Raw genomic sequence first — 57,671 nt, forward strand, 5'->3', positions numbered from 1 at the left:
CTAAATTCTCTTATAAAACTAACCAACCAAAATACAAATTTAAATGATGAAAATTTACTAAAATACATCTACTCTCTAGGTTTTGCTTCAAGCGAGATAAAACGTGTATTTACAGACTTTAGCACTAAATTTACAAACTATCATGCGCTAAATTCTGACGGATCGCTAGATCTTATCAGCAATGACGTCACAAATGTATATAAAAAAGTTAGTGACTATAACTTTGAGATGCTTCAAAGCAGTGACGATAAGATCGTTTATGCGATAAATGGCATAAAAAATGAAAATGATCCATTTATCGTGCTAAATAATGACGCCAAAAAGCTTCCAGATGAGCTAAATGAGTACTATCAAAAGCTATCAAAGCTTGCTTGGAAACAGGTAGAAAACGGAGCTTCATCGCTTTTAGCAACGGCTTATAAAGATGATGTTCTTGATGACTTTGAAAGTCTTATAAAACCTTATTATCCATTTAATGAAAACTCAGCAAAAGCTGTTAGTATCGAAGAATTTAAGAGATTTTTTGGCAAAGACGGAACATGGAATAGCTTTTATGATAAATATCTAAAACAAATTTTAAGCAAAACTGGCAGTGGCTATAAAGTAAGACCAAAATATGCAAAAGAGCTAAGATTTAATAAAAGCTTCCTTGAAAATATCGCTTATATCGATAGAATTTCAAATTTGATGCTTGACTCAAATGATGAGCTAAAATTAAACTATAACTTAAAAGCGGTTGATCTATCGGCAAATTTCAGCCACATAAATATAGGCTACGGAAATAGCTCTTTGGCGTATGATCACACGATCCCATCAAATTTACTTGTCTCAAGTAAAAGCTTTGATATCTCAACGCAGTTTAAATTTAATGCTGTTTCAAATGCAGGTAGCGACAAAAAAGAGATCAGCTTTGATGGTGAGTGGGGCTGGTACAAGCTCTTAAAGGCTTCAAATTTCAGTAGCATTGGCGTTAGCACGCTTAACTTTGATGGTAAAAAAGAGTCATATTTTGGCTTTGAAGTTACTCCAAATGGCGGAGAGCTTTTAGAGCTTATGAATATCATACCAACGATTGATTTACCAAGAAAGATGCTTTATTAAGGAAAAAATATGCAAGAAATAGCAGCGGTTATACAAAATTTTGATAAAGCTTCGAGCTTTTTGGCGCAGTATGTCATTTTTGATGAAAACGGCGGAGACATAGGCTCGCTAGATACGGTTAAATTTCCATGCAGCGATACAAGTGGCTCTATAGCTTCAAAGCACGCTCATATAGGCTTTGAAGAGGGCGTTTTTACCATTTGTGGCTATGAAGGATGCGAGATATTTTATAGCGATTCTTATTCGAAGTTACCTGATGATTATGAAAGCGTGATAAATCTAGGAGATATTTTTAGGATAGGAGAGCTTAAATTTATATTTATAGATCCTTCTAGGATAGACGAATATGTCGGCAAAGCCCACAAGATCATAGAAAATACCAAAAATTTTGATGAGCTTGATAATAAAGAATTTGAGCCAGTTGGGAAAATATCAAATGTTGATTTTAAAGAAGAGCCAAAGATAAATTCTCTCATAGATGAAGAAAAAGATATCACTTTAAATGAGAATGTTAATGATGTGCCTTTAAATTTAAATGAGAGCGCTCAAAATTTCGATGAAGAAGATATAAATAGTCAAAGGATGCTAACAGCAAAGAGCATGGATGAACTTTTGATGAATTTGGTTGAGAGCATAAAAGTGCAGCCAAACATGAGCCCTATAAGCGAGCAGAGCAGGACGTTAAATACAAAAGATATGGAAACTATTATAAAAACGCTGCCTCTAAGTGACAACACGACGCTTGTGAATGCTGTTTTGCTTAAGCTTATTTGCAAAGAGCTATATAGTCAAATGTACGATATAGTCGAGAATAATTCGTTTTTCAAATATCTCTCTGGTGCTGTAACAAAAAGCACCAGAGAAGATAAAGAGGCGTTTAATTATTTATTACATAAAGCACTTGAAAGCTATATGTTAAAAAAGTAATGTTTTTAATAAAATAGAAAGTTAATAAAAGTTAAAATAACCAAATTTTTTAATAGGAGTAAATATGTCACAACCAGTGTATATTAAGGTGAAAGGTTCTACTCAAGGACTTATCTCAAGTGGTGCTTCAACAGAAGCTAGTATCGGTAATCGCTATCAGTCAGGTCACGAAGATGAGATCATGGCACAAGAGGTTTCTCACATCGTAACTGTTCCAGTAGATCCACAAAGTGGCCAACCATCAGGACAAAGAGTACATAAGCCATTTAGCTTTACAACATCTTTAAACAAAGCTGTTCCACTTCTTTACAACGCATTAACTCAAGGCGAGAGACTTCCAGAGGTTGAGATCCACTGGTATAGAACATCAACTAGCGGTGGCGCTGAGCACTTCTTTACTACAAAACTAGAAGATGCAACTATAACAGATATCACTCTAGTAAGCCCAAATGCTCAAGACAAGCTAAATAGCGACAAAACTGAGCTTTTCAAAGTTTCAATGAACTATAGAAAGATAGTTTGGGAGCACGTAGCTGCAGGTACAAGCGGAAGCGATGACTGGAGAGAAGCTACTAAAAAAGCTTAAAAAATAACCTAGGGATCCTCCCTAGGGATATCAATCTTCTCGTTGGAAGGACACAAATGAGCCCTTTTTATCATTATCTTTTAAAACACCATGATATGTGAAATGCGATATGAAACACTTAGCTATGATCATATTTCTCATAACATCTTTATATTCACACGAAGCAAATTGCACGGATATGTTTGGACTCATTTTCAATAAAAATTTAAGTGACGCTGAAACGGCTAAGTATATAAAATACTACATAGATGATCTTGGATGCGATGCTAATGCTAGTATAAATTTACCAAATTTAACGATGAAAGCTAGCTTATTAGAATTTGCTTATAGTGCAAATAAACCAAAAAGCATTGACAAACTTTTAGAAAAAGGCGCGGTACCTAATGCGTGGTTGGCTGGCTCAATAGGATTAGACTTTTTGCTTTTTTTTGAAGAAAATGGTGTTAAGTTAGAAGGACAGTCACCAAGCCCTGAGCTACTAGAATTTATAAAAACTCAAAAATATAAAGAATTTAAAGAAGAAAAATTTAAGCTAATCAAAAAACTCCTAGAACATGGACAAGATCCAAAAGGCTATATCCTTTTACATAAAGTATTAACGCTTGTAAATGATGAAGAAGATTTAGAGAATTTATTAAAAGATGGAGCTAAAAAGGAATTAGCACAATGAAGCAATTAGCAATAATCATATTTCTTATAACATCTTTATATTCACATGAAGCAAATTGTACGGATATGTTTGGGCTTATTTTTGATAAAAAAATAACTGATGAAAATACCGCTAAATACATAGAATATTATATAGACAAACTAGGTTGTGATGCTAATGCTAGCGTAAAATTAAATAATTTAATGGCTAGATCGAATTTATTAGAATTTGCTTACGATGCAAACAAGACTAGAACTATTGACATGCTTTTAGACAAGGGTGCTACTCCAAATGGCTGGCTATCTACGTCAATAGGGCTTGACTTTTCGTTTTTTTTTAATAGTAATGGAGTTCCAATAGAGAATAAAAGAGCCAGTAAAGAATTGCTTAAATTTATAAAAACACCAAAATATAAGGAATTTAAAGAAGAGAAATTTAAACTGATCAAAAAACTATTAGATCATGGGCAAGATCCAAAAGACTATGCTGTTTTAAAATCTATTTTAAAAATTATAAATGACGAAAAAGATTTAGAGAATTTATTAAAAGATGGAACTAAAAAGGAATTAGTACAATGAAGCAATTAGTAATAATCATATTTCTCATAACATCTTTATATTCACATGCAATAAATTGTGCTGATATGTTTAACATAGTAGCTGATAAAAATATAAGCGACAATGATACAAGAAAATATATTGAGAAATATATTAAAAAATATGGATGCACGACAGATATAGCTTTAAAAAATAAAAAGCTTTCTAATAGAACATATGATTTGCTCGAATTTGCACATGATTATAAAAAAAATGAGACTTTCGATCTGCTTTTAGATAATGGTGCTAAGCCAAATATGCAATTAGCTACATCTATAGGATTTGACTTTGCATTTTTCTTTAGAGAAAATGGTGTAGGTATAGACAACAAAAAAGCAAGCCCTGAGCTACTAGAATTTATAAAAACTCAAAAATATAAAGAATTTAAAGAAGAAAAGTTTAAATTAATCAAACAACTATTAGATCATGGGCAAGATCCAAAAGATTATGGCTTCTTAAAAAATATATTAATGCTCATAAATGATGAAAAAGATTTAGAGAATTTATTAAATAATGGGAATAAAAAGGAATTAGTACAATGAAGCAATTAGCTATAATCATATTTCTCATAACATCTTTATATTCGCATGAAGCAAATTGTTTAAATATGTTTGCTGTGGTATTTGACAAAAATACAACCGATGAAAATACTGCTAAATGTATAGAATATTACATAGATGAGCTTGGGTGTGATACTAATATAGTCCCAAGTTTCGCTAATGATGGCTTCAATTTACTAGATGCTGCTTATGAAAATAATAAGACTAAAACGTTTGACTTACTTTTGAATAAAGGTATTACGCCAGATAAATGGCTAACTGCAATTATAGCAACAGAATTCCTAGTCTTTTTTAGAGAAAATAGCGATGGCATAAAAGACAAAAAAGCAAGCCCTGAGCTACTAGAATTTATAAAAACTCAAAAATATAAAGAATTTAAAGAAGAAAAATTTAAATTAATCAAAAAGCTTTTAGAACATGGTCAAGATCCTTATCATTATGGCTATTTGAGGGTTATATTAAAGATAGTAGGTGATGAAAAAGATTTAGATAACCTATTAAATAATGGAACAAAAAAGGAATTAGCACAATGAGGCAATTAGCAATAATCATACTTCTCATAACATCTTTATATTCGCATGAAGTAAACTGCTTAAATATGTTTGCTGTGGTATTTGACAAAAATACAACCGATGAAAATACCGCTAAAGTCATAGAATATTACATAGATAAGATTGGTTGTGATGCTAACATGACTATTGAAATTCCAGACCTTTCAATAAGACCAAATTTATTAGAGTATGCTTATGATGCAAATAAAACAAAAACTTTTGATACTCTTTTGGAAAAAGGTACAGCGGCTAATGCTAGTTTAGCAACATCCATAGGTATGAGCTTTGCATTTTTCTTTAGAGAAAATGGTGTCGGCATAGACAATAAAAAGGCAAGCCCCGAGCTACTTGAATTTATAAAAACTCAAAAATATAAAGAATTTAAAGAAGAAAAGTTTAAATTAATCAAACAACTATTAGACCATGGGCAAGATCCAAAAGACTATAAAGTTTTAAAGATTATTCTGAAAATTATAAATGATGAAAAAGATTTAGAAAAATTATTGAATGGTGGAAATAAATAATGGATTTCTTTAATATTAATAAAAAAAAATTAGATACAGCAAACGATAATTTGGAAATAAAAAATTATGAAAAACAAGATACATTTACAAAATTTAACGAAGTAATTGACAATACTGGTAAGGTATTTGGCGCTTTGGGTTGCAAAACATGTGAGCTTTCTACTGAAGTAGCGAAAACTGGAATAGATGATCAAAAAGAAAAATTTTATAATGAATACAAAGAAGCAAAAAGAGGCGGAATAGAAGAAAGTGTAAAAACTATGCGTAACCTCACAGACGCTGATATTGAAATGTTTGAAAAAAGATTACAAGAAGAAGAAAACGAAAAAAGATTGAAAGAGCAACAAATGGACAAAAACATAACATCACCAACATCATCACTAACTAAGCCAGTCATGCTAGCATCTGGCAACTCAGTGGCAACAGACGGCTTTGTAGACTACGGCGTATCTAACGATGCCTTCTCTACTCTTCAGATAGCAAACGATAAATTTATAGTCACAAGAGCTGATATAAATGAGAGTTTAGAGGATATATTTAGCATAGAGTGCTTTGCCTATATAAATTTAGTCAAAAATCCGCTTTATGAAAATTTAGAGAGCATTTATAACGATAACGCTCAAACTGGCATATATAGATACCTTGATAAAGGCATGAAGCTAAGCATAAAAAGACCATCTTCTACAAACAAGAGTATCATCCCAGGCAATAATGGCAGCGACTATATCTACTTTAGTGGCATAGTAAGCGATGTCGAGTATCTAGGCGTTGATGATGACAGCAGCACAAATATAGACAAAAAATACTTCTTCAAATTTAAACTCACATCTTCGCTATATAGACTAAGTATAAATAGAGCAAATAGAATTTACACAGATCAAAGCGTGCTTGAAGTGGTAAAAGAAATTTTGTCTTTTAACAAGCAAAGGCTAACTAAAGAGCTAGACTTCTCAAACATCAAAAATAGCTACAATAAAAAAGAATTTATAGCGCAGTACAACGAAAGCGACCTAGCCTTTATAACAAGACTTTGCCATGATAGCGGTATATATTTTTATGAAGATAATGAGAAAATTTACTTTCACGATACCTTTATCCTAGCTTATAGCAACCAAGCTGAAGGCCTAGCACAAAGCGAACCGAGCAAAGGCAAAGAGGCTAGAAAAGTAAGCTTTAATGTAAATTTAAATAACAATCTTGCAAGCGAACACATAAATAAAATCACAAAGAGCGAAACTCTAAAAGCAAACAGCTTCACCCACTCATTTCAAAACACAGCCTATCCAAACGTGCTAGAGAGCAAAAATGAGAAGATATTTGACGAGCAGGTAAATATCTATGATAAGCATATAAATTTAGATGAGTATTCATTCAGTGATACGAGGTTGCTTGAGGTTAGCACCTATCTTAAAAAGCTAAGAAGCGATATGCTTTTGAAAGAATTTGTCGCTAGCTCAAACGTCTTTGCTCTAAATTTAAACGACAATATCTCAGTCGCCATAGATCAAAGTAGCGGCGAATATGAGTTTAAAATAATAGCTATAAAACACACTTATATAGACGAAAGCGTTTTAGAAAATACTCTAAATTTAGGTGATAACGTCCCTTTAAAAGATAAAAAATTTATAAGCTCATACACAAATGAACTAAGCATCATCCCAAGCAGCGTGAAATTTGTGCCAAGCTATAAACAAAAGCCAAAAGCACCAGACATCACTCTAGGCCTTGTCGTAGGACAAGATGGGCTAAATAGCCAAACAAACACCATCCATACGGATAGTTACGGCAGAGTAAAGGTAAGACTAAACGCCTTTAGCACACAAGAGCAGATAGATAAAGACGACATCATAAACGCAAGCTATCATAAAAGTGCCTATCTAAGAGTGATCACACCTATCGCAAGCAACAGTTCTGGCTTCTTTGCGATACCTAGGGTCGGCGATGAGGTGATCATCTCATTTTTGCAAAACGACATAGATAACCCAGTGGTAAGCGGTAGCCTCTATAATGCCTCAAATATGCCACTAGTAAATGTAGATAACAACTACCATCAAACATCGCTTAGCTCAAAAACGATCGGTGCAAACGAGACTGGCATAAACGAGATCACTTTGTCAAACTTAAAAAACAAAGAGCAAATTTATGTAAAAGCTGAGAAAGACTACGACGAGCTAGTAAATAACGACTTTTCTCAAACGATACTAAACGACAAAAGCTCTCAAGTGCATGGTAGCTACACTGAAAGGGTCAAAAAAGCACACATCCAAACGATAGATCTTGCTAAAAACGTAAATGTCGGCGGCGAATATCTAACGACGGTCGGACTTTCAAAAGATACGGTAGTAGGCGTCTCAAATACACTAAATGTAGCTGTTGATGATACAACTAGAGTTGGTCAAGATAGACATGAGTTTGTCGGCAATGACAAATTTGTCGAGATAAAATCAAACCTCAACACAACCATACACAACGATGAGACTAAAGAGATAAAAGGCACCAAAGAGCAAAACATAGACGGTAGCTACAAGCTAAATTCTCAAAAGGGCATAAATGAGTTTAGTAACGAGCACATAGTGCTTCAGGCAAACAACTACATCGACATAAATGCTAAGTCAAATTTCACAACAAAAACAGCCGCGCAGCACACCGAGATGGCAGACTCTAAGTATAGCGAGATCGAGACGACATACGAGGTCAATGCTAAAAATGAGATCATCCACCAAGTAGGCAGTACCAAAGTAACGATAGATGGCGCAAGTGTCGTGATAGAAGTTGGTGGCATAAAAGCGATATTTGACAGCATGGGACTAAGAGTCATCGGCGGAGATATCAAGGCGTTGTAAAAATAAATGGAGAATAATATGAAGAATGTCTTTTTTATACTATTTTTAATTGTAAATTTATACTCAGATAATGAAAATTTTGAGTCAAAAGAGTGGGTAGGAAATTATTCGTTTGAAGATCAGATTATGCTAGATAAAGAAAATTATCGTGGGCATATTCAGGATTTGAATATATCGATGTGTAAAAACAATATTTGCAATGTTAGGTTTGAAAGTTACCGTACATATGGCGTTAAAGGAGATGAAGATAGCGAAGGTGCAAATATTTGTCTGATAGAAGTTGAGGACAAAGCGATGAATTTGCAAATTCTTTCTTCTAAAGAAGCAGTTTTAAAATTAGCAACAAATGACAAAAGTAAAAAGTGCAGCGCAAATATCATAAAGACTGATAAAGGTTTTAAATTTACTAAGCCAGAAATAAATGCAAATGAGTGTGCAAATATACTTATAGATTATGGTTGTGGAGAAGGAACTGATCCGTATTGGGACGGAGAATTTATAAGGAAAGATAAATGATCTTTAAAGAGCTAAGTAAAGATGAATATGGCAAATTATTGGGCATATTCATGTGTAATACAGAAGTGGATCCAAACTCTGAATTAGTTAAGTCAGGACGCTTTCTCAAGCCTCACGCTGATAATTATAAAAATGTTAATCAAGGAAATATCGCTATTGGCTATGGATTTGATTTAAAAGTAAATGATATAGCTCAAATTACAAAAATGTATAGAGGTGTCTTTGGAGATGAATGGCAATTAACGCAAGAAGAGACTTTGGTTTTAAGAGACTATAAAAATGGAAAAATAACAACCTCGGCAGCATTAAGTAAATTTGGCTCTATTCAAAATTTAAGCTTAGATTTAAAAACAAGAGATAATGCATATAAACTGTACTCTTTAACTCTTAGTACTTATGAAAATAAAGTCAATAGTAACATTCCAAAATCCTACGAAAGGCTGGCATTAGTCTCAAGAGCATACAATCACTATGGCTCAGATCTTATGAAAGCTGTATCGCAAAGAGATAGATTTTTAATATGGTTTCATCTACGTTATACCATAAACACTCAAAGAGGCAAGGAGCTAAACGGCCTAACCAAAAGAAGGTTGTGGGAATCAGATATTTTTGACCTTAAATATAAAGACGATTTTGAAGCGATAATAAATATTTTTAGTCACATAAATATATCAAAACACAATGATCAAACAATAGCTAAATATATACGAGCATACGAAGGAAGAAATTTTACCGAAAAAAATATCACAGATTTTAAAGCGGATGCCGTAAGTAGGAAGCTTAATAACTACTTTTCATTTAAATATAATAAAATCAATGCTACTCTTGCTCCATTTGTGGATAAGCTCCACTCTCTTCTAAAAGAAGTTATCAATACTACATTTGATAATAAAAATATATATGTTGTATACTTAAAAAGTGATGGTACTAACAATATATCAGCTATAAATAAAGCACTGCAAGAACGCGAGAAAAACTCAGAATTTAAAGAAGGTAAAAAAGAAGAAATTTTACTAATATATCCTCATCAATCTGCTCAGCCAACAGCACCATATCAACCAAAAAATACAAGGCTAACTATTATTTTAGCAAGTGGAAACTATTTAGATTGTTCTAATCTCAACCCATCAGGCAATAGCAGCGAAAGTAGACTAATACTAACCAACTATAAATTTAACTCGTACAAAATAAATTACAACGCTAGTAATATAAAATTTATAAACCCTTTTACAAGTAAAGAAACTATACTTTACAAAGATGAAGTTGGAAATTTTATATCACAAGACAAAAAATATTCCTACAATAGCGCAAATAAAATAGTATTAAATTTCTTTGATAATCTAAATTTTAACCTACTAAATTTTGCCAAAGAAAATGGCTCTTTAAGAAGTGATAAGGCTTCGTCAATGTTTGATATAAAGCTTAAATTAGCAAGCAACAACAGCAGTGTCCCTACTACCAATAATGGAAATTTTAATCTAGTCATAACAAATTTAATAATCACTGATGAAAATCAAAATAGCACTGACATAAAAGAGATATATTTGCACAACGGAGAAGATAAGAGGGTATACAAATCATATTATCTTAAGAAAAATGAAACTACCAGCGATGATGAGTTAGAGAAAAACTCATATACGGCCAAATTTAATATCAATTTGATCTTAGATAAAAATCAAGGAGCATTTAAGAAGACTACAAAATTTATACTTGCCGCTCGTGATCTAAGCAAGGACTACTCTACTAGTGAAATCCACAGCATGAGCGATAACGGTGTCGTATCGCTTGAAGCCAATCAGAAACAAAGCGGACAAGCTACATACGAGCTAAAAACATCACTCATCGATATAGCAAATAATATATTCAATGTAACAGTAGATGTCCCAAACAAAAAAGATAGAACAACAATAACCACAAAAGATACAATAAACCTAAAGGCAAAATATAAGCCAAATAAGGGAGATGATAACTATAAAGAAATAAACTGGTCTTATAAGATAATCAAAAAAGATGAGTACAATGGTGAAGTAAGAGCAAATATAGTAACAAATGACATAAAACTAGAAGGCGAGAAATTTAAAGGCAAGGAGATAAACTTCACCCCGCAAACGGACATAAAAGATCAAGAGCTACTTGAAAAGCTAAAAGAAGATGATAGCACTATTGTGTTTTTTGCATGTTTGAAAGCTCCAAGATATACAACAAGATATGGAAAAGCACACGGAAAAATTAATTTTAAAGTGCCTATAAAGCTTAAATATGAAAACAGCAAGCTTTATATATATGAATTTGGTCATACCGATAAAAGTCTAGGCTTTGATGCAAGTTTATCAGATAAATTTAGTTGCGAGATCAATGAGGCAAAAAAATCAACTAACTCTGGTGGAAAATATTACGTAAGCTCAAGTATAAATAGTCAAAGTATAGGTATCTTCAAGGATCATAAGCTAAAAGAACCTGCTTATCAAGTAATAAGTAATAATGGTAAGTCTAGTAGAGTGCCATTTGAAATTTATGTAGCTGATGTTAAGACAAAAAATACGATATTGGGTAATAAAGGCGGAATAAATCTAATAAACAATGAAAATAAAAGTAAATTTATTTCTAAATTTAACGAAATAAAACAAAAAGTTAAACTAGAAAATGGAGAATCTATTGGTGTTGAAATAATTGAAGATGATGTATGTTTTTGTTTAAGCCAAGGCTTAGTCAAAAAGAGTTGTGGTGGAAATGGTTGTAATATAAACGATAATGACTATGCAACAACGGCCAAAGATCTTGGTGTAGAAAAAGAAGTATTAATGGCAATAGCAAGCCAAGAGTCTAAACATACTTCGTTTAAAGCAGTAAAACAAGCCACTATTTTATTTGAAAGACATAAGATGTATTGGCTTCTTATTAAAAAAGGTTATACTAAAGCTAGCGTAGATGCATTATCTAAAAAATATCCAAGTATCGTAAATAAAAGTGATGGTGGTTATAATGATATGACATCATACGAAAAACTTAAAATTGCGAAAAGTATAGATTATAGTTGTGCTGTACAGTCTTGTTCATGGGGGAAATTTCAAGTCATGGGATTTAACTATGCTAATTTATATTCGTCACCTATGGAGTTAGAAATAGCTATGAATATGTGTGAATTGCAGCAATTCAAGTATTTTGTTTCATATCTTAAAAATACGAGCGGTATGGTTGATGCATTGAAGAATAAGAACTGGGAAAGAATAGCAACACTATACAATGGTCCTAACTGGAAAGATAAAAATCCAGAATATGCAAATAACATTAAAAGATATTATAATCAGTTTAAGGCATCTAAATGAAAATATTTTATATAGTAGTTTTACTAAATACATTTTTATTTGCTTCTGAAATTTCAGAAGCTTTTGGGGATCTAGATGGTGATGGCGTGGATGAAAGGGCAGTAGTTTGGCAAGATAGTGACTTGCATAGAGTTTTGCAAATTTTCAAAAAAGATAGTGAAAACAAATGGAGTGAATGGCAAGAATTTAGTAATGTAATAATGAATTCTAATGACGGTGGTGCCATGGGAGATCCTTTTGAAGGTTTGGAGATAAAAAATAGAGTGATCACAATAAATCATAGTGGTGGCGGCGGTAGATTTGAGTGGGGATATACCCACAAATACAGACTTGACTTAAAAGATAAAATTTGGAAATTAATAGGCGTTACCGTAGATATGCTAGATAAAAATGTAAGAGATCAAAACTTGGACTATAACCTTCTAACAAAGAAAGCCATATACAAGGTAGAGTGCTTAACAAAAGAGGCAAACAAATGCAAAAATATAAAAAATTTTATGTTTGATGCAAAAAACAATAACCAAATAGATATGAATAAAATAAAACTTGGAGAAAACCAACTTATCGTGCCAAAATATAATGAGAAAATATATTATTGACGTAATAGGGTATTAAATTTTAATATAAGTTACTATGTAAAACACTCTAAATTTAATCCAAATCCACAAGTAAATTTATATAAAACTTTATCTTTATAATATTTTGTAATGTCACACATTTTTGCTAAACTCACCCCTTTTAATTTACCTAAAAGGGAGAAAATGAAGAGATATTTAGCCGAGTTTTTTGGCACATTTTGGTTAGTTTTTGGAGGTTGCGGTAGTGCGATATTTGCAGCAGCTTTTCCAGAGCTTGGTATTGGTTTTGTGGGTGTTGCGTTTGCTTTTGGTCTTACAGTTCTTACGATGGCTTACGCAGTTGGTCACATCAGTGGCGGTCACTTCAACCCAGCTGTCTCAGTTGGTCTATTGGTCGGCGGAAGATTTGACAAAAAAGACTTCGTGCCTTACGTCATCGCACAGGTTATCGGAGCGATCGCAGCTGCTGGCGTGCTATATCTTATCGCTTCAGGCAAGGCTGGATTTGACGCTACTGCAAGCGGTTTTGCTAGCAACGGATACGGCGAGCACTCACCAAATGGCTACAATCTAGTCTCAGCGCTAGTTGCAGAGATAGTTCTAACTGCGTTTTTCCTTATCATTATCCTAGGTGCGACTGATGAGCGTGCTCCAAAGGGCTTTGCACCGATCGCTATTGGCCTTGGCTTGACACTGATACACCTTATCTCGATACCTATCACAAACACATCGGTTAATCCAGCTCGCTCAACTGGTGTCGCGATATTTCAAGGCACTTGGGCACTAGAGCAGCTTTGGCTTTTCTGGGTTGCACCTATCGTTGGAGCGATCATTGGAGCTATCATTTATAGGATTTTAGGCTGCACATGCGGCTGCAAAAGCGCAAAATAATCAAATTTTATACTTCAAAGGGCGATCTTCGCCCTTTCTACTCTTTCAAATTTAAATAAGTAAAAAGAAATTTATAAGATATTTTTGAGGGGTCATCTAAGAAATTTAATTCTTAGATGAATAGAGGTTTTAGGCCTTTTTTGTCATCGCCCTAATAGGTATAACAAATATCGCTGCGATAAGGTAAAAAACGATACCAAAGACAGCTGCCATCATAAATATCTCGCCGATATCATAAAAGCTTGACTCAAGCCTAATAGTATCCACGTAATTTATCGCAAACCATAATGCTACGCCAAGAGCGATAGCAAAAACAAAAAATCCCCAAGAAAATAAGAAATTTAAAATCTTAGTCATCAACTTTTCTCCTTTTTGAGTTTATTTATCTACCTTAAATCCGCCGCCAAGTGCCCTATAAACTTCGACCGCGCTATCTACCTCATCAAGCTTTGCAGAGACATCTTGAAGCTTTGCTTGAAGCAAATTTCTCTCCGCATCGAGAAGCTCTAAGTGGCCGATATAGCCAGCATTATACTGATCTTTAGCAAGCGAATAAATCTTTTGCTGCGATTGTAGCAAATTTTTTACCTGATCCAAAGAGAGCTTTGCGTTTTGCCTTGATATAAGGGCATCTCTAACCTCGCCAAGGGCCGATCTAACAGTCGCTTCGTAAGTGATAGCTGCGATTTGCTCGTTTGTCTCAGCAACGCGGACGTTGTTTTTTATCCTGCCGTAGTCAAATATTTTTTGCGCTAAAGAGCCACCTATATTCCAAGTATTGGCATTTCCTACAAATATATTTTCAAAATCAATACTTGTAAAGCCCAAAAGTCCAGTAAGTGAGATTGTAGGAAAATAATCAGCCTTTGCTACGCCAACAAGAGCATTTGTAGCTTTTAGATCTGCTAGAGCTTTTGCCACGTCGCTTCTTCTAAGCAAAACATCTGAGCTGATGCCAGCGTTTATCTCAGGTGAGCTTGGTAAATTTTGCGCACTAGCAACAGCTCCTTTTAAAATTTCATCATTACTCTTGCCAGTTAAGATGGCTAGCGAAGTAAGCGCTTGCGACTTTGAGTTTAGCACTGAAGTTAGGCTAGTTTTTGCCCTTTCAACCTCAGCCTTGCTTTGCAGGTAGGTCATCTCATTTATGCCACCAAGATCAAGCTGCGTCTTGCGAAGTGCTAACGTATCTTCGTAGGTCTTTAGCGTCTCTTGAAGTACAGCCTCTTGCATATTTAGTGAAACTAGCGCAAAGTAGCTTTTTGCTACACTTGAGCTAAGGCTTAGTCTAGCGCTATCGTAGTCAAATTTGCTCGCATTTAAATTTTCATTAGCTGCAAGCACGCTATTTCGCACTCTACCCCAAAGATCTATCTCGTAGTTTAGCCCTAAATTTATGCTCGAGCTCCTATAACGTGTTTGAGGCTGCCCAGTGTAAGTTTCACCGCTGGTCTTTGCCTTGGTATAACTTACATTTAAATTTACCCCCGGTAGCAAGTCAGCCTCAGCAACGCCAAGGCTTGCCTTTGCTTTTTGTAAATTTAAATATGCAATGCGTAAATTTGTATTTTTCTCAAGCGCGCTTTCGACTAGAGAATTTAAATTTTCATCGTGAAATTCTTTCCACCAAAGATCTCTTATATCGCTTGTCTCGAAAGTGTATGTTGAGGTGAAATTTGTATCCACATTTGGCATATCTGGGCGAAACGAGCAACCAGCCAAAAACGCCGCTGTTATAAGTATAAACGCCTTATTTCTCATCTTTTTTTGCTCCCTTTTTCCAGTATTTTTCATTTAAATTTTCAAGCAAATAGTAAAACATAGGCACGAAAAATATCGCTATCGTAGTAGAAGCGATCATGCCGCCAACCACGCCAGTTCCAAGTGAGTGACGAGATGCAGCGCCAGCGCCTGTGCTTATAACCATTGGGAAAACACCTAGTGTAAATGCGATAGATGTCATTACGATAGGTCTAAAGCGAAGTTTTGCTGCATTTACAGCTGATTCAAATATGCTCTTTCCGCTCTCGCGCTCTTGCATAGCAAATTCTACGATCAAGATGGCGTTTTTGGCCGCCAGACCGATGAGTAGTAAGAGCCCTATCTCAAAGTAGATGTCGTTTGTTAGCCCTCTTATCCAAACAGCTAGCAACGAGCCAAATACCGCAAATGGCACAGCTGTGATGACTGCTAGTGGGATGAGCCATCTTTCGTACTGAGCAGCAAGGATCAAAAAGACAAAGACCATACCAAAGATAAAGGCAACCGTGCCTGTTCCTTGAGAATTTACCTCTTGATACGCAGTTCCTGCCCAGCTTATAGCGTACTCATCGCTACTTAGCGTGTCATTTACGACCTCTTGGATCGCCCTTATCGCATCACCTGATGTGTAGCCAGGTTTTGGATCGCCCATGATCTTAGCCGCTGGAAAGAGGTTAAATCTATCAACGATATCAGGTCCGATCGATCTTGTAAGCGTTGCTACTGAATTTAGTGGCACCATGCCGCCATCTTTTGAGCGGACGAAAATTTTTCTTAGATCCTCGGGGTTGTTTCTAAAGTTATCGCTTGCCCTTGCATATACGCGGTATGATTTACCCGCAAGGTTGAAGTCGTTTATGTAGTAAGAGCCAAAGCTAGCTGCTATCGTGCTAAAAATTTCGCTCTCGCTTACGCCAAATAGCCTTGCCTTTTCTTTATCAACCGTTATCTTAAACTGGCGATAGTTTGTCTCAAGCGTCGTTCTTACGCCAGTTAGCTCAGGTCTTGCGTTTGCAGCTGCAGTTACCTTTCTAGCATCCGCTTCTATCTCGTTGTAGCTCTTGCCGCTCTTATTTTGTAGATACATCTCAAAGCCGCCAGTCATTGATAGACCCATGATAGGTGGCACATTTACGACAAAAGTCATTGAGTTTTTTGAACCCCAAAGCATGCCGTTAAACTGACCTACTAAGGCATCTGCATCGTCCGTTGCACCCTTTCTTTCGTTCCAGTCTTTTAGCTTGACAAAGCTGATGGCTGAGTTTTCTCTAAGCGAGCTAGCTAGCATATCATAGCCTGCAAATCCCATGGTAAATTCGACATTTGGGTTGCTCAAAATGGCGTTACTAATAGATTTTACCTCTTCTTTGGTCTTTAGCATATTTGTTGAAGGTGGAAGCGAGGTGATAACCATCAAAGCGCCCTTATCTTCTGAAGGCACAAGCCCTTTTGGCACTTTTTGAAAAAGGCCATACGTCGCAAATCCCATTATGCCAATGACTATAAAGCTAATGATGACGTGTTTTAAAATTTTTGCCACGCCTGCTGTAAAGAGCCTAGTGCTAAAGTCAAAAAAGTCGTTAAATTTCTGAACTATCCAAAATGGCTTGTTCTCTTGTTTTTTAAGCATAACCGCACAAAGTGCTGGCGTAAGAGTAAGAGCGACAAAGCCTGAGATACAAACAGCAACAACAAGCGTTAATGCAAACTGCTTTTGTATAACGCCAACAAAGCCCTCCATAAATGAAACTGGCACGAAAACCGCGCAAAGCACGAGCACGATAGAGATGACTGGGGTTTGTACCTCCTCCATCGCCTTAAACGTGGCGTCTTTTACGCTTATTTCTTTATCTTCATGCAAAATTCTTTCAACATTTTCTATAACGATGATCGCGTCATCCACGACGATACCGATGGCTAGGATCAGGGCAAAAAGTGTGATCAAATTTATACTAAAGCCCATAACATAAAGACCGCCAAATGTGCCTATGATAGAGACTGGAACAGCAAGCATTGGTATGATGGTAGCTCTAAAGCTCTTTAAGAAGAAGTACATTACGATAAGAACTAGCACCATCGCTTCTATGAAAGTTTTTATAACTTCGTCTATTGAGACGGTGATAAATTCAGTTGGGTTGTAGGCTATGGTGTGCTCTAGGCCAACTGGATAGGTTTTCTTTAGCTCTTCAAGCTTTGCTTTGACCGCTTCAGCAGTTGCAAGTGCGTTTGCATCGTTTTGTAAAAATAGTAAAAGCGGCACTGCTGGCTTGCCATTTAGCATAGCTTCAGATGCGTAACTAGCAGCTCCAAGCTCGACTGTGGCGACCTCTTTTAGCTTGACGACTGTGCCATCTTCACTTTTTATCAAAATTTCGCCAAACTGCTTTGGATCTTTAAAACGTCCTTCAGAAACTACTGAATAAACATAAGGATTTTCACCCTTTGATGGCTGCTCGCCGATCTTGCCAGCGGCGTATTGTGAGTTTTGAATTCTTACTTGTGAGATGACGTCGCTTGGAGTTAGTTTAAACTGAGCAAGTCTGTCTGGCTTTAGCCAAATTCTCATCGAGTATTCTTTGTTGCCAATTAGAACTGTATCGCCGATACCATTTACCCTTTTGATCGCGTCAGCAATGTTTAAATTTACATAGTTGTATAACTCAACTTGGTTCATATTTGGATTTGTAAAGCCAACTACTTGAAGGATCGAACCGCTTCTTTCACGCACCGTTACACCCATATTTTGCACCTCTTGAGGCAATCTTGAAAGGGCAGCTTGCACGCGGTTATTTACATCTATCGTAGCTTGTTTTGATGATGAGCCGATCTTAAAATATACACTTATATTCATAGTGCCTGCAGAGCTTGATGTGCTTTGCATATAGAGCATATTTTCAACACCATTTATCTGATCTTCAATGGCGCTTGCGACTGAGTCAGCGATAGTCTGCGCGTCAGCACCGCTATATGTCGCAGTTACAGAGACAGTAGGCGGTGTAAGACTTGGATACTCCTCTATAGGAAGCCCCTTGATACCCATAAAACCTGCTATAACTATGATGATAGATATAACAGTTGCAAAAATCGGGCGGTTTATGAAAAATCTTGAAAACATCTATCTGCCTTTACTTGCTACTTGTAGCGTTTGCATCTTTGTTTAAGAAATTTGCGCTTAAGTCTTTGTCAGTTTCAACTGGTGCGCCAACTCCGATTTTAAGGAAGTTATTAACTATTATCTTATCGCCCTCTTCAAGGCCCTCAGTCACTACGACCATATCTTTTGTTTGGTAGCTAGTTTTTACATTTTTTTGTCCTACTTTGCCATCTTTTACGACCAAAACATAAGTGTTTGTAGCGCTTTGTTGAAGGGCAACTTGCGGGATGTTAAAGGCATTTTTTTGAACAAATCCGCTCATCTTTATATGACCAAACGCACCTGGCAAAATTTTACCTTCACTGTTATCAAAGCTAGCCTTTGCCAAAACGCTGCCAGTCGCGGTATTTACGACGTTATCTATAAATGTCACTTTGCCGGTGAAATTTTCATTGTTTAAATTTAAGACAGCCTCGCTATTTAGTTGCTGCCAAGCGCCGTTATCTAAATTTGCTTTTCTACTTAGATTATCCACGTCTGCGATGTAAAAGTCAGCCTCGATCGGATTTATCTTTGTTAGTCTTACAAGCTGGGTTTGGCTTGCTGTTACAAGTGAGCCAACATCTACTTTATTATCGCCAACAACGCCGTCAAATGGAGCCGTGATAGTTGTATAGCCAAGATCGATCTTGGCATTTTTTAAAGTTGCTTTTGCGCTTACTAAAGTTGCATTTGCGATGTCATAAGCTGCAACGGCTGCGTCGTAGTCTTTTTGAGAGACTGCGTTTTTCTTATAAAGGGCAGAAATTCTTTTAAACTCAGTCTGCGCATTTTTTAAATTTGCATTTGCCACGCCAACAGCTGCGTCAAGCGAGTCATAGCTAGCCTCGTATTTTTCTGGATCTATCAAAAATAGCTTATCTCCAGCCTTTATCTTGTCGCCTGGCTTAAAAAACTGCTTTATGATCGTGCCACTAACTTTTGGATAGATGATGACATCTTGGTTGCTAGTAACTGTGGCCGTGTAGTCAAAGCTAATAGGCACATCTGCTTTTTGTGCAACGAAAATATCAACGTGAGATGGTGGCATTTGACGGCCTGTAGCAGCCTTTTTGTCGCTACTTTCAAAGCAGCCAGAAAATAAAAAAACGGCAGCCGAAAGCACAAGAAAACTTTTAAATTTCAACATAAAAACCTCTCTTAATTTTAAAATTTAATCCCAAATTTAGTTTTGTAATAATCATTACAAAATTTTAAAAGTCCCTGACTATAACCAAAAATAAATTAAAAGTCAATTTTGCTTTTTAATGATGCCATTTAAAAATAGCTCAACACACAAGGCAACGTGCTCTTCACGCTCCTTTTTGCTTAGTTTTGGCTCCTCATCTAATATGAGGGCGTTGTAGTAATGTGACCCCTTTACATTTTCTATAAAACATTTTGCAGCAAATTTGGCTGGAAATTTTGGATTAAGCTGGGCTTTTATCTCATCTCTTTCAAAGAAATTTATAAGCACAAGGTCGATCTTATTTAAAATTTGATCTAAAAATATCCTGCCAAGCTTGCCACCATTTTTAGAGCTCTCGCTTATCATAGTTCTGCTAAGCAAGACGCTTTTTTTGGTGCAGACGATGGAGAAGATAATGGTTGCAAATTTGGTTAAAAACTCCTCTAAACTATGAGAAATTTTAAGATCTATCTTCTCATCGATCTCTTTTATAAAGTCATCTATCTCTTGCTCGATGATCGCCTTAAAAAGCCCCTCTTTGTTCTCGAAAAATGTGTAAATGCTAGCAAGCGAGCCGCCACTTATCGCCACGATATCGCTAAGGCTTGTCTTTTCGTAGCCATTTTTTAAAAATAGATCAAGCGCTGTTTTTACGATGAGTTCGTATCGTTTTTTGCCTTTTTCTGAGATCGCCATTTTACTTCCCGCTAAATTTTTGCCATTTTATCATCTTTTAGGATAGATAAAGGTGCTGGCTCTTTGCACGCTGATAGTTGGCTCGTCAGTGGCGTAAGCTTTTATATTTATATGTTTTAAAAGATCTTTTTCGCTCGTGTTTTCATTTTTTGATTTTAGTGTTACGATGACCTTTTGTTTTGCACCAGCTTTTAGCGTAAAAGGCCTATTTGGACGCGAAATTTCTATACTTTTATCATCTATCTCAAAGAAAAATGTATGCTCTTTATTTTGGGTGTTTTGCACCAAAAAGACGTAAGAATTTTCAACTTCACCTTGATCTAAAACCTTGTAAAGTTCGCTAGTTCTATTTATATTTAAAAGCATGCTCTCTTTTTTACCACTCATCAGCACAGCAGCTACTAAGACAACGCATAAAATGACAAGATAAGCAACCGTTCTAAATCTAAAAATTTTCACTTTTTTATTTTCATTTTGAGAATTTATACTTCTCCACTCTATAAGTGAGCTCTCGTTAAAGTGCCCCATCACTTTAGCGCACGCGTCGCTACATTCAAGGCAGTTTATGCACTCAAGCTGCATGCCCTTTCTTATATCTATATGCGTTGGGCATATCCTCACGCAGGCCTCGCACCCAGTGCAAAGTGCGCCATCTTCTTTTGGCTTTTTAAATTTCTCCCGGCCCTCATATATGGTGCCGCCTCTATTTTGGTTGTAGATAACTTGTATCGTGTCGCTATCAAACATAACTGACTGCACCCTCGCATACGGGCAGACATAGACGCAGAAATTCTCTTTTAAAATGACCACGTCATAGACTAGCCAAGCGGCTATGCCAAGCCAAAATGCAAGTAAAATTTTATGTTCGCTTGGATCACTTATATAGGCTAAAAACTCAAATGGCGGCACAAAAAACCACATGAAATTTGCAGCTATGATAAGAGCCAAAACAGACCAAATTCCAACAGCTAAAGCACGTTTTAAAATTTGACCTTGTGGCTCATTTTGTTTGTTTTGGATATTTTTTCTGATTTTTAAAATTTTAGTCTGCAAAAGGTCACGAAAGAGCGTTCTAAAAATGGTCTGCGGACAGCTCCAACCGCACCAGACACGCCCCGCAAGCGTCGTTAGGAAAAATATAGTCAAAAACAAAGTGATAAACAAAAACGGCATCAAATATAGCTCTTGCATATCAAATTTTGTAAAAAATAGATCAACCCTGCTCTTATCAAAGCTCAGCAAAAATAGCTGCGCGTCATTTATCCTGATAAATGGCAAAATAAATACAAATAACGTGATACAGGCAAAAAAAATGTAACGCCTCTTGACGTAGTTAAAGCGAATGTCCTTTGACATGGTGAGCCTTTTTTGAAATTTTAAGATTATAAATTTTAGGTTATTAAAAAAGTATTAAATATTTTAAATTTACCTAAAAGCTTAAATTTATGAAAGTTAAACTATACTCACGGCTTATTTTAATCTGAAAGGTGGTGAGGACGTTGCCTGGTATTAAGGTACATCCTAACGAGTCATTTGACGAGGGTTACAGAAAGTTTAAAAAACAAACTGACCGTAACTTAGTCGTTACTGAAGCGAGAGCTAGACGCTTCTTTGAGCCTAAAACTGAGATCCGCAAGAAACAAAAAATTGCAGCTCGCAAGAAAATGCTTAAACGTCTTTATATGCTTAGACGCTACGAGTCAAGACTCTAAAACCAATACAAAGGGAGCTTTGCTCTCTTTGTTTAACTCTTCTTTTAGCCTTATTTTTTTATAATCAAAGCAATTTTTTTATTTTATTTTAAACGGAAATCCGATGCAAAAGCTAGCTGTAAATGAAGCTGCAGAAATTTTAGGCATAACAAAAGAAGCAGTCTATAATAGAATCCGCCGAGGCTCGTTGAAAACAGTCATTGAAAATGGCACTAAATTTGTCATCCTTGACGAGGAGCCAAGTAGCGAAAAACCCGCAAAAACCGCTTCAAAAAGCACAAAAACTAAATCCCAAAACGACGAGTTTGTAAGCTATTTGCTAAATGAGCTAAATGAGCTTAAGAGTTTAAATTTAAACTTGCAAGCCGACAAAGATAGGCTTTTTAAAGAAAAAGAGCAGATGCTCATCGAGCGCAAAAATGAAATTTTGCAAATTTACAAGGATAGAGACGAGAAGCTCATGCAGTTTCTAAACGCCATGCAAAGGCCACTTTTAGCACCTAAAAATGAAAGTGCCACAAGCGAAGTGGCGATAGATGCGCAGATAGAGGATGAGTCAAAATGGATAAATTTAAGCGAATATCTAAAGGAGTTAAATTTAAAACCAAAGGCAACGAAAAAAATCAGTGAAAAGATAATAAAAGCGATACATCACTCCAAATTTATCAAATTTAAACACGGCGTGATACTTGTTAGAAGACATAAAAATTTAAAAGAGTTGATAGGAGAGATATGAAACACATCAAAAAAATAGCAACTTATGCTGCGGTTGGGGGATTTGGTGCCATTATCATGGCTGGACTTGCAGGTTGTGGGAGCGACGATGGCGGCAATGAAAACGCACTAAACGAAGTTGCACAAAAAAACGGTGCCTTTGTCATCATCGAAGAGAGCGCACCTGGCGTTTATAAAATTTTAGAAGAGTATCCAAGCACTGAAACTAGGGTCGTGCTAAAAGATATAAACGGCACTGAGCGCGTGCTAAGCAAAGATGAGATCGATAAACTTCTAGCTCAAGCAAACGCAAAGATCGACAATAACACTTCAAATTTGACAAAAACGAGCGACGCACAGCTAAGTAGCGGCGGGCTAAGCCTTGGCGAGACGATCCTTGCCTCAGCAGCTGGCGCGATACTTGGTAGCTGGATAGGCAGTAAGCTTTTTGGCAACCAAAATTTCCAAGCAAATCGCCAAAGCACATATAAAAATCCAAGTGCCTACACAAGAAGCGTCGATAGCTTTAACAAGCAAAAAGCGGCAAATTCTGCTGCAAGAAGCAGTGGCGGTAAGAGTGGATTTTTTGGTGGTGGCTCAAAGTCAAGCTCTAGCTCATCAAGCTTTGGAGGCTGAAAATGGTAAATTTAAGAAAAATCACCCCATTAAATAACGAATTTATGGAGAAAATCGGCTTTGCATGGCATACAGATAACGATAACAGCTCATATATCGCTGATGAGATCGTGCAAGTAAGCGAAAAAGAGGCAAATGCCTACTACGAGGCGGCAAACGAGCTATATGATATGTATGTAAATGCCGCTCAGCACGTGATCGACAACAACCTTTTTCACGAGATAGGCATACCATTTAACCTTGTTGATATCATCAAAAATAGCTGGGAAAATGACGTTCATTGGCACCTTTACGGCAGATTTGACCTAGCGGGTGGGCTTGATGGCAAGCCTATAAAGCTTATTGAGTTTAACGCCGATACGCCAACGGCAGTCTTTGAGACCGCGATCATCCAGTGGGCGATGCTAAAGCTAAATCACATGGACGAAGCAGCCCAGTTTAACGACCTTTACGAGTCGCTAAAGCAAAATTTCAAACGCCTTATCACGCTTGGCGACGAGGATGCCGACTTTGACGAGCTTTACGAGGGCTGGGGGATACTATTTAGCAGCATCGCAGGCAGTATCGAGGACGAGCAGACCGTAAAACTACTGCAATACATCGCAAAAGAGGCTGGTTTTAAAACAGACTTTGCCTACGTCGATGAGGTCGTTTTTGACGATAATGAGGGCATTTTTAAAAATGATGAAAATTTCGAGTACTGGTTTAAGCTTGTCCCTTGGGAGAGCATAGCGATCGATGAGGGCGAGCTGGCACTCATACTCTCAAACATCATCAAAAACCAAAAAGCTATCATCATAAATCCAGCCTACACGCTGCTTTTCCAAAGCAAAGGGATTTTAAAAATCCTTTGGGATCTATATCCTAATCACCCACTTTTGCTTGAAACCTCAAACGAGCCGCTAAAAGGCAACAAATATGTGAAAAAGCCGGTATTTGGCAGAGAGGGTGCAAACGTCTCGATACACGATGAAAACGGCGCACAAATAGCATGTAATGACGGCGAATACGACTCAAACAAAGCCATTTATCAAGAATTTTACGAGTTTAATCAAGATGAGAGAGGCGAGAGCTACCAAGCTGGCGTATTTTACGCTTATGAAGCGTGCGCTCTTGGATATAGAAAGGGCGGCAAAATTTTAGATAACTACTCTAAATTTGTAGGACATTTCATTAAGGACTAAGGATGAAGATCGTTTGTTTAGACGCGGCCACGCTTGGTGAAAACGTTGATCTTAGTGTTTTTAAGAAATTTGGCGAGTTTGTCAGCTACCAAAAAACCAAAAGCGATGAGGTCGTGCCACGTCTAAAGGGCGTTGATATCGTCATCACAAACAAGGTCGTCATCGACAAAGCCGTGATGGACGCGACAAATTTAAAGCTTATCTGTATAAGCGCAACTGGGATGAATAACGTAGATCTTGAGCATGCAAAAGCTAAAAATATAGCTGTAAAAAACGTCGCTGGCTATTCAACCGCAAGCGTCGTGCAGCATACATTTGCCTTGCTTTTTGAGCTAACAAATCGCATAAAATTTTATGATGAGTATGTAAAAAACGGCGAGTGGGTGAAGAGTGAAATTTTCACCTATCTTGGCGCAGATATCAGCGAGATCGCTGGCAAAGAATTTGGCATCATCGGACTTGGCGAGATAGGACGCGGCGTGGCAGCAGTGGCACGTGCATTTGGCGCAAAGGTAAGCTACTACTCGACAAGTGGAGCAAATAAAAATAGCGAATTTAAGCAAAAAAGCTTAGACGAGCTACTAAGAAGCAGTGACATCATCAGCATCCACGCACCACTAAATGAAAAGACTAGAAATTTACTAGGTATAAACGAGATAAATTTGCTAAAAGATGATGCGATAGTGCTAAATTTAGGACGCGGCGGCATAGTGGATGAAGCGGCAATGGCAAGGGCGATAGATGAGAGAAGCCTGCGTTTTGGCACCGACGTTTTGGAGCGTGAGCCAATGAGCGAAAATAGCCCATTTTTAAAGGTAAAAAATAGAGCAAATTTAGTGAACACCCCGCACGTGGCATGGGGCAGTTTGGAGGCCAGAAAACGGCTAATCTCACTGATAGTTAAAAATATAGAAGAATTTATAAAAGGATAGAAAATGGCAACCGAACATAGCTTTGATATAAGCGCTGAGGTCGATATGATGGAGGTTAAAAACGCTCTTGAAACGGCTAAAAAGGAGATCGCTGCGAGATATGACTTTAAGGGGCTTGCGGCCGAAGTTGAGCTAAACGAAAAAGAGAAATTTATCACGCTTCTTAGCTCAAGTGATAACAAGATCGACGCGCTAAAAGATATAGTGATCTCAAAGCTCATCAAGCGCAACATCCCACCAGTTGCGATCACAGAGACAAAAAGAGAGTCAGCGAGCGGTGGAAATTTAAAGGCTACGCTAAAGCTAAACGACACGCTTGACGGCGAAAACTCAAAAAAGATAACCAAAGCGATCAAAGACTCAAAGATCAAGGTGAGCGCACAGATCAGGGGCGAAGAGATCAGGGTAACAAGCAAAAGCATAGACGATCTGCAGGAGTGTATAAAGCTGGTTAGGGGGTTGAACTTGGAGCTCCCAATTAGCTTTAAAAACCTAAAATAACTGCTTCTCGTGAGCGCCTTTAAATGAGCTAGAAAAATTCTCACTCCGCAGGCTAAGTGCCTAGCGCACGCTTGATTTTTTGTCGCAATATTTAAGTCCATCTCACGATATTTTTGTTTAAATTTGGTAAGTTGGCAGGCTAAATTTTTGAAATCGCCTCGCCTAGTTTTGCGAAATAGCCACTAAATTTTTCATTTAAAATTTAGCTATTTAGCCTAAATTTGGCAGTTTTTTTGCAATTTTACACTTAAATTTATTTCACTAAGGATAAAAAATGAGTTTTTTTAAGAAAATTTTTGGCAAGCAAGTAGATCTTGGCGAGCAAATGCCGATCTATTTTGTAAGTAGCGACGAAGACTACATGCAGCGCGCATTTGAGCAGGCTCGTGAGAGCTTTAGATATTTTTGGCGTGAGCTTTACTGGGAGCGCCGCAGGATCGTGCCCGGGCTTGACTATGCGATGGTAAAAATTTGCTTTATTGACACCATAAACGGTGAAGAAGTTGGCGAGCACATGTGGGTAAATGACGTTGAATTTGACGGCGAAACGATATATGGCACGCTTGTAAATGAGCCTGATAGCGTGCAAAACGTGAAAGTAGGCGACCAAATAAGTGCCAAAATAGAAGAGATGAGCGACTGGCTCTTTGCCATAGGTGGGCGCGCATACGGTGGATTTAGCGTGCAGGCGATGCGCTCACGCATGCAAAAAGATGAGCTAGCCGAGCATGACGCGGCTTGGGGGCTTGATTTTGGCGATTATAACGATATTTTGGTAGTCTATGAGCAAAAAGAGCACCCAGAAAATTTGATCGAGCATCCGATGAGCAAAAATATGACTGAGCAGTTTGAAAACTACGCAAAAGAGTACCCAAGCGTAGCCACAGACGCTGATGAGTTTGGATATACACAGCTTCACCACGAGGCGATCGCTGGAAATTTAAACCTTGTAAATCTCTTGCTAAAATATGGCGCTGATAAAAATGCCCGCACAAAAAGTGGCAAAACAGCAGCTGATTTTGCTGAGAATTTGGGCTGGGAGCACATAGCAAAGGTGCTTAAATAGCAAGTTTTTATAAATTTTTAGGATTTAAATTTGAGTTATCAAAATATTTTAATTATAAAGGAAAACTTATGAATCAAAAAAATAATCAAGAGTCAGTAAACAGTGTAAAAAACGAATGTGTCAATGAAGAAGTTACTAAAGATAAAAATCTTTTAGATACTCTTTTAAGATTTTATCCATTAATACTATCTAGCATTAGTTTGGTTGGCATGATTTTTTATTTTATATATTTTGGCTTTGAGATTGGCAATTTTCCGAGTCTAGATGGATCGGAGGTTATTTATATAGGTATATTATTTTTTGCCATATCAACGATAATTTTTTTAATTATGGCTTCACCTATTTTTTTATATCCAAGTTATCATAATAAAAAGAAACCATATTCTTTAATATATATAGTATATGTATATAGTATGTATATTACATTGGTTATTATCGCTGGGTACTTTTTTTGTCAAAAAAATTATCTCTTCGGTGTTATATCAATAATAGTTCTTCTTGCTATATGTTTTTTTTATTTTTACGGAATAAAACAAATATATGATAGTGGCGATTTCAAGTATTTGGTATTCGCCGTATTAATTGTAGGAATATGTTATTCTCCTGTGTTATTTACAAGTCAAGTAGCAAGTTGGTTTGAAATAAGTAATGTTAATTACAAATACTTAGTAATTGAGAAAAGTGCTTTGGGGGCTATTTCGGATAAAATTCATCAAAATGGCAAAAATATCGGTAAGTGTAAAACTTATTACGAAGAAGATAAAGTAAGTGGAACTATAAAACTTTACGACATTAAAGCCTTATCAACTCTTGGTAAATTTTATTATTTAGAAGCAATTGGTTGTGAAAATAATGAGAAAATAAGATTTGAACTTGACGCAAGTAAAATCATCTCAAGAAAAAAATAAGAAAGGTAAATTTGAGTTATCAAGACATTTTAAGTGAAAAATATGAGAGCGTAAAAGAGGCTAGTAAATTTATAAATTTTATTAAGGCTAGTTTCTTAAACTCTCATATCATAGGCAGCAAACAAGGTAGGCTAATAGCACTTTTAGAAAGCGAACACGAGCTTTATTTGAAGCTAAATAGGACAAATTACGTTGAAATTTCAAAGGAGTTAAAGGAGCTAAAAGAGCGAATTTGCTTCGTGATCTTAGACATAAAAGATGAGATCGCAAAGGATTTTCGTGAAAATAATTACGAAATCTATAACGATATAAAGCAAAAAGATGAAGAGCATCTTAAAAATCTCAAAAATGAATTGCTAAATAACACTTATTTTGAGAACAGACTTAGTGAATATTCGGCTAATTTAAAGACAAACTTTATCAAAGAGTGTATTTCTTTTTTCTTTAAACATTCAAATTTCATAGTACCTATTATCAGTGTGATTTGCTACTTTGTATATTTCGGCTTTGAAATCGGATATTTTCCAAGTCTAGATAGCTCAGAAATGATATTTACTGGTATTTTACTATTTTGTGCGACTGCTCTTGTTACAGCTTTTGAGATATTAGTCCTTGTTTTTGTCTCATTTTTGTACCAAAGCGATGATAAAAAATACAAATTTAAAAAGCCAAATTTTCTATTTTTTTATAACTCAACCTTTGTTTATCTTTTAACAGTCATCTCGTCTATTATTTTAGGTATTGTTGATGGTAAACTATCTATTAGCATACAAACTACTATATCGCTACTTGTATCATCGTACGTTGGCATAAATTTAACAATTTTCTTTAAAGATAGAGCAAATTTTATTATTGGACTTTTATTGACTCTTATGATTTTACTTTTTTTTATTTCAATAATTATTTTAAAGAATGGTGAATCCTTTACTCTTTGGATACTATTTTGTTCATTTATGCTTTCATTTATGCTTGGTATCGGCAATATTAGAGAAACAAAAGACTTTACTGTTATTTTTTATATTACACTCACATTAATGATCGTTTCAAACTCGCTTTTGTTTATAAAATACACAGCAAAAACCTTTAACATAGGCGACGTGGATTATAAATTTTTGCTTGTGGATAAAAGTGCGCTAAATGCCCTGCCAAAGTCACTTTGTGATGCAAAAAGCAAAGAGCAAATGCCTTGTGAGATAGATGAGAAAGCAGTTAAAATTTATGGTATAAAATCACTTTGCAATATCGGTAAATTTTACTATCTTCAGACAAGAGATGGAGTGAAATTTGAGCTTGACTCAAGCAAGGTCATATCAAGGGCTAAAGAAAAGTAGGCTAAGCATAAATTTATAGAGCAAAAGCGAGCTAGATATGTAAAAATCGCAGGTTTGCAAAAATGAAAAATTTAAAAATGATTGCATTTTTTACTCAAAATTTACGTTACTACAAGGCTAAATTTATTAAAATTTGGCTATCCTAATGGACTAAATTAAAACTAACTTATTTAAGGCGATTAATTATGATTTTTAAAAATATTATTGAGAGTTTTGCTGTAAATTACGCTCATAATTCTATACAAAAATCGCTATATAACGAATTTAACATAGACATTTTAAACACGACTTACACCAAAACTCCAAAAAAAGACAAAAAGTACATGCTCTACGCTCACGTGCCGTTTTGTCACACATTTTGCCCGTATTGCTCGTTTCATAAGTACCACTACGAGCAGGAGCTTGCGAAAATTTACTTTGAAAATTTACGCGAGGAGATGAGGCAGATAAAAGAGGCTGGCTTTGACTTTTCATCGCTTTATGTGGGTGGTGGCACGACGCTTATAAATGAGCCAGAGCTTGAAAAAACGCTAAAACTCGCAAAAGATCTCTTTAGCATCGAAGATGTATCAGCCGAGAGCGACCCAAATCACATCTCGCCAGAGAGCCTGAGCCGTTTTGACGGCCTCATCGACCGCTTAAGCGTAGGCGTGCAAAGCTTTGATAACGAGACGCTAAAAAGAGTTGGCAGATATGATAAATTTGGCTCGGCCGAGGAGACAAAAAGAAAGATAGAGCAGGCTCTTGGCAAGATCCCAGTTATCAGCCTTGATCTCATCTTTAACCTACCAAATCAAACAAAAGAGCAGATAATAAACGACGTAAATGTCGCAAAATCAATCTCTCCGCAGCAAATAACATTTTATCCGCTTATGAAATCAGAGCTAACAAGAGAGAACATCGCTCGCGCACTTGGCGTCTCAAACGTTGATAATGAGCGAGAATTTTACGAGATCATTGTGAGTGAATTTGCTAAAGGCGGCTATAGACAAAGCAACGCATGGGCGTTTTCAAATGAAAAAAGCGCAGACCTTCGCGACGAATATGTAGGCTCAAATTTAGAGTACGTGGGCGTTGGTAGCGGGGCATTTAGCTTTCTTGACGGCGAGCTCGTGATAAATGCCTTTAACCTACTTGACTACGGCAGAAAGGTCAAAGCAAGACAAGGCCCAGTCATCGCAAAATGCGCATTTAGCAAAAAAGAGAGACTAAAATATACATTTTTAACAAGGCTTTTTGATGGCGCCGTGGATATCAAAACCTACAACGAGCAAAACAACGCAAACATCAACAAAGACCTATTTGTCGAGCTTAGCTTGCTAAAACTTGTAAATGCGATCTACGAAGAAAATGGCGTTATCAAGCCAACATTTTTTGGCAAATATATCTGCGTCGTGCTCATGCGTGACTTCTACGCTGGCATGGATAAGGTGCGCGCGATATTTAAAGATGACGCGAAGATCAAACGCAGCAAGGTGCTTCGCATCATGAGTGAAAATACCGAGCAAAAATTTGATCAAAACATCATTCAGCCACGCGCTGCGATGTAATGCTTGCAAATTTAATAAAAAGCAATCTTTTTTCAATAATCAAAATAGTGATCCTGACGCTTGCCTTTAGCGGGCTTGGCGTCTGGACGCTCTCTTTTATCAACAACGAACTTGTAAATTTAAAAGAATTTGACGCCTTTGTGGCGGTTAAATTTATTGTTGTTTTGCTCCTCTTTTTTCTAAGCGCCATCGCTGCAAACATCTCGCTCACAAATTTTGGGCATAAATTTATCTATGAGCTTAGATATCAAAGCGTAAAGCAAATTTTAGACACGCCAAATAGCGTGATAAACGAGATCGGCAAGGCAAAGATCATAGCTAGTCTAAACAACGACATAAAAACGATCACATTTGCCTTTATGAGCGCTACTGGCTTCATACAAAGCCTAGTTTTTATCGTTTGTGCGAGCTTTTATCTAGCTTACATCGCGCCAAAAGTTTTTATATTTCTAGCCGTTTGGATCGGTGCGACGCTTTTTATAAACACGCTTTTGATGAAAAAGATCCACTTTTACTTTAAAGACTCAAGGACGCAAGATGACGCGCTGCAAAGACACTACGACGACATCGTCGAAGGGCATAGAGAGCTTAGTCTAAACAGAGCAAGAGCGCAAATTTGCTTTGATGAGCTAAATTTGACAGGCGATAAGAAGCGTCAAAGCATGGTAAAAGCCGATATATTTCACGCATTAAGCGATAATTTTACCAATGTAATGCTCCTTGGCGCAGTCGGACTTTGCGTATTTTTGTGCGTGGCATTTGGCTGGGCGAGCCTGCAAACGGCGCTTAGCATAAGCCTAACGATACTATTTTTAAGAGGCTCATTTATGAGTATGGTTGGCTCCATACCAGCCGCACTTAGCGCAAAAGTGAGCTTAGAAAAGATAATGAACTTAAATTTAAATGATTTCAAAGAGGGCTTTAAATTTGATGATAGCCTAAGCGATGAGTGGCAAAGTATCAGGCTAAAAGATATAAATTTTAGCTACGAGCAGGGCAAATTTAGCCTAAAAGGGGTAAATTTAGAGATCAAACGCGGCGAGATAACATTTATCATCGGTAAAAATGGCAGCGGCAAAAGCACGCTTATAAATATTCTCTGCGGCCTTCTTCGCCCAAGTAGCGGCGAAATTTACCTTGATAGCACAAAGATAGATGAGGCAAATTTACAAAGCTATCAGGCAAAGATAAGCGCAATATTTGCTGATTTTTATCTATTTTCGCAAACACTCTCTCGTGATGGCTTTGCCAGCCAAAGCGATATAGAGGAGCTCTTGGCCATGCTTGAGATCGATAAAAAAGTAAGTGTCGTTGATAATAAACTTAGCACCACGCAGCTTTCAACCGGTCAGAGAAAGCGCCTAAGCCTGCTAATAGCCATCTTAGAGCACCGCTCTATCCTTATACTTGATGAGTGGGCAGCCGATCAAGACCCGCTATTTAAGCGTAAATTTTACAAAGAAATTTTGCCATTTTTGCAAAGCAAGGGCATAAGCGTCATAGCCGTGAGCCACGATGATAGCTACTTTGACGTGGCGACTAGGATCATTTTAGTAAAAGATGGTTTTGTGCGCGAGCTTGATGAAGCAGAGCGCATAAGTGCCGCAAAAGACGCCGTGGAAAAGATAAAATAAGAGTATTTTTTACACAAAAAGAGATTTACATCGCTACTCTTGAGCTATTTCAAGGTCAAATAAATTTAAATTTAGTAGAATTTTGAAAATTTCATAAAGGCAGAGGCATGTCACACTCAGAGCTTGACAGCACCTATCTTGGCGCTTTTATCATACTTTTGTTAGCTACTTGTTCATTTAGTCTGATAACATTTTTATCCTCAAAGATAAGCAAAAAGCTAGCCAACCGCAACACCGAGCGCTTAAAAGTTGGCTTTTACGAGTGCGGACCGACCACGGTAAAACAGCCAAATAAGATAAATATCCACTACTTTTTTTATGGAATTTTATTTATTTTATTTGACGTTGAGGTCATCTTTATGTATCCGTGGGCGGTGGATTTTAGGCTGCTTGGGCTATTTGGGCTCATTGAGATGCTACTTTTTGTGGCGATACTGCTAGTCGGCTTTGCCTACGCTTGGCAAAAAGGAGTCTTTAAATGGCAAAGCATCAGATAAACTACGCTGCAAATGGCGGCCTGCCAGTAGTTTTGACAACCGTTGATAAGCTCGTGCAGTGGGGCAGGAGCAACTCGCTATGGGCGCTTAGCTATGGGCTTGCATGCTGTGCGATCGAGATGATGGCAAGCGGGGCGAGCAGATATGACTTTGATAGATTTGGCACTATATTTCGCGCTAGTCCAAGGCACTCGGAGGTGATGATCATAGCTGGCACGCTAACTAAAAAGCACGCTGAATTTACAAGGCGTCTTTATGATCAGATGCCTGAGCCAAAGTGGGTCATCTCGATGGGTAGCTGCGCAAATACTGGGGGCATGTTTAATACCTACTCGACCGTTCAAGGCGTAGATCGCATAATACCTGTTGATATCTACATCCCAGGCTGTGCCCCGCGCCCAGAGACGCTTCAGTACGCACTTATGATGCTTCAAAAAAAGATAAGAAAACAAAGTGCATTTAGGGCGCAAAAGCCAAGAAAGCTAGATATATGAGAGAGTATAAGCCAAAAAACGACTTGCAAAAAAAGCAGTACTACAGCGAGAAATTTTATATAGCTAAGCAGACGCCAAAGGATGAGGCGGTAGGCTCTAAATTTGACGAAGAGCTGGCTGTTTTAGAGCAAAGCGGAGTGGAAATTTTATCTAGCTACGTGGAGTTTGATCAGCTTGTAATTTATGTAAATTCTAGTGAAAATTTTAAAGCGCTTGAAGCGTTAAAGGGCTTTGGCTACGAGCAGCTTTGCGAGCTTGCGGCGGTTGATCTTATAGCAAAAAGGGGCGGATATGAGGTCTTTTATCAGCTTCTTAGCATCAGTAAAAACAGGCGTGCACGTTTAAAGTGCTTTGTTAAAAAAGAGGAAATGCTAAAAAGCGTTTGCGAGCTTTATAAAAGCGCAAACTGGGCGGAGCGAGAGATGTATGATCTAAGTGGCGTTCTCATCAAAGATCATCCAAATTTAAAGCGCCTAATAATGCCTGATGACTGGCACTCGCACCCGCTACTAAAGAGCTATCCGTTAGTTGGCGACGAGGCGGCGAAATGGTACGAAGTGGATAAAATTTTTGGAAGCGAGTTTAGAGAGCAGATCGGCGAAGAGAACCGCGATCCAGCCTTTATCGATGAGAAAGATACCTTTGGATTTTCACGTGTGTTTGATGAAAATGAAGACTACGAGTATCAAGAAGAAGGCGGCGTGAGATTTGTCAAAAAGGCTAAATTTAACGAGAGCCAGATAGTAAAGGAAAGACCTTGAGCCAGGCACCAAACCGCTTAAAACCATTTTTTGAAAATTTAGAATTTGAGCAAAATGACGGCAAGATGATACTAAATTTTGGCCCGCAGCACCCAAGCGCACACGGACAGCTAAAACTCGTGCTTGAGCTTGATGGCGAAAAGGTCGTGCGCGCTATGCCAGAGGTTGGCTTTATGCACCGAGGCGTTGAAAAGATGGCTGAAAATATGACCTATCAGGAATTTATCCCAGTGACTGATAGGGTGGATTACATAGCATCGAGCGCTAATAACTACGCATTTTGCGCGGCTGTGGAGAAGCTTTGCGCCATAGAAGTGCCTCGCCGTGCGCAGATCATTAGAGTGATGCTTTTGGAGCTAAACCGCATCAGCTCGCACCTTTTATTTTTAGCCACACACGCACTTGACGTGGGGGCTATGAGCGTCTTTTTATACGCATTTAGAGAGCGCGAATACGTCCTTGATCTCATAGAAAAGTACTGCGGCGCAAGACTAACTCACAGCTCGATAAGGATCGGTGGTGTGCCACTTGATCTGCCTGATGGCTGGTGCGAGGAGCTGCTTAAATTTTGTGAGAAATTTCCAAGCGACATCACGCTTTATGAAGACCTGCTAAGTGAAAATAGAATTTGGCAAGCAAGGCTTGTTTATGTGGGTGTAGTTAGCAAAGAGCTAGCCCTTAGTAGCGGCTGCTCTGGCGTCATGCTAAGAGCAAGCGGGGTGGCACGTGATATCAGAAAAGAAGAGCCATATCTCATATACGACGAGCTAGAATTTGATGTGCCTTATGCCACCAAGGGCGACTGCTACGCAAGATACCTACTTTATATGAAAGAGATGCGCGAGTGCGTGAAAATTTTAAAACAGTGCGTTAGCAAGTATCAGACCAGCAGCCCTGCCATCATCGCCGACGCGCCAGAGTACGTAAGCGCTTCAAAAGAGCAGATAATGAGCCAAAACTACTCACTTATGCAGCATTTTGTGCTGATAACTCAGGGGCTAAAGCCACCAAAGGGCGAAATTTACTTTGCTAGTGAGTCACCAAAGGGCGAGCTTGGAATTTATATAAACTCAGACGGTAGCGCAAGCCCATACCGCCTTAAAATTCGCACGCCAAGCTTTTGGCACTGCGCTATTTATGAAGATCTGCTAGTTGGGCAGTATGTGGCAGACGTGGCTGCGATAATAGGCAGCACAAATATCATCTTAGGCGAGGTTGATAGATGAGAAGGGTCGATCTTAGACATCTAAAGGGCGAGTTTTTGAGCACTCTTGGGCAGCAGATAAAGGCGAGCGAGCCAGACGAAGTGGTGATATTTTTGTTTGAGATAGGAGATTACAGCGGTGTTGAGAAAGCTGTAAATTTGGCTTATAACCTAAACTGCGAGGTGATGAACTCGCTTAAATTTAACCAAGTTGATTGGGCATTAACGATAAAAAAGGGCAAGATATGAAATTTAATGATCTAATAGCAGGCAAGAGCCTAAGTATCGCAAATTTACTAAGTTTGAGCGACGAAAATTTAGCAAAAAAGATAAAAGAGCACGAGTTTAAATACATCTCATGCTTTGAAGATAACGAGCTTGGTGGCGAAAATTTGATCCGCTGCGAGATAGGATCAATAAGCTACGTCTTAGCGCTTCTTTGCAAGTATGCAAATTTGGTGCAAAATGAGTTTTTCGACGAGCTTGATGATGGGCTCATAAGCGGCGAGTGCAACGTGGGCGAGGAGGAGTTTGAGGAGCTTGGCGAGTGGATAAAGGACGTTAAAAACGTGATCATCGATGACTCGCTCTTTACTCATCCAGATAAAGATGCGATCTTTTGGCTGCTTGAAATTTTAGGTAAAAATGTCGTCTTAGCAGGTGGCAATGTCAAAGAATTTGCAAGCGTCAAAGAAGTAAGCGAGCTAAGAGAGCTTGAAAATTTTGACGGAGCGGTCGTTTATCTAAACAAAAACGCAAGCGATGAGATCGTTGGTGGCGTGCAGTTTGGCATCGTGGCAAAGGCAAAGGATGGCGAAACCTTAAATTTAAAGGCAAAAGACTTTAGCGTGAGTGCTAAATTTAGGCTTGATCCAGCGCTAAAAGGCACGGTTGCCGTTCTTGGTGCAAAAGAGTTTGATGGATATGCATTTAAACAAGTAGTAGTTAGCAAATGAAAATCACCATAAACGATCAAATTTTAGAGGCAAACGAGGGCGAGAGCATCCTAAACATCGCAAGGGCAAATGGCATCTACATCCCTGCGCTTTGCTACCTTAGTGGCTGTTCGCCAACGCTTGCTTGCAGGCTTTGCATGGTCGAAGCAAACGGCAAAGTGGTCTATAGCTGCAATGCCAAAGCCAAAGAGGATATGCAAATTTACACAAATACGCCAGAGATCGCTGCTGAGCGAAATGCGATCATGCAGACTTACTGCGTCAATCACCCCCTTCAATGTGGCGTTTGCGACAAAAGCGGCGAGTGCGAATTGCAAAATTTAACAACGCATTTAAATGTAAATGAGCAAAGCTTTGCCATTACAGACACGCACAAACCGCACAAAAAATGGGGGCTCATAAACTACGATCCAGCCCTTTGCGTGGTCTGTGAGAGATGCGTTACGGTTTGTAAAGATAAGATCGGCGAGAGCGCACTAAAAACGGTGCCAAGGGGCGTTGAAGTGTCAAAAGAGCTAAAAGATAGCATGCCAAAAGATGCCTACGCCGTATTTAGCAAGATGCAAAAGAGCCTAATTGGCCCAAGCGCTGGCGAAAATTTGGACTGCTCGTTTTGCGGTGAGTGCATCAGCGTCTGCCCTGTTGGAGCGCTTGTTAGCTCAAATTTTCAGTATAGCTCAAACGTCTGGGAGCTAAGCCGTGTCCCAGCGGCAAATCCGCACCAAAGCGACTGCGAGCTCATATATTACGACATAAAAGAAAAGAGCACTAGCGACAGAAGCAAGCAAATTTACCGCGTTAGCAACGACTTTCACTTTGGCGAGATAAGTGGCGCTGCTAGGTTTGCCTACGACTTTCACAACGAAAAAGCAGGCAAAAATGAGACGAAATTTAACGAGCTCATCTCAAATTTCAAAAACGGCAACATAAAAAATATAAAATTTAATAGCTTCATAACAAACGAGGAGGCGCTTATTTTGGAGCGCTTGAGAGAAAAATTTGACCTAAATTTACTAAACGATGAGGCTTTTAAATTTCAAAATTTCTTAAATATTTTTAGCGAATTTAGCGGTCTTAGCTCATATAACGCAGACTATGAGAGCCTAAAAAATAGCGACTTTATCATCACAGCCGGTAGCTTCTTGCGCCACGAGAGCCCAGTAACGAGCTATAAGCTAAATAACGCCCTTAAGATGAATAAAGCTAGTGGAATTTACTTTCATCACATCGCTGATGAGGTGGTGAAGAAATTTTCAAAGAATTTCGCCTGTGTGAGCTATGAGGCTGGGGATTTGGAGCAAATTTTACTCTTTGTGCTTAAAAACTGGGGTGAGAATTTACCAGTAGCACTTCAGGCTAGACTTGAAAAATTTGAAGAGAGCTTTGGCTTAGAAGTGGCAACTCTTAGCGAGGGTAAGGCTAAATTTACGCTCATTTTAGGTAGCGACTTTTACGCTCATGAAAATGCAAATTTACTTGCCGCTCTTACTGGAGTGATCGCAAGAGCTACGCCGTTTCGTGTGATGCTCATACCACCTCGAACGAATTCGCTTGGCGTGGCTAAAATTTGCACGCTTTCATGCGAAAAAAAGCCTGGCAAGACGCTAGGATACAATGAAATGGGCGAGTTTAAATTTAGCATTTTTGAGGGCGATCTTGACGCTGGTGCGCTAAATCAGCAAGAGGGCACATTTACAAGCATAAATAACGAAGTAGTACCGACAAATGCGGCTTTGGCTCATAATGGCTACTTCTTAAACGATATCGCAAATGCGCTTGGGCTAGTGGCTAAAAATACGATTGATTACACAGCGCAGCTACCAAAAGAGAAGGGCTATAGGGGCGTTAAATTTGATGATTTAGAAAATTTTTACGCAAATGATGGCACAAGCCACAGAGGCTACAGGCTTGAAATTTCAAATTTCGCTCCAAAAGAGGACATAGAGCCATTTTTTAAAGAGAAAAATGAGTTAAATTTAAAAGAAGACGAAGCACTAATAAGCCTTGCAAATCCTATAAATTTGCCTTCATTTTTTGCAAACTATGCTAGCCAGACAGCTAAACGCGCGAAACTTTACGCAAGTAGTGAGTTTATGGCTAAATTTGAAATTTCACAAAATGAAGCGGTCATTTTAGAAAAAAATGGGCAAAAGCTTGCCATTTGCGTGGAGCTTGATAGCGAGCTAGGAGGCGTGGCGGCCTATCTTGGCGACTACGATGATAAGCTTGATGTAAGCGCCATTTTTGAGGGCAAGAGTTTTGCTAGCGTAAAAATAATAAAGGCAGAGAATGAGTGAAATGCTATTTTTTGTGATAACAACTATTGTTAAAGCAGTCGTCATCTTGGCCGTCATGGCTAGCCTAGCAGGACTTGCGACTTATGCTGAGAGAAAGGTGCTAGCCTACATGCAGCGCCGCGTGGGACCTGATATGGTGGGACCTGCTGGCGTGCTTCAGATCGTGGCTGACATGATAAAGCTCTTTACAAAAGAGGATATCGTCCCAGCAAATGCAAATAAATTTATATTTCTAATAGCCCCTCTAATCTCTGCTATCGCGGCATTTGCAGCGCTTGCGCCTGTGCCATTTTTGCCTGAGTTTGAGGTTTTTGGACATACGATTAGACCGATACTTGCAGATATAAACGTGGGCGTTTTATATATCGCTGGCGTGGCAGCAGTTTGCGTCTTTTCGCCACTTGCAGCAGGTCTTGCAAGCTACAATAAATTTGCACTAATCAGCGCCGCTCGCGCAGTCGTGGCGCTTCTTAGCTTCGAAGTGGTCGCTGGCATGGCACTTTTAAGCGTTGTCATGGTGACTAGCTCGCTCTCGTTAGTTGATATAAACAACTACCAAAAAGGCATCTTTAACTGGCTCATCTTCAAGCAGCCCCTTGCCTTCGTGCTTTTTGTAATGGCAAGCTTTGTGGAGTGCAACAGAACGCCATTTTGCCTAACAGAAAACGAGACTGAGATCGTGGCAGGCTACGGCACTGAGTATAGTGGCATGAGATGGGCGATGTTTTTTATCGGCGAATACACCAACATGATCGCAGCAAGTATCATCATCACGCTTTTGTTTTTGGGCGGTTTTAACGAGTTTTTATTTATCCCAGGTGCTTTGATGATCATTTTAAAATCAAGCCTAGTCTTTTTCTTTTTTCTTTGGACGAGGGCGTCGTGGCCGCATCTAAGGGTTGATCAGCTTAGCATGCTTTGCTGGAAAATTTTGCTTCCGCTTGGCATCTTAAATGTCGTAATCACCGGCTTTGCACTACTTATCTAAGGCGTAAAATGAGCGAGAAAAGATATATTTTGATAGACGAAAAGATAGAGCCAAAAGGGGCATTTGATAAATTTAAGCACTTCATCGCCGCTACTTTTAAGCTTGATCTTTTGGTGGGGCTAAAGATCACGCTAAAGCAGATGCTCTTTAGCAAGTCGCACACTCTAAAATACCCTATGCAAAAGATGGAGCTAAACGCCAGATATAGGGGGATTCATAGGCTTTTAAAATTTGTTGAAAGCGAAAATGAGCGCTGCATAGGCTGTGGATTATGCGAGAAAATTTGTGTTAGCAACTGCATCTCGATGAAAACTTCTCTTGGCGAAGATGGCCGCAAAAAGGTCGCAAGCTACACGATAAATTTAAGCAGGTGCGTATATTGCGGATTTTGCGCTGATGTCTGCCCTGAGCTTGCTATCGTCTGTGGGCAAGAGTACGAGGTCGCAAGTGAAAACAAAATCCTCTTTGGCACAAAGGCTGAGTTTTTAACAGATGATAAATTTTTAAAAGATCAAGCCGAGTTTGAGGGCTATGGCGCTCTACCTAAAAATGCTAGTAGCCTAGTGAAAAAGACGCCAAATGCGCTTACAAATGAAGATAAGGCAGAAGTGATGGATATAAATTTAAAAGGGTCAAGCGATGTATGAGAGCTTTGCATTTTATCTTTTTAGCGCCCTTATATTAGTTAGTTTTTCTTTTAGCGTGCTTTGCAAGAACGCCCTAAACGCAGTCTCTGCGCTAGCTGCTGGCATGGTTTTTATCTCAGCTATATTTTTCTTGCTTGGGGCTGAGTTTTTAGGTGTGGTGCAAATCGTCGTCTATACAGGCGCGGTGGTCGTTTTATACGCATTTGCGATGATGTTTTTTGACACCAGCAAGGAGTGCGAGCCAAAAAGTGGCAAAAAAGCAAAGATCATCGTCTATCTTTTAAGTAGCTTCATAGCGCTTCTTTTGATATTTATCTTTTTAGCACCGATCTATAGCGCTAAGCAAGAGGTGGTAAATTCTACCCTAGCTAGTCTTGGCAACATCGAAGCGGTTGGAATTTTGCTCTTTAGCAAGTATCTGCTAGCCTTTGAGATGTGCGCTATCATGCTACTTGTGGCGATGGTAGCTGGCATCATCTTGATACACAAAGACATGAATGCGCAAAGCAGCCTTGAGGAGATGCTATGATAGGACTTACTCACTATCTCATCCTAGCAAGCCTAGTCTTTGTCATAGGGCTAGTTGGCATAATGAGAAGAAGAAATTTGATAATGCTCTTTTTCTCAAGCGAAATTTTACTAAACTCAGCAAACATCGCGCTTGCAGCTATCTCGAAATACTACTTTGATCTAACTGGGCAGATCATCGCATTTTTTATAGTAGCCATCGCTGCCAGCGAGGTCGCTGTGGGGCTTGGACTGCTCGTGCTTTGGTATAAAAAGACTGGCAGCATCAGTTTAGATTCGATGACAAATATGAAAGGCTAAGAGATGATTTTATTTTGTATTTCGCTATTTTTCCCGCTTCTTAGCTTCATCATAGCTGGCATCTTTTCGCATAGCAGTAAGAATTTATTTATCGGTCTTTTTTGCTCGCTTCTCATGATCGCTAGCGCCACGGCTTCGCTTATGCTAACGGCTAGCCTTAGCGTAGATGAGCCTTTAAATTTAACTCTAAAAGAGTTTATAAACTTAGGCTCGCTTGATCTTAGCTTTAGCTTCTACCTTGACGCGATTAGCCTTGTGATGCTTAGCACCGTGGGCGTGGTCGCAAGTGTTGTGCATATCTACTCCATTGGCTACATGAGAGATGACGCGAGCTTTAACCGCTTTTTTAGCTACCTTGGGCTCTTTGTCTTTTGCATGAACGTCCTTGTCTCAAGCGATAACTTCATAGGGCTATTTATCGGCTGGGAGGGCGTTGGACTTTGCTCGTGGCTACTAATTGGCTTTTGGTATAAAAGACCTAGCGCAAACGTCGCTGCAAACGAAGCCTTTGTGATGAATAGAGTAGCTGACCTTGCCATGCTTGTTGGCATTTTTTATATATTTTATAGCTTTGGCTCGCTTAAATTTAGCGAGGTTTTTAACGCTAGAAGCGACCTTTCTGGACTAAATTTAGGCGTCATCGCCACGCTACTTTTTATAGGCGCCATGGGTAAAAGCGCGCAGTTTCCATTTCACACTTGGCTTGCAAACGCCATGGAGGGACCAACGCCAGTTTCTGCACTCATCCACGCTGCGACCATGGTAACAGCTGGTGTATATCTAGTCATACGCGCAAATTTCATCTTTGCAAACGTGCCTGAAGTCTCGCACTTTATCGCCTGCCTTGGCGCATTTGTAGCAATATTTGCAGCTAGCATCGCGCTTGTGCATAACGACCTTAAAAAGATAGTCGCTTACTCGACGCTTTCGCAGCTTGGCTATATGTTTGTAGCAGCTGGTCTTGGGGCATACAAGATCGCACTTTTTCACCTTGTCACGCACGCATTTTTCAAGTCACTACTCTTTTTATGCGCTGGAAACGTTATGCACGCGATGAATGACGAGCTAAATATCAAAAAAATGGGCGGGCTTTATAAATTTATGAAGCCAACCGCACTTCTTTCTATCATCGCAAGCTGCGCACTGGCTGGTTTTTATCCATTTGCTGGCTTTTTTTCAAAAGATAAAATTTTAGAGGTCGCCTTTAGTGAAGATCAAATTTTGTGGGCTGTCTTGCTCTTTGGCGCGGTGCTTACGGCATTTTATAGCTTTAGGCTTGTCATGCTAGTATTTTTTGCAAGGCAAAAGAGCGAGGAGCACGCACATGAAGCCAAAAACTACATGCTTGTTGGCATGAGCGTGCTTGGCGTTCTCTCAGTCATCAGCGGCTTTTTCTGGAGCAACTTTAGTGGGTTTTTAAGTAACAGCCTTGGGGATTTTAAGCTAAATTTATCTCACAGCAGTGAAATTTTCTTACTTGTTTTAACGCTTACTTTAGTGCTTGCAAGCGCTGGCTTTGCTGTATTTGCTTATAAAAAAGAAATTTTTAAAGAGAGCATTTGCGAAAGTAGAGTTTATAAAATTTTGCAAAATGCCTACTTTATCCCAAAATTTTATGAGAAATTTTTTATAAATGGCTACACGCTAGTTTCGCAAATTTTTAAGAAATTTGATGAGATGATAGTTGATAAAAGTGTTGATTTCGTCGCATTTGTGGTTACTAAATTTGCATATCTTGCAAACAAAATGCAAAGTGGCGATCTAAGCGTCATGCTTAGATTTATGGTCGCTGGATTTGCCTTGCTTTTAAGCTTTATATTTTTATTAAACGGAGCCAAATAATGCTAAGTGTTATCATATTTTTCCCAGCCATAAGCGCAATACTTGGCTTTTTGATAGAAAATAAAAGCATCAAATTTTATGGAGCAAGCATCGCGCTAATCGAGCTTTTGCTAGCCATTTTTATCTGCGTAAATGTCGATTTTCAGGGTTATGACTTTGTTTTAACGCATCAAGTCTCGCTCATACCAAGCCTAAATATCAGCTATTTTGTGGGCATCGACACCATTTCGCTAGTGCTTATAGTCCTTAGCGCATTTATGAGTTTCATCTCTATCGCAGCCCTTAGCGATGATGGAAATTTAAAGCACCTTGTTATTAGTGTGCTATTTTTAGAGAGCACGATGATGGGCGTCTTTAGCGCGCTTGATATGATCTTGTTTTATAGCTTTTGGGAGCTTAGCCTCATACCGCTTCTTTACATCATCGGCGCATTTGGTAGTAAAAATAGAATTTACGCTGCGATTAAATTTTTCATCTACACATTTTTAGGCTCTGTTTTTATGCTAGTGGCGATCATCTTTATCGGATATCTGTGCTATCAAAAAAGCGGCGTGTTTAGCTTTAACTTGCTTGATTGGTACAAACTTGGCATCGGAGAAAATGCTCAAATTTGGCTATTTTTAGCATTTTTCTTCGCTTTTGGCGTGAAAACTCCGCTATTTCCATTTCACACGTGGCTACCTTACGCACACGGACAGGCTCCGACTATCGGCTCAGTTTTGCTTGCTAGCGTGCTTTTAAAGATGGGTACTTACGGCTTTGTGAGATTTTCACTGCCACTTTTTCCAGATGCGAGCCTGCTTTTAAGTGGCTTTGTCTGCGTCATAGCCATCATCATGATCATCTACGCAGCCCTTGTTGCCTACGCGCAAAGCGATATGAAGCAAGTGATCGCTTATAGCTCCATTTCACACATGGGCGTCATCATGCTTGGCATCTTTTCACTAAATTTAATAGGCCTTGGCGGCTCAATATTTTTAATGATAAGCCACGGCATCGTAAGTGGCGCTTTGTTCTTGCTAGTTGGCGTCATATATGAGAGGGCTCACACAAAAGAAATTTGCGAATTTGGCGGCCTTGCTAAGGTGATGCCAAAGTATGCGCTTGTGTTTTTTATAGCAACGCTTGCAAGTATCGGTCTGCCACTAACGATTGGCTTTGTGGGCGAGTTTTTGAGCCTACTTGGCGTATTTAAGCTAAACAAGCTCTTTGCGCTACTTGGTGGCTTTAGCATCATCGTGGGCGCTGTTTATATGCTGGTACTTTATAAAAGGGTATTTTTTGGCGAGTGCAAGGAGAAAAATTTAAGCCTAAAAGATTTAAATTTTAAAGAGTTAGCCGCTCTTGTGCCACTTTGCTTGCTCATAATCATTCTTGGCATCGCACCAAATTTGATCCTAAAACCACTTGAGCCAAGCGTGCAAAATATCATAAGTAAAATGCAAACTAGAGCTGTAAATAACAGCACAAAGGATAAAATTTCATCTTTAAATGGCGGGAGCAAACTATGAACGAAATAGCCTTTTTAGACCTAAACGAGATCTCGCTACAATCGCTCTCGCCGATGCTTAGCATGATGGTTTTTGCACTTTTTATCCTCATAGTTGGAGCGATAAAAAAAGATCTTTCGAGGAATTTCTACTGCGTATTTTGTATCATCGCTATATTTGTAAATTTAGGCATTACGCTTGATTTTAACGGGCTTAGCCTAAGCTTTTGGGATATGCTCTTAGTCGATGGAATTTCTATCATCTCGCAGATCATCATCCTAATCGCCTCAGCCCTTTTCATCCCTCTTGCACTTAGCACAAAAGAGTATTTTGAATATAAAATTTACGAGTATTACGCGCTATTTTTATTTATGATCGCTGGATTTTTGTTTATGGTGAGCTCAAACAACCTACTCATCATCTTTTTAGGCCTTGAGATCAGCTCACTTTGTCTCTACACCCTAATTGCCCTTCACAACAAGGCAAAAAGCGTCGAGGCTGCCATCAAATACTTCGCGATGGGCTCGCTCTCAGCTGGTTTTTTTGCGATGGCGATAGCGATGTTTTATCTAGCAACAAACTCAATAGACATCGCTCGCATAGGCGTTGTCATAAAAGATCTTAGCCTAAATCAAAATTTAATAATCTTGCTTGGCTGCGTTTTCATCGCTTCAGCCATTGGCTTTAAGCTCTCACTCATACCATTTCACACATGGATACCAGACGTTTATGAGGGCTCAAATGCCCCGCTAGCAGGCTATATGTCGATAGTGCCAAAGGTGGCGGGCTTTATCGTCGCGTTAAGAATTTTTGCGATGCTTGAGGGCTCTGGAATTTCATGGATAAAAGATATGCTCTACATCATCGCCGTGCTTACGATGAGCCTTGCAAATATCATGGCGCTAGTGCAAAAAGACGTCAAGAGGATGCTGGCCTTTAGCTCGATAGCTCACGCTGGTGTCGTGCTTTGCGCGCTTGTGGCAAATTCTCACGAGGCAAATGTCGCCTTGTTTTTCTACTGGATCATGTTTTTGTTTGCAAATTTGGGCGCATTTTCTATGCTCTGGGTGGCAAGGTGCGACGACGTCGTCTGCTGGGACAAGCGCTTTAAACACCCGTATGAGAAATTTTCAGGGCTTATTAAAATTTTGCCAAGCTATGCCGTGATAATGGGAATTTTCATGATAGCCCTTGCTGGCATACCGCCTTTTAGCGTATTTTGGGGCAAGATGGTGCTTATCTCATCGCTTATAAAGTCTGATTATGTCGTGCTTAGCCTCATCATCATGATAAACTCGGCGATTGCTATTTATTACTACCTAAAACTTATCGTCTTTATGTTTTTAAAAGAGCCTATCGTAAAAGATAAAAATATCTACATCTCAAACGTCTCGATGGCACTAAAGGTGATCGTTGGAGTTGCCGTTGCTGGTACGGTCTTTGCCTTTTTATTTTCTGGGGCGATTTTGGAATTTATCGAGCATTTTGTCTTTGCTTCAGGATTTTAGAAAATTTAACTATAATGGCGGCATGAAAAAGCTCTTAACCATCTTATTTTTACCGCTTTATCTATCCGCCTTTAGTCTTAGCTTAAACAGCGGTGCAAACGCAAATAAGCCTTATAGCGTCCTTCAACTAAGCGACGAGAAAGAATTTGAATGTGTGGAGCAAATTTTAGCCTATGATACAAAGCGCTACGTTTGTATGCTTGATGATGGGATCTTGCCAAAGATCGAGGATACGACGCTGCCTTTGATGGATATAAAATACAAAAAGCAAGATGGCAAACTCTTTATCGTCATCATGCCAAAGGCGCCTTCAAAACTTCTAAATGTTCAAACTGAGCTTTACAGCAGTCCAAGCGTGCAAGATACGCCAAAGACGACCATCTCAAAGCACTTTAGCATCATCATCGACACTTCGCTTAGCGAAAATAACAAAAGAGTATCTGGGCTAAATTTTTCGCCTGATTTTAGAGATATGCTAAGTCCAAGCATCGGAGCGCTTGATCTTAACAAAGCACCTATCGCTGGGCTTGATAGCAACGATATAGACATCTACATAAATATAAAAAGAGCTTATGAAAAGGGCGCTTATGAAAGCGTAGTAAAAGATACGCAAACAGCGATGAAAAGGCACCCAGCCAGTCTTTTCTCAAGCGAGTTTTTACTTTTTAGACTAAGAGCACTTGATAAAATTTTTGAGACAAAGAGCGAGTTTGAGGGGCTTGAGCCAAAAGATATCGTAAGCGAGGGCAGAGCTTGGATAAGGAAATTCCCATCTGACGAGAACTACTCAGAGGTGCTATATCTCATCGCCAGAGCCTACCTCAAAGATAGCATCGCAAGTGATGCAAAATATATGCTTGACATACTAAGCGAAGAGCACGCGGAGTCTAAATTTACAAAGCTTGCCACGCTTGATTATGCTGACTACCTATATAAAATAGGCAGGCAAAAAGAGGCGCTAAGCGACTATGAAAAGGTGCTCTACTCTACAAACGACATTGACCTTGCAAGTAGAGCTGCACTAAGTCTAGCGGATGCAAATATCGATAAAGAGAAATTTGACGAGGCGAAGAAATTTGTACTAAAGATCGCAAATGCAAATGAAAAATTTTTCATGAACGATCCGACAAAATCGATGAATTTAGCCTATACATTTGCCAGCAAAGATATGCCAGACGTGGCTGCTAAAATTTATGAAATTTTGGTCAATAATAGTGACAGGACAAAGGACTTTTACGAGGCAGCATTAAAAAATTTAGCGCTAAATTTAGCCAAAACCAAAGATGAAAAAAGGGCGTATGAGTATCTAAACAGATACGAAAAAGAGTTTAAATATGGCGATTATATCGATGAGGTCGCTAAGGCAAAGGATGGGCTATTTTTTGAAGAGGATGACAAAAACGCCACTGCACTTCACGCAAGATATAAAGATCTCATCGAAAAATATGCCGGCACAAATATCAGCCAAAAGGCACTAATCAGCGAGCTTGAGCTTGATCTAAAAGAGCGTAAATTTGGCGATGCGCTAGCCTATCACAACCTCGCAAAAGATGAAAATTTAAGTAGAGCTATGGAGCTTGTAAACGAGGCTGCGCTTGAGCTAACAAAAGAGTTTTTTATCAAAGATGACTGCACGGCGGTTGTAAATTTACTAGAAAACTACGATGTGAGCAAGGTCTCTTTGCCACAGTTTAAGCTCTTTAACTGCTACTTTAGAACGGCACGCTACAACGACGCGCTAGAGCTTGCCAAGGCGCATGTAAAGGATGAAAATTTAGAAGATAGAGTCGAGTGGCTGGTAAATTTGAGCAAAATTTTATATAAAAATAAAGACTACGAGCATGCGATCACTGCGGCAAATGACGCACTCTCGCTTGGCTCAGCAGTCGAGTACTCGGATCCTACGCCATCGCTTTTTGATAGATTTTACTCGCTGCTTGCGCTAAAGCGCTTTACCGAGGCGGTCTCAACGATCAGTGCGATCGAGCAGCTAAGGGGGCAAGACTTTAAGATCATCGAGGCATACGCAGCTATATGTGACTACGCGATGAAGAGCAACGACTATGCTATCGCTGCAACCTACGCTAAAAAGGCGCTTGAGCTGCAAACTAGGGCCAAGATAAATACCTTTTCACCAAAGCTAAATTTTGACTATTCGGAGGCTTCGCTAAAGATAGATAACCTTGACGAGGCGCTTGATGAGGCGAAATTTATACTAAATATGAAGCTTGAGCCAGAGGACCGATTGCATGCTCTAAATTTGGCAAGTGAAATTTACATCAGACAAAAGCAGTATAAGCTAGCTAAGCCTTATCTAAACGAATGCGTTGGCTCAAATTTCACAAGTGCTTACAAAGATGCCTGCAAAGCCAAACTTGAGATGATAAAGTAAAATTTAGTGCTAAGTTTAAATGATCTTGAAAAAGAGTATCTAGAGCTTAAAAATATTTTATTTTTCTTTTAGCAAAAATTGTTATTCCTGCAATTTGTTATGATCGTAAGTACGATTTTAAGAATATTTTTTTAGGAGAAGATTATGTATAGCGGCGCAACGAAAAGTAGCGAGAATTTAGAAACGATAGCCTAAGTAGCGGTATGAAAAAAGGATATATAGTATGAACGTTTTTTTAAATTTATGGTCATGAAAGGATAGGGATGATAACACTGACATGGTTAACAAAATTTTGGTTTCTTTTATTGATAGCAGGTGTTATACTTTTGAACTCAGTTTATCTAAAAGGAAACTATTTAAAACATTTTTTTGATTTTGGAGAATTAAAAAGAATTGCTCAAAAGATAAAAGATGAATCTAATTATTTGGGGAAATCTGTTTATTGCTTTTTTGGTGCAATCGCATTATTTGCCTATGTATGGATTTATTTGGGATTGGTGGGTTTAACCCTAATGATTATTATTAAATAATGAGATAGAAATGAGTGATCAAAACAGAGCCGAAAAGATAGAAAAAGCTAGAAAAACAGCTGTAAGATTTTTAGGCAGGGATTAAATTTGCCACTAAGCGGATTAGGTGCTTGATTGTGTTTTGCTTGTTGGATTATAAAGTAAAAATGATTTGAATTTCTAAGAAATTTTGGCTTTAAATTTATAAGATTTAAAAATAAAATTTTATATTTTTTGCTTAGAAATAGCGGACAAAATAGCTTTAATTTGATTTAAAATTTAATTTTTTCTTGACATATAATAATGTTTTTTGTATAATCTCAATTCTTTTTTAAATAATCATGTCTTGCTAGCTCAGTCGGTAGAGCATCTCACTTTTAATGAGGGGGCCGTTGGTTCGAATCCAACGCAGGACACCATTTTTTGGGTTTATGACCCTTTCGTCTAGTGGCTCAGGACTCTACTTTCTCTGTGTAGGAACAGAGGTTCAAATCCTCTAAGGGTCGCCAGATTTATAAATTTTAGGTCGCTTAGCTCAGTTGGTAGAGCGCCACCCTTACAAGGTGGATGTCATAAGTTCGAGTCTTATAGCGACCACCATTACTTTTAGGTGCAGCGGTAGTTCAGTTGGTTAGAATGCCGCCCTGTCACGGCGGAGGTCGCGGGTTCGAGCCCCGTCCGCTGCGCCATCTACTAAACCTTAGGTTAAGGTTCTTGATTCTATTTTTCTTGTTTTTTGAGTGATCAAATTAAATTTTAAGATTATAAGTTCTAAGATAACACTTTATGATTTGTTATTGATACTTAATCTTGCCTCGTTAGCTCAGTTGGTAGAGCATATCACTCTTAATGATGGGGTCGTAGGTTCGAGACCTACACGGGGCACCATCTTTTGGCCCATTCGTCTAGCGGTTAGGACACCAGCCTCTCACGTTGGTAACACGAGTTCGAGTCTCGTATGGGTCACCATTTTTCCTATAAATTTAACTCAAATTTTGAAAATTTACTGCTAGTGCAATAAATTTGACTAATAAATATTTGATCTGTAATAAACTGAATGTATTTTGCTACCGAAATTCTAAAATTGAACTTTGGTGTAAAAAATGTTTAAAGTGTCTTTCTATTTTACAAAAGGTAAATTTGTGTTAAAAACTACTAGAGTTACACATATAGAAAGCAATGAAACACTCGTTTTCACAGTAAAATGAATTGTATATTGTTTCCATTAAATTTTACATCCAGGGATTATGATATTTTCTTTATTGTTTGCTGGTATGCGAAGCAATTTTGGTATTTAGATAGCAGAAATTATATTGAAATGCTGTATTTCAAAATCTCAAAATTCTTTGCCGAAGCTCTAAAAACTTGTTTTAATAACGAGATACTTGAGTTTTATAAAAGTTTAGAGATTACAAATAATGATGACATTATGACCGTTGGAGTTATTAAATCTTTTAGAAATATACAAATTTTAAAATTTAGCCTCAACATAAATTTGCTGATTTTGTCTTGATAAATTTGACTTATAAGATAAAAAGAATAGGGCGCATTTAAATACGCCCTTTGATAAATTCTAAATTTGATCTATTTTAGCTCAAATGCAAGTGTTGCAGCAATCGTCTCATCATCGCAAATTTTTGAGTCAGCAAATGGCATTTTATGCACTGTTTGTAGCAGCCATTTTCCAGGCTTAAGTGCAAGTACCTCTATCGTGCCATCTGGCTCAGTTTGGCCATGAAATGCGCTTTTTTCTTTTAAAAATCCATCAAATGTTCCATCAAGCGTGGCATTTTCTAAAGGTTTGCCCTCAAATAGAATTTTTACTTTAAACGGCACGCCAACTTTGAAATTTGCTGGATTGTCAAGTGGGACTATCTCTAAGCGCTGCTGTGAAGGCTTTGTCACAGAGTCGTCCTTGGCGTTTTTGTTTATGATGCCTTTTGCGCTCATGCTCGCTTTTTTGCAGTATTTGGCATCCTTGATGTCCTCTTTGGTTTTGCCCATGTGCCATGTGCCATCGCTTGCTTTTGTCCAAAATGTAGGCTTATACTCGCCAGCTATAAGGTATGAGCCGTCTTCTAGTTTGGCTCTTTCATAGTGGTAGTTTTCACCGCTTTGTTTTAGGCTTAGTTTCTCGCCATTTTTGTTTATAACGTATGGGGCTTCAAATAGGGCGATCCTATTATCTGGGATCTTTTCAACAGTCGGAAAGTCGTCTGCGTAGCCGATATCAACGCTAGTTACCTCTTTGCTGCTTCCAAAAAGCCAGAATTCGTGAGCTAAAGAGTGACTGCTAAGTGCTGCCAAAGCCAAAAGTGCAAATAAATGCTTGTTCATTGCCTATCCTTTCAGATTAAAATGTCTATTTTTCTTTTTCTAATATATGTCACAAAAATATTGTTAAATTTTTATAGATCTAAATTTTACTAATTTTTAGAAAATTTAGTAATCAAAACCAAATTTACTTTATCAAATTTATAAAAATAGCATGATTATAAAAATAGTTTAATCACTGAAATTACGAAATAAAATCAGTGATGCAATTATATCAAAATAATAATCATTGTCAATATAAAATTAAATTTTACATACAAGAGAATAAACCAAATTAAATTTGCCTTTGCCATTTAGATAGCTAAAAAGTTTCATTTATGAAATATTTTGTATAAAAATTCTTTTTTCTAATTATATTTTAATATTATATTAAGATTATATCCTTTATAATGTCACTAAATTATTTTAAAAAATATAACTTTATAGTTATTTCCAAGGAAGGTTGAGATGAGAACTCTCTTATCTTTAGGCATAGTGTGTGCTGCGCTACTTGCTAATGAGACTAATCTAAAAAACGAGTTAAACAACGAAGAGATTAGGGCGAATATGGCAAGCTCTTTTAACGAAAGCTCCAACATAAATTTGCTTAACGAAAAAACAACTTCAGTAGGTAAGCTAAATTTAAACGAAACCCCATGCTTTAAAATAGATAAAATTTCACTTCTTAGTGAGAACGAAGTAGCTAGCTTTAACGCTAGTAGTGGCGCTGATGAGGCTATAATAAGAGAAGCTTATAATGCAAACTACTCTAAATTTAACTCTATTTTAGAGGCTAGCTTAAACAAGCTTGATTTTAAAGCTGGCAGCTGTCTTGGCAAAAACTCTATCAATCTAATCATAAACTCTTTTAACAACGAGATAATAAAAAGTGGCTATATCACTTCAAGTGCGAGCCTAGTTACAAAGAGCTTAAAAGATGCCAAGCTAGAATTTGTGATAAATCTTGGCTTAATAGATGATATAAGCATAAACGAGCTTGACAGCCAAAGAAATAGAGCGAGCCTCTTTAGCGCATTTGGTGAGTACTCTCACAAAAATAAAGTGGCAAATATAAGAGATATCGAGCAGGCTCTTGAGTCACTGCAAAACGTCTCAAAAAATGATGTTAGCATTAAATTCTTACCTTCAAATAGAGCTGGCTTTTCAAACATAGTGATCACTAGGGTTGATAGCTTCCCACTAAAAGCTGCCATTAGCCTTGACAACCTTGGCTCAAAACAAAGCGGCAAATATCAAGCAATGATAAATTTAAGCACACTAAATTTACTTGGATTTAACGAAATTTTTAGCTTCTCACGTGGCAAGGATGTGCTTAAAAAGTATAAGGTGACTAATAAATTTAATGGCGCAAGTGATCACGGAGCTTCAAATAACTACTATTACGGCTTTAGTATCCCATTTGGCTATTTTATGCTTGAGTATGAAAAGAGTAAGTATGACTACGCCCAGATCATAAATGCGGCCTACAATCTCTACACATATAAAGGTAGAAGCGAGAGTGACTCACTAAGCCTTGCTTATACATTTTATAGGGACTCAAATTTTAAAAATAGCGCCTATGTAAAGCTATTTAAGAGAAAAAATAAAAACTACCTAGAGGACTACGAGCTAGATAACCAAGCTAGAAGAAATGCTGGATATGAGGTAGGCGTAAAATCAAGCTGGAATTCTTACAACCAAGCTTTTAGCGCCAAGCTGGCTTATAAAAAAGGCACTGGGATATTTAACTCACAGCCAGATCCTTTAGAAGATAGCGGCGAGGCTACATCTAGGTTTGCTCTAATAAATTTAAACCTAAACTACAAATATAAATTTGAACTTCCACTAAGTTATGATCTAAATATCAACGCAAGATATGGACTAAATAAACTAAGCTTGCAGGATAAATTTAGTATCGGTGGATACCACAGTGTTAGGGGATTTGACGGGGAGAGCTCGCTTGTTGGAAACCACGGAGTAAGCGTAAGAAATACCCTCTCATATAACTACTATAAGAGCAACTTTGTCTATGCAGGGCTTGACGCTGGCATGGTAAGAGCCCCAAGTAGTGGTATAAAGGATAAAAACACCCTTGCAGGATGCGCCATAGGTCTAAGAGGCAGCATAAAAGCCTACAACAACCTAAGCTACGACATATCTGTCTCAAAACCTCTTTATAAACCAAAGAGCTTTGAAACTAAATCAACAAATGTAAATTTCATCATAAGCTACGAATTTTAAGGATAAAATATGCTAAAGAACAATCAAATTTCAAATGCACAAAAGCCTAGCCTTTTAACCATAGGCTTAAATTTCTACGTAAGTCTCTCTTTGCTACTTGGCACTATGCCAGCATTAGCAAATGAGCCAAGTATCATAGCTGACCCAGGTGCTAGTAACCGCCCTGATATACTAAAAGCTCCTAATGAGACGCTAATAATAAACATCACAAACCCTGATAGCAAGGGCGTCTCTATAAATGAATATAGTAGGTTTAATACGCCAACCACTGGCACTATCCTTAATAACTCTAATAAAAACATAGATACAAAGATAGCTGGTCAGATAGATGCAAACTATAGGCTAAATAAAGAGGCAAGCCTTATTATCAACAAAGTAAATTCGGCTGAAAAATCATCTCTAAAAGGAAATTTAGAGGTTGCTGGTAGCAGAGCTGATGTGGTCATAGCAAACCCAAATGGCATAAGCGTAGATGGTCTAAATATGATCAACTCTCGCTCACTCACACTAACAACAGGTAGTATCAATAAACTAAGTCCTAAAGAGATAGAGCTAATATCTAATAACTCTATCGATATCGTAGGAGACGGCCTAAACGATAAGAGTAGCGACTATACAAATGTCATCTCAAATGCTGTAAATTTAAACTCAAATATCCACGCAAATGAGCTAAACATCATTGGTGAAAAGACGGTTGGCTCAAGTAGCGGCAAGCTATATAACGACGTAAAAACTAAAAACCAAGAAAACAGCTTTAGCCTAGATAGTAGCGCGCTTGGCGGTATGTATGCTAATAAGATAAAGCTAGTTGGCACAAGTAACGGCGTAGGCGTAAATAATAACGGCCTAGTTATAGCAAATAACAACATAGAGATAAGCCTTGATGGCGATATAGTTAATGCTGGTACTATCGCTTCTAACAAAGATGCAAACATAAAAGCAAATACTATAACAAACAAAGATGAAGCACTAATAGCAGCCAAAGAGAGCCTTAATATAAAAGCAGACACTTTGGTAAATACTTCAAGCCAAATTTATGCTAAAGATATAAATGTAGAAGCTAAAAAGCTGGTAAATAACTCAAGCTCGCAGGCTAGGGTGGAGAAAAGCTCATTTGCTAAAAATTTAGCTCTAAAGCAAAGCGGTGAGAATAGATTTAAACTTGAAGAGGTAAATTTAAAAGAGATAAAAGCAAAGATCGAGGCTAAATTTAAAAAACTAGGCAAAGAGCTAAGCGAAGATGAGCTAAATGCTGAAATTTTAAAAGAGGCTATAAGCAAAGATAGCACCCTTTATGCTCTAAATTTACACAAAGACTCATATCTATATGGCACATCAACAAAGGTATTTGCTAACTTAAGACTAGACATCGATAAAAACGAAGTAGTACTTGATACTAGTAAAGCAAAAGACCGCGAAGTGCTAAAGAGAATTTACTACTCTATAAACAAAGAAATTTTAAACGAAGATGATAAAGCCAATTTCATCCCAGGTAGCATAATAGCAAGCAATGATATAAATTTAAAAGTAGATGAAGTGCTAAATGATAAGAGCTTTATCTACGCAGGCAATGACCTTGTGCTTGATAGCAAAGATGTAACAAACGTAGCGCTAAATTTAACAAGAGATGTTAGCAGCTTTAACGAATTTAAATGGAAAAAGCAAGAGTGGAAAGGTAAAAGAGGAAAAATCCTTGGTCAAAAAAGATGGGTGACTAAAGGTGGCAAAGGTGCTGTATTTAACTTCTCATACACAGATGTTGGCTTGCCAGCAGTATTTGCAGCGGGCAATAACATAGTAGGAAGCACACAAGACTTTTCAAGCTACGCACTAAATGATGATATAAAGCTAGCAAATGTTGATCTGGATAAATTCTCTGAGCCAATATTTAATAGCCCAATAATAAAAAACCTAAATAGAAGGGTAAAAAACCAAGGATACTACTACAGCCTTGATAGCATAAACTCTGCTTATATAGCAAATATTCTTGATGGCTTATATGAAGCAAGAAATGAGAGCATAAGTAAATTTAAAAAAGAGGCCAAAGATAAAAACGTAAAAGCCTCAGCTCTAGTAATGGCAAATAATATAGACCTAGACGCCAAAGGCAACATAAGTCTAGCTGGCAGCGTAGTGGCTGATAGTCTAAATTTAAACTCACAAAATTTAAACCTAAATCACCTAGAGCTAAACTCTAAGGATCTAAATTTAAAAGCAGGCGCAGCAAATATCAACTCAAGTGAAATTTCAGCCAAAAATATAAATGTAGATGCCAATAATATAAGCTTAGACAAAGAGTCATCTCAGTTTAGCAAAGCTTCAAATTTAAAAGCAGACGAGAGCTTAAATTTAAGTGCTAAAGAAAATTTAAACATCACTGGCGGAGGTTTGGAGGCTGACAAGCTAAATTTAAGTGCAGATAATATAAATATAAACGCCAAAGAGTTTGCCTACAGCCATAGCGCAAAAGAAAAGGGCATAAGCTTTAAACAAAGCATCCAAACACTAAATAGCGCAAACCTAGACGCAAAAGATATAAATTTAAACTCTAAGTCAAACACACAGATAAGCTCAAGTAACTTAAGAGCTACTAACAAGCTAAACGTAGAAGCTGGAAATGATATATATGTAGTTGGAGCTAATACAAACGAGAGCACGCAAACTAAAGAGAAATCTAAAGGCTTTTTCTCTAAAAAAGAGTCTCATCTAATGGCTATAAATCAAAAGGTCATCAGCTCAAATTTAAACGCAGGTGATATCAGCCTAAAAGCTGGGGGTAATGCAATAGTAACTGGCTCAAATTTAAGTGCTAAAAACGATATAAACATAGATGCAAATAATATAGGCCTAGCTCCAACAGCTTATAAAAATGATGAGGCAAGGGCTAGCTCTAAGAAGTCATTTGGTGGATTAAAATCTAGCCTTGATATGCACTCTCTAGCAAAGACAAATATACAAGGCTCATCCATAAGCACCGCTCAAGGAGATATAAATTTAAATGCAAACAACGACATCTCTATAATCTCATCTGACATAAAAGGTGGTGGTGATGTAAATTTAAATGCTAAAAACAACCTATCTATACTAGCAGCTAAAGAGCAAATAAAAGAAAAAAGCATTCACAAGAGTTCAGGTATTAATATAATCTCATTATTGACATACCCGGGCATGCTGGTAGCTTCTGCAATAGATCCTATTGGGACTGGTTCAAATACCTACTTATTTGAGCAAATGTTTGGAGATACTCTGACTCAAATTTATCGTTCAACCTATAACGAAAAAGGAAGCCTTGACGCATTAGCGAAGCTTTCAAACATATCTGCAGCCAAAGAGCTTAATCTAAAAGCAAATGAAGCTACTATAACTGCAAATTTATCAAGTAAAGATGATACTAATATAAAGGCAAATTCTATTGAGATATCTAATGCAGAAAACGAGCATAGTAGCTATGAGATATCTAAGAGCAAGGGTATAAATTTACCAAGCACCAAAGATCTTGCGAATGATCAAAAACCAAAACCTATAAAAGAATTTAAGTACGATACTAGCACTAAGACAAGAGTAGCAGACGCAGAGTATGAAAAATCTACCACCGATGTAGCATCAACTAAAGCTATATCGTCAAACCTTGTTTCAGATAAAAATATAAATTTAAATGCAAACGAAGAGATAGGTATCACTGGATCAAATTTGATCGCCAAAGAAGATATAAATCTAATAAGCAAAAATGCAAATATAGATATATTAAATAGCACTGACACTACTGATATATCAAAAACACTAAAACAAGCAAAAGCAGCTCTTTCTATCACTGCCCAAAACGAATACGTAGAGGTAGCTCCTGCTACTCTAGCCTTACTTGAGGCAGTTAAGCAACTAAAAAAAGTCAAAAAAGAGTACGATGGCTATAAACATACTAGAGATGATCTAAAAGATAAACTACATGAGCTAAAACAAGCCTATAAAAGTAAAACTCCTGGCATAGATGGCTCAGATATAGAAGATCTATCAGATATCCTTGAAAATGTGAATGATGAAGAGAGATACTATAAGGCAAATATAGCTTTGGCTATGGCAAACGTAGAAGCTAAGAGCCTAGCTCTAGTAGC

Annotated in this window: 49 protein-coding genes and 6 tRNA genes (2 of these 55 cut by a window edge); 48 read left to right on the top strand and 7 right to left on the bottom strand. The window is 37.9% G+C overall.

Going from position 1 to position 57,671, the window contains the following annotated elements; all coding sequences use genetic code 11:
- The 13 genes from tssM to aqpZ all read left to right on the top strand — a co-directional run.
- Positions 1-1,101: the 3' portion of a type VI secretion system membrane subunit TssM gene (gene tssM, locus MTT29_RS07570; RefSeq protein WP_429800233.1), read on the top strand. It extends 2,388 nt beyond the left edge of the window; the window shows 1,101 of its 3,489 coding nt (coding positions 2,389-3,489); its start codon lies off the left edge, out of view; it ends in the stop codon at positions 1,099-1,101.
- A gap of 9 nt (positions 1,102-1,110) precedes the next feature.
- Positions 1,111-2,028: a hypothetical protein gene (locus MTT29_RS07575; RefSeq protein WP_429800234.1), complete on the top strand. Its 918-nt coding sequence runs from the start codon at positions 1,111-1,113 to the stop codon at positions 2,026-2,028.
- 64 nt (positions 2,029-2,092) lie between these two features.
- Positions 2,093-2,614 (top strand): Hcp family type VI secretion system effector, encoded by a 522-nt coding sequence (locus MTT29_RS07580; protein ID WP_012001093.1) that lies wholly within the window; start codon positions 2,093-2,095, stop codon positions 2,612-2,614.
- A gap of 178 nt (positions 2,615-2,792) precedes the next feature.
- Positions 2,793-3,284 (top strand): hypothetical protein, encoded by a 492-nt coding sequence (locus MTT29_RS07585; RefSeq protein ID WP_429800235.1) that lies wholly within the window; start codon positions 2,793-2,795, stop codon positions 3,282-3,284.
- Positions 3,281-3,841: a hypothetical protein gene (locus MTT29_RS07590; RefSeq protein ID WP_429800236.1), complete on the top strand. Its 561-nt coding sequence runs from the start codon at positions 3,281-3,283 to the stop codon at positions 3,839-3,841. Before MTT29_RS07585 ends, MTT29_RS07590 begins: the two co-directional genes overlap by 4 nt.
- On the top strand, positions 3,838-4,401 hold the full coding sequence (locus tag MTT29_RS07595) for a hypothetical protein (RefSeq protein WP_429800237.1): 564 nt from the start codon (positions 3,838-3,840) through the stop codon (positions 4,399-4,401). Before MTT29_RS07590 ends, MTT29_RS07595 begins: the two co-directional genes overlap by 4 nt.
- The gene (locus tag MTT29_RS07600) at positions 4,398-4,952 is read left to right on the top strand and encodes a hypothetical protein (protein WP_429800238.1); all 555 of its coding nucleotides are present in this window, start codon (positions 4,398-4,400) and stop codon (positions 4,950-4,952) included. Before MTT29_RS07595 ends, MTT29_RS07600 begins: the two co-directional genes overlap by 4 nt.
- Complete coding sequence (locus MTT29_RS07605) at positions 4,949-5,494, top strand: hypothetical protein (RefSeq protein WP_234399547.1); 546 nt, start codon at positions 4,949-4,951, stop codon at positions 5,492-5,494. The genes MTT29_RS07600 and MTT29_RS07605 overlap by 4 nt, the downstream gene beginning before the upstream one ends.
- 50 nt (positions 5,495-5,544) lie before the next feature.
- Positions 5,545-8,337 carry a type VI secretion system Vgr family protein gene (locus MTT29_RS07610; protein WP_429800239.1) on the top strand — a complete coding sequence of 931 codons (2,793 nt, stop codon included), beginning with the start codon at positions 5,545-5,547 and terminating at the stop codon, positions 8,335-8,337.
- An 18-nt stretch (positions 8,338-8,355) separates the two neighbouring features.
- Positions 8,356-8,853 (top strand): hypothetical protein, encoded by a 498-nt coding sequence (locus tag MTT29_RS07615; protein WP_429800240.1) that lies wholly within the window; start codon positions 8,356-8,358, stop codon positions 8,851-8,853.
- On the top strand, positions 8,850-12,179 hold the full coding sequence (locus tag MTT29_RS07620) for an N-acetylmuramidase domain-containing protein (protein ID WP_429800241.1): 3,330 nt from the start codon (positions 8,850-8,852) through the stop codon (positions 12,177-12,179). Before MTT29_RS07615 ends, MTT29_RS07620 begins: the two co-directional genes overlap by 4 nt.
- The gene (locus tag MTT29_RS07625) at positions 12,176-12,778 is read left to right on the top strand and encodes a hypothetical protein (RefSeq protein ID WP_429800242.1); all 603 of its coding nucleotides are present in this window, start codon (positions 12,176-12,178) and stop codon (positions 12,776-12,778) included. Before MTT29_RS07620 ends, MTT29_RS07625 begins: the two co-directional genes overlap by 4 nt.
- 162 nt (positions 12,779-12,940) lie before the next feature.
- Positions 12,941-13,648, top strand: coding sequence for an aquaporin Z (aqpZ, locus tag MTT29_RS07630; RefSeq protein ID WP_103608985.1), 708 nt, complete (start codon positions 12,941-12,943; stop codon positions 13,646-13,648).
- 129 nt (positions 13,649-13,777) lie between these two features.
- Here the strand turns inward: aqpZ and MTT29_RS07635 are convergent, their stop codons facing one another.
- The 6 genes from MTT29_RS07635 to ccoG all read right to left on the bottom strand — a co-directional run bounded on the left by MTT29_RS07635 (position 13,778) and on the right by ccoG (position 21,783).
- Complete coding sequence (locus MTT29_RS07635) at positions 13,778-14,005, bottom strand: hypothetical protein (protein ID WP_004318043.1); 228 nt, start codon at positions 14,003-14,005, stop codon at positions 13,778-13,780.
- 21 nt (positions 14,006-14,026) lie between these two features.
- Entirely contained in the window at positions 14,027-15,409 is a 1,383-nt protein-coding gene (locus MTT29_RS07640; protein WP_429800243.1) for an efflux transporter outer membrane subunit, read from the bottom strand.
- A complete protein-coding gene (locus tag MTT29_RS07645) occupies positions 15,399-18,524 on the bottom strand; it encodes an efflux RND transporter permease subunit (protein ID WP_429800244.1) in 3,126 nt (1,041 codons plus the stop codon). Before MTT29_RS07645 ends, MTT29_RS07640 begins: the two co-directional genes overlap by 11 nt.
- A gap of 10 nt (positions 18,525-18,534) precedes the next feature.
- Positions 18,535-19,692, bottom strand: coding sequence for an efflux RND transporter periplasmic adaptor subunit (locus tag MTT29_RS07650; RefSeq protein WP_429800245.1), 1,158 nt, complete (start codon positions 19,690-19,692; stop codon positions 18,535-18,537).
- A 102-nt stretch (positions 19,693-19,794) separates the two neighbouring features.
- Entirely contained in the window at positions 19,795-20,427 is a 633-nt protein-coding gene (locus MTT29_RS07655; protein ID WP_429800246.1) for a TetR/AcrR family transcriptional regulator, read from the bottom strand.
- 30 nt (positions 20,428-20,457) lie between these two features.
- A complete protein-coding gene (ccoG, locus tag MTT29_RS07660; protein ID WP_429800247.1) occupies positions 20,458-21,783 on the bottom strand; it encodes a cytochrome c oxidase accessory protein CcoG in 1,326 nt (441 codons plus the stop codon).
- Between the two features lie 143 nt (positions 21,784-21,926).
- Here ccoG and rpsU point away from each other — a divergent pair, with 143 nt between their 5' ends.
- From rpsU to MTT29_RS07825, 33 genes are all read left to right on the top strand, one after another.
- Positions 21,927-22,139: a 30S ribosomal protein S21 gene (gene rpsU, locus MTT29_RS07665; RefSeq protein WP_009294994.1), complete on the top strand. Its 213-nt coding sequence runs from the start codon at positions 21,927-21,929 to the stop codon at positions 22,137-22,139.
- A gap of 103 nt (positions 22,140-22,242) precedes the next feature.
- Positions 22,243-22,875: a DNA-binding protein gene (locus MTT29_RS07670; RefSeq protein ID WP_429800248.1), complete on the top strand. Its 633-nt coding sequence runs from the start codon at positions 22,243-22,245 to the stop codon at positions 22,873-22,875.
- Positions 22,872-23,489, top strand: coding sequence for a UPF0323 family lipoprotein (locus MTT29_RS07675; protein WP_429800249.1), 618 nt, complete (start codon positions 22,872-22,874; stop codon positions 23,487-23,489). The genes MTT29_RS07670 and MTT29_RS07675 overlap by 4 nt, the downstream gene beginning before the upstream one ends.
- Before the next feature lie 2 nt (positions 23,490-23,491).
- The gene (locus MTT29_RS07680) at positions 23,492-24,673 is read left to right on the top strand and encodes a glutathionylspermidine synthase family protein (RefSeq protein WP_429800250.1); all 1,182 of its coding nucleotides are present in this window, start codon (positions 23,492-23,494) and stop codon (positions 24,671-24,673) included.
- A gap of 2 nt (positions 24,674-24,675) precedes the next feature.
- On the top strand, positions 24,676-25,605 hold the full coding sequence (locus MTT29_RS07685) for a D-2-hydroxyacid dehydrogenase (protein ID WP_429800251.1): 930 nt from the start codon (positions 24,676-24,678) through the stop codon (positions 25,603-25,605).
- Between the two features lie 3 nt (positions 25,606-25,608).
- Complete coding sequence (locus tag MTT29_RS07690) at positions 25,609-26,106, top strand: YajQ family cyclic di-GMP-binding protein (RefSeq protein WP_085657913.1); 498 nt, start codon at positions 25,609-25,611, stop codon at positions 26,104-26,106.
- Between the two features lie 274 nt (positions 26,107-26,380).
- Entirely contained in the window at positions 26,381-27,172 is a 792-nt protein-coding gene (locus MTT29_RS07695; RefSeq protein WP_429800252.1) for a DUF2314 domain-containing protein, read from the top strand.
- Between the two features lie 68 nt (positions 27,173-27,240).
- Positions 27,241-28,080: a hypothetical protein gene (locus MTT29_RS07700; RefSeq protein ID WP_429800253.1), complete on the top strand. Its 840-nt coding sequence runs from the start codon at positions 27,241-27,243 to the stop codon at positions 28,078-28,080.
- An 11-nt stretch (positions 28,081-28,091) separates the two neighbouring features.
- Positions 28,092-29,411 (top strand): hypothetical protein, encoded by a 1,320-nt coding sequence (locus MTT29_RS07705; RefSeq protein ID WP_429800254.1) that lies wholly within the window; start codon positions 28,092-28,094, stop codon positions 29,409-29,411.
- Positions 29,412-29,596: 185 nt separating this feature from the next.
- The gene (locus MTT29_RS07710; protein WP_429800255.1) at positions 29,597-30,961 is read left to right on the top strand and encodes a coproporphyrinogen III oxidase family protein; all 1,365 of its coding nucleotides are present in this window, start codon (positions 29,597-29,599) and stop codon (positions 30,959-30,961) included.
- The gene (locus MTT29_RS07715) at positions 30,961-32,595 is read left to right on the top strand and encodes a multidrug ABC transporter permease/ATP-binding protein (protein ID WP_429800256.1); all 1,635 of its coding nucleotides are present in this window, start codon (positions 30,961-30,963) and stop codon (positions 32,593-32,595) included. Before MTT29_RS07710 ends, MTT29_RS07715 begins: the two co-directional genes overlap by 1 nt.
- 107 nt (positions 32,596-32,702) lie before the next feature.
- Positions 32,703-33,092, top strand: coding sequence for an NAD(P)H-quinone oxidoreductase subunit 3 (locus tag MTT29_RS07720; RefSeq protein WP_103607306.1), 390 nt, complete (start codon positions 32,703-32,705; stop codon positions 33,090-33,092).
- The gene (locus tag MTT29_RS07725) at positions 33,074-33,586 is read left to right on the top strand and encodes a NuoB/complex I 20 kDa subunit family protein (RefSeq protein WP_021083979.1); all 513 of its coding nucleotides are present in this window, start codon (positions 33,074-33,076) and stop codon (positions 33,584-33,586) included. The genes MTT29_RS07720 and MTT29_RS07725 overlap by 19 nt, the downstream gene beginning before the upstream one ends.
- Positions 33,583-34,347, top strand: a complete 765-nt coding sequence (locus MTT29_RS07730; RefSeq protein ID WP_429800257.1) for an NADH-quinone oxidoreductase subunit C — start codon at positions 33,583-33,585, stop codon at positions 34,345-34,347. Before MTT29_RS07725 ends, MTT29_RS07730 begins: the two co-directional genes overlap by 4 nt.
- Positions 34,344-35,573, top strand: coding sequence for an NADH dehydrogenase (quinone) subunit D (gene nuoD, locus MTT29_RS07735; RefSeq protein ID WP_429800258.1), 1,230 nt, complete (start codon positions 34,344-34,346; stop codon positions 35,571-35,573). Before MTT29_RS07730 ends, nuoD begins: the two co-directional genes overlap by 4 nt.
- Positions 35,570-35,800, top strand: a complete 231-nt coding sequence (locus MTT29_RS07740; RefSeq protein ID WP_107805423.1) for an NADH-ubiquinone oxidoreductase subunit E family protein — start codon at positions 35,570-35,572, stop codon at positions 35,798-35,800. Before nuoD ends, MTT29_RS07740 begins: the two co-directional genes overlap by 4 nt.
- Entirely contained in the window at positions 35,797-36,507 is a 711-nt protein-coding gene (locus tag MTT29_RS07745) for a hypothetical protein (protein ID WP_429800259.1), read from the top strand. The genes MTT29_RS07740 and MTT29_RS07745 overlap by 4 nt, the downstream gene beginning before the upstream one ends.
- Positions 36,504-38,804, top strand: a complete 2,301-nt coding sequence (locus MTT29_RS07750; RefSeq protein ID WP_429800260.1) for an NADH-quinone oxidoreductase subunit G — start codon at positions 36,504-36,506, stop codon at positions 38,802-38,804. The genes MTT29_RS07745 and MTT29_RS07750 overlap by 4 nt, the downstream gene beginning before the upstream one ends.
- The gene (gene nuoH, locus MTT29_RS07755; RefSeq protein WP_004318044.1) at positions 38,797-39,792 is read left to right on the top strand and encodes an NADH-quinone oxidoreductase subunit NuoH; all 996 of its coding nucleotides are present in this window, start codon (positions 38,797-38,799) and stop codon (positions 39,790-39,792) included. Before MTT29_RS07750 ends, nuoH begins: the two co-directional genes overlap by 8 nt.
- A gap of 8 nt (positions 39,793-39,800) precedes the next feature.
- Positions 39,801-40,439, top strand: a complete 639-nt coding sequence (gene nuoI / locus MTT29_RS07760; RefSeq protein WP_148789904.1) for an NADH-quinone oxidoreductase subunit NuoI — start codon at positions 39,801-39,803, stop codon at positions 40,437-40,439.
- Complete coding sequence (locus MTT29_RS07765; RefSeq protein WP_107796827.1) at positions 40,432-40,968, top strand: NADH-quinone oxidoreductase subunit J; 537 nt, start codon at positions 40,432-40,434, stop codon at positions 40,966-40,968. The genes nuoI and MTT29_RS07765 overlap by 8 nt, the downstream gene beginning before the upstream one ends.
- Positions 40,965-41,267, top strand: coding sequence for an NADH-quinone oxidoreductase subunit NuoK (gene nuoK / locus MTT29_RS07770; protein ID WP_004317991.1), 303 nt, complete (start codon positions 40,965-40,967; stop codon positions 41,265-41,267). The genes MTT29_RS07765 and nuoK overlap by 4 nt, the downstream gene beginning before the upstream one ends.
- Positions 41,268-41,270: 3 nt before the next feature.
- Positions 41,271-43,109 carry an NADH-quinone oxidoreductase subunit L gene (gene nuoL, locus MTT29_RS07775; protein ID WP_429800261.1) on the top strand — a complete coding sequence of 613 codons (1,839 nt, stop codon included), beginning with the start codon at positions 41,271-41,273 and terminating at the stop codon, positions 43,107-43,109.
- Positions 43,109-44,620, top strand: coding sequence for an NADH-quinone oxidoreductase subunit M (locus MTT29_RS07780; protein WP_429800262.1), 1,512 nt, complete (start codon positions 43,109-43,111; stop codon positions 44,618-44,620). The genes nuoL and MTT29_RS07780 overlap by 1 nt, the downstream gene beginning before the upstream one ends.
- Entirely contained in the window at positions 44,617-46,107 is a 1,491-nt protein-coding gene (gene nuoN / locus MTT29_RS07785; RefSeq protein WP_004317979.1) for an NADH-quinone oxidoreductase subunit NuoN, read from the top strand. Before MTT29_RS07780 ends, nuoN begins: the two co-directional genes overlap by 4 nt.
- A 22-nt stretch (positions 46,108-46,129) precedes the next feature.
- Entirely contained in the window at positions 46,130-48,499 is a 2,370-nt protein-coding gene (locus MTT29_RS07790; RefSeq protein ID WP_107797028.1) for a tetratricopeptide repeat protein, read from the top strand.
- Between the two features lie 263 nt (positions 48,500-48,762).
- A complete protein-coding gene (locus MTT29_RS07795) occupies positions 48,763-49,029 on the top strand; it encodes a hypothetical protein (RefSeq protein ID WP_429800263.1) in 267 nt (88 codons plus the stop codon).
- A gap of 322 nt (positions 49,030-49,351) precedes the next feature.
- Positions 49,352-49,427 (top strand) — tRNA-Lys (locus MTT29_RS07800).
- Positions 49,428-49,441: 14 nt separating this feature from the next.
- A tRNA-Glu gene (locus tag MTT29_RS07805) sits at positions 49,442-49,517 on the top strand.
- Between the two features lie 15 nt (positions 49,518-49,532).
- Positions 49,533-49,608, top strand: a tRNA-Val gene (locus MTT29_RS07810).
- A 12-nt stretch (positions 49,609-49,620) separates the two neighbouring features.
- Positions 49,621-49,697 (top strand) — tRNA-Asp (locus tag MTT29_RS07815).
- A 123-nt stretch (positions 49,698-49,820) separates the two neighbouring features.
- A tRNA-Lys gene (locus tag MTT29_RS07820) sits at positions 49,821-49,896 on the top strand.
- Between the two features lie 6 nt (positions 49,897-49,902).
- A tRNA-Glu gene (locus MTT29_RS07825) sits at positions 49,903-49,977 on the top strand.
- Positions 49,978-50,592: 615 nt separating this feature from the next.
- Here the strand turns inward: MTT29_RS07825 and MTT29_RS07830 are convergent.
- Entirely contained in the window at positions 50,593-51,345 is a 753-nt protein-coding gene (locus MTT29_RS07830) for a DUF4198 domain-containing protein (protein WP_429800264.1), read from the bottom strand.
- A 444-nt stretch (positions 51,346-51,789) separates the two neighbouring features.
- Between MTT29_RS07830 and MTT29_RS07835 the strand changes: the two genes are divergently transcribed.
- Both MTT29_RS07835 and MTT29_RS07840 read left to right on the top strand, forming a co-directional pair.
- Positions 51,790-53,562, top strand: coding sequence for a ShlB/FhaC/HecB family hemolysin secretion/activation protein (locus MTT29_RS07835; protein WP_429800265.1), 1,773 nt, complete (start codon positions 51,790-51,792; stop codon positions 53,560-53,562).
- A 9-nt stretch (positions 53,563-53,571) separates the two neighbouring features.
- Positions 53,572-57,671, top strand: partial view of a hemagglutinin repeat-containing protein gene (locus MTT29_RS07840; protein ID WP_429800266.1) — the 5' portion only. 2,944 nt of this gene lie beyond the right edge of the window; only the first 4,100 of its 7,044 coding nucleotides appear in the window; its start codon is at positions 53,572-53,574; its stop codon lies beyond the right edge, outside the window.

The sequence above is a fragment of the Campylobacter concisus genome, from assembly GCF_050447485.1.
Taxonomy (GTDB): Bacteria; Campylobacterota; Campylobacteria; order Campylobacterales; family Campylobacteraceae; genus Campylobacter_A; species Campylobacter_A concisus_BQ.

Coding starts and splice junctions, on each gene's coding strand:
- MTT29_RS07595 (WP_429800237.1), top strand. CDS start 3,838: ATGAAGCAATTAGTAATAATCATATTTCTCATAACATCTTTATATTCA.
- MTT29_RS07640 (WP_429800243.1), bottom strand. CDS start 15,409: ATGAGAAATAAGGCGTTTATACTTATAACAGCGGCGTTTTTGGCTGGT.
- MTT29_RS07750 (WP_429800260.1), top strand. CDS start 36,504: ATGAAAATCACCATAAACGATCAAATTTTAGAGGCAAACGAGGGCGAG.
- MTT29_RS07620 (WP_429800241.1), top strand. CDS start 8,850: ATGATCTTTAAAGAGCTAAGTAAAGATGAATATGGCAAATTATTGGGC.
- aqpZ (WP_103608985.1), top strand. CDS start 12,941: ATGAAGAGATATTTAGCCGAGTTTTTTGGCACATTTTGGTTAGTTTTT.
- MTT29_RS07790 (WP_107797028.1), top strand. CDS start 46,130: ATGAAAAAGCTCTTAACCATCTTATTTTTACCGCTTTATCTATCCGCC.
- MTT29_RS07720 (WP_103607306.1), top strand. CDS start 32,703: ATGTCACACTCAGAGCTTGACAGCACCTATCTTGGCGCTTTTATCATA.
- MTT29_RS07650 (WP_429800245.1), bottom strand. CDS start 19,692: ATGTTGAAATTTAAAAGTTTTCTTGTGCTTTCGGCTGCCGTTTTTTTA.
- nuoN (WP_004317979.1), top strand. CDS start 44,617: ATGAACGAAATAGCCTTTTTAGACCTAAACGAGATCTCGCTACAATCG.
- nuoK (WP_004317991.1), top strand. CDS start 40,965: ATGATAGGACTTACTCACTATCTCATCCTAGCAAGCCTAGTCTTTGTC.
- MTT29_RS07655 (WP_429800246.1), bottom strand. CDS start 20,427: ATGGCGATCTCAGAAAAAGGCAAAAAACGATACGAACTCATCGTAAAA.
- MTT29_RS07795 (WP_429800263.1), top strand. CDS start 48,763: ATGATAACACTGACATGGTTAACAAAATTTTGGTTTCTTTTATTGATA.
- MTT29_RS07830 (WP_429800264.1), bottom strand. CDS start 51,345: ATGAACAAGCATTTATTTGCACTTTTGGCTTTGGCAGCACTTAGCAGT.
- MTT29_RS07580 (WP_012001093.1), top strand. CDS start 2,093: ATGTCACAACCAGTGTATATTAAGGTGAAAGGTTCTACTCAAGGACTT.
- nuoI (WP_148789904.1), top strand. CDS start 39,801: ATGAGCGAGAAAAGATATATTTTGATAGACGAAAAGATAGAGCCAAAA.
- MTT29_RS07730 (WP_429800257.1), top strand. CDS start 33,583: ATGAGAGAGTATAAGCCAAAAAACGACTTGCAAAAAAAGCAGTACTAC.
- MTT29_RS07670 (WP_429800248.1), top strand. CDS start 22,243: ATGCAAAAGCTAGCTGTAAATGAAGCTGCAGAAATTTTAGGCATAACA.
- MTT29_RS07625 (WP_429800242.1), top strand. CDS start 12,176: ATGAAAATATTTTATATAGTAGTTTTACTAAATACATTTTTATTTGCT.
- ccoG (WP_429800247.1), bottom strand. CDS start 21,783: ATGTCAAAGGACATTCGCTTTAACTACGTCAAGAGGCGTTACATTTTT.
- MTT29_RS07690 (WP_085657913.1), top strand. CDS start 25,609: ATGGCAACCGAACATAGCTTTGATATAAGCGCTGAGGTCGATATGATG.
- MTT29_RS07590 (WP_429800236.1), top strand. CDS start 3,281: ATGAAGCAATTAGCAATAATCATATTTCTTATAACATCTTTATATTCA.
- MTT29_RS07645 (WP_429800244.1), bottom strand. CDS start 18,524: ATGTTTTCAAGATTTTTCATAAACCGCCCGATTTTTGCAACTGTTATA.
- MTT29_RS07675 (WP_429800249.1), top strand. CDS start 22,872: ATGAAACACATCAAAAAAATAGCAACTTATGCTGCGGTTGGGGGATTT.
- MTT29_RS07680 (WP_429800250.1), top strand. CDS start 23,492: ATGGTAAATTTAAGAAAAATCACCCCATTAAATAACGAATTTATGGAG.
- MTT29_RS07740 (WP_107805423.1), top strand. CDS start 35,570: ATGAGAAGGGTCGATCTTAGACATCTAAAGGGCGAGTTTTTGAGCACT.
- MTT29_RS07605 (WP_234399547.1), top strand. CDS start 4,949: ATGAGGCAATTAGCAATAATCATACTTCTCATAACATCTTTATATTCG.
- MTT29_RS07710 (WP_429800255.1), top strand. CDS start 29,597: ATGATTTTTAAAAATATTATTGAGAGTTTTGCTGTAAATTACGCTCAT.
- MTT29_RS07695 (WP_429800252.1), top strand. CDS start 26,381: ATGAGTTTTTTTAAGAAAATTTTTGGCAAGCAAGTAGATCTTGGCGAG.
- MTT29_RS07575 (WP_429800234.1), top strand. CDS start 1,111: ATGCAAGAAATAGCAGCGGTTATACAAAATTTTGATAAAGCTTCGAGC.
- MTT29_RS07700 (WP_429800253.1), top strand. CDS start 27,241: ATGAATCAAAAAAATAATCAAGAGTCAGTAAACAGTGTAAAAAACGAA.
- MTT29_RS07715 (WP_429800256.1), top strand. CDS start 30,961: ATGCTTGCAAATTTAATAAAAAGCAATCTTTTTTCAATAATCAAAATA.
- MTT29_RS07685 (WP_429800251.1), top strand. CDS start 24,676: ATGAAGATCGTTTGTTTAGACGCGGCCACGCTTGGTGAAAACGTTGAT.
- MTT29_RS07745 (WP_429800259.1), top strand. CDS start 35,797: ATGAAATTTAATGATCTAATAGCAGGCAAGAGCCTAAGTATCGCAAAT.
- nuoH (WP_004318044.1), top strand. CDS start 38,797: ATGAGTGAAATGCTATTTTTTGTGATAACAACTATTGTTAAAGCAGTC.
- MTT29_RS07835 (WP_429800265.1), top strand. CDS start 51,790: ATGAGAACTCTCTTATCTTTAGGCATAGTGTGTGCTGCGCTACTTGCT.
- MTT29_RS07765 (WP_107796827.1), top strand. CDS start 40,432: ATGTATGAGAGCTTTGCATTTTATCTTTTTAGCGCCCTTATATTAGTT.
- nuoL (WP_429800261.1), top strand. CDS start 41,271: ATGATTTTATTTTGTATTTCGCTATTTTTCCCGCTTCTTAGCTTCATC.
- MTT29_RS07725 (WP_021083979.1), top strand. CDS start 33,074: ATGGCAAAGCATCAGATAAACTACGCTGCAAATGGCGGCCTGCCAGTA.
- MTT29_RS07615 (WP_429800240.1), top strand. CDS start 8,356: ATGAAGAATGTCTTTTTTATACTATTTTTAATTGTAAATTTATACTCA.
- MTT29_RS07635 (WP_004318043.1), bottom strand. CDS start 14,005: ATGACTAAGATTTTAAATTTCTTATTTTCTTGGGGATTTTTTGTTTTT.
- MTT29_RS07585 (WP_429800235.1), top strand. CDS start 2,793: ATGTTTGGACTCATTTTCAATAAAAATTTAAGTGACGCTGAAACGGCT.
- MTT29_RS07780 (WP_429800262.1), top strand. CDS start 43,109: ATGCTAAGTGTTATCATATTTTTCCCAGCCATAAGCGCAATACTTGGC.
- MTT29_RS07600 (WP_429800238.1), top strand. CDS start 4,398: ATGAAGCAATTAGCTATAATCATATTTCTCATAACATCTTTATATTCG.